Genomic DNA, 57,671 nt, shown 5'->3' with positions numbered 1-57,671 from the left:
TTGACCGATCACGGTAAAAATCGTCGTGCCTACATCAGGCAGTTTCGAGCGGGCTTGCAAGGCGCTCTGCATAAGGCGTTCTCCCTTTCTCCATCCGGCAGCGGATTGGCGGCCGGCCAGCTGCGCGGCGGTCCCATCCGGTTCGATGATTAGGCACCAGCCAAAGAACCGTCACAATCGAAACTTTGTCATGCGCGGCATGCGTTTACCTCATGACTGGCGCAATGCCGCACCGGCGCGGACGCGAGCGAAGCCAATGAAATCGGGACTTTGAAGGAAGAAACGAGGCCGCCGAAAGATTGCGGAAGACGGCAGAGGTATGACGTAATGTGATGAACCCGAACGGCTGCGACCCGGCGAGCGCAGCCGTTCGACGCGGATTTACTCGTCCATCATGCGGACTTTGACCTTCTTGCCCTTCACCTTGCCGGCGCTGAGCTTGCGCACCGCGTCGCGCGCGATGCTGCGCTCCACCGCCACATAGGTCGACATTTCGGTCACGTTGATCTTGCCGATCTGCGAACCGGCGAAACCCGCCTCACCGGTCAGCGCGCCGAGCACGTCGCCGGGACGGATCTTCTCCTTGCGGCCGCCGAGGATCTGCAGCGTTTCCATCGGCGGCAGCAGCGGCTCGTTGCTGGCGGGTTTCAGATCCGCAAGCTTGTGCCACTCGACGTCGCGCTTTTGCGCCTGTTCGAGACTGCCCACGCGACCCATCTCGTTCATGCTGGCGAGGCTCAGTGCCCAGCCTTCCTGATCGGCCCGGCCCGTGCGGCCGATGCGGTGCACATGCACTTCCGGATCCGGCGTCACGTCGACGTTGATCACCGCTTCGAGCTGCGCGATGTCGAGACCGCGCGCGGCGACATCGGTGGCGACCAGCACCGAGCAGCTACGGTTCGCGAACTGGATCAGCACCTGATCGCGTTCGCGCTGATCGAGTTCGCCATGCAGCGCCAGCGCATGAAAACCTTGTGCGCGCAGCACGTCGAGCAGATCGCGGCACTGCTGCTTGGTATTGCAAAACGCCAGCGTGCTCACCGGGCGATAGTGATTCAGCAACATACCGACCGCATGCAGACGCTCATCCTCGGTCACTTCATAGAAGCGCTGGCGGATCTTGGTGTCGTCGTGCCGCTCGGCAAGCTTCACTTCCTTCGGATTACGCAGGAATTGCTGGCTGAGCTTGACGATACCTTCGGGGTACGTCGCGGAGAACAGCAGCGTTTGCCGTTCTTTCGGACATTGCTTCACGACTGTGGCGATATCGTCGAAGAAACCCATGTCGAGCATTCGGTCGGCTTCGTCGAGCACCAGCGTGTTCAGTGCCTGCAACGGCAGGCTGCCGCGCTCGAGGTGATCCATGATCCGGCCAGGCGTGCCGACCACGATGTGCGCGCCGTGTTCGAGGCTGGCCGTCTGCGGACGCATCGGCGTGCCGCCGCATAGCGTAAGCACCTTGATGTTTTCTTCAGCACGCGCAAGGCGGCGGATTTCCTGCGTGACCTGGTCGGCGAGTTCGCGCGTTGGGCACAGCACCATCGCCTGCACGGCAAAGTTGCGGGCGTCGAGGCGCGCGAGCAGCGCCAGCGAAAACGCCGCGGTCTTGCCGCTGCCGGTTTTCGCCTGGGCAATCAGATCGTGGCCGGCCAGCGCAATCGGCAAACTGGCGGCCTGGATCGGCGTCATCTCGACATAGCCGAGCTGCGTCAGATTGGCGAGCGTCGCCGGCGGCAAGGGCAGCTCGCTGAACGGTGCGCCGGCGGTGGTGGGACTGTTCATATTCTCGATGGCTCGCTAAAGGCTGAAGGCTAAGGATTAATCGGCCATGGGGCCAAGGTTGGGACGGCCTTCGAGCTGCTCGTAAAGCACCGAGCCATCATCTGCGTCGAAACGCTCGACGTAATTGCGCGCGCCGCACATCGGACAACGGAACAGGAGCCCCTGCCCCTCGTTCTTGATGACGACGTCCGACTGCTCCCACTGCGCGCCGCAGGACTGGTTTCTACAGGTAAACACGTTGATTCTCCAACTGGATTCGATGGTGTGTTGGCGAGGCCGTACGAGCGGCCCAGCCGTGAATGGGGTCATGACCGAGGTCACTACCGGCGTCAATACCGACCTCAATACCGCGGTGGCGAAGGATGAAGCGCTTTAGCCCAGATGCGTATGCCGTGCCCGCGTCGCGCTCACTTCCATACCGGTGAGGCCCTGAACGATGCCGCAGTCTTCGACCGCCTGTTCGCCATGGCATTGCTCGCGCAACGTGGTCAGTTGCACTTTCAGTTGCTTCAGTTCGTCGATGCGCGTGTCGACATGCGCGATGTGCTCGTCGATCAATGCATTGATGCCGCCGCAGCCGTCCGCCGGCGCGTCGGTCAGACGCAGCAATGCACGGATTTCGTCGTGGGTCATGTCGAGCGCACGGCAATTGCGGATGAAACGCAGCCGTTCGACGTGCTTCGCCGTGTAGCTGCGGTAATTCGCCTCGGTGCGCTCCGCTTCGGGCAACAGGCCCTCTTTTTCGTAGAAACGAATGGTTTCGGTCGTGCAATGGGCGATTTTCGCCAGTTCGCCGATTTTCATGGAGCCTCCAGATTGCGGCCTTGACCTTGTAGTGGCTTCAAGGTGTTTACTAGACCACAAATCGAACCAGGAAGCCACCATGCCGCACGCCAACCACGCCGAAACCGAACTCGACGAACACGGCCAAGCCTGTGCCCACGGGCAGACAGCGCATGCTCAAGAGCACGTCCATGAGCACGGACACGCCCACAGCCACGGCGAAACCTGCAGCCACGACCACCCAGCGCATGCTCACGCGAATGGACACGCCCATAGCCATGTCGACGACGCCTGCTGCGGGAGCGCGTCCGTTGCGCCGTTCTCGAGCCGGCTCCCACAATCCGAAACCGTCGGCAGCGATGTACGCACCGCCATCCGCATCATGCAGATGGACTGTCCGACCGAAGAAGCGCTGATCCGCAAGAAGTTCAGCCGCATGCAGGCCGTGCGCAGCATGGATTTCAACCTGATGCAGCGGGTCTTGACGGTCGTGCACGCGCCCGACGCGCTCGGCACCATCCTCGCCGCGCTGCGCTCGCTCGACTTCACGCCCGAACTCGCCGACGCCAAGCCAGACGCAGGTTCAAACGCAAACCCGGCGTCCGCTGTCGCGCCTCACACGCCGTCCAGGCCGTGGTGGCCGCTGGCGCTGGCAGGCCTCGCCGCCGTGGGCTCGGAGGTCGCCGGCTGGCTCGGCGCGCCCGCCTGGCTGGCGGCGGCTCTGGCAATCCTCGCCGTCGCCTCGTGCGGCCTGACCACGTACAGGAAGGGTTGGCTCGCGATCCGCAACGGCACCCTCAATATCAACGCGCTGATGAGTATCGCGGTGACCGGCGCGTTGATCCTGCGCCAGTGGCCGGAAGCCGCGATGGTGATGGTCCTCTTCACGATCGCCGAGTTGATCGAGGCGAAATCGCTCGACCGCGCCCGCAACGCGATCAAAGGCCTGATGCAGTTGACGCCCGAACAGGCGAGCGTGCAGCAGGCCGACGGGAGCTGGCGTTCGCTGGAACTCAAGGCGATCGCGCCCGGCGCCGTGGTTCGCGTGAAGCCGGGTGAACGCATTGCGCTCGACGGCGAAATCGTCGCGGGCCGCTCGAGCGTGGATCAGGCGCCGATCACCGGCGAAAGTTTGCCCGTCGACAAAACCATTGGCGACGCAGTGTTCGCCGGCACGATCAACCAGGCCGGCTCGTTCGACTATCGCGTGACGGCGGCGGCCAGCAACACGACGCTCGCGCGCATCATTCACGCGGTCGAAGAAGCACAGGGCGCCAAAGCGCCGACGCAACGTTTCGTCGACCAGTTCGCGCGCGTCTATACGCCGATCGTATTCGCGGCCGCGCTTGCCGTCGCGGTGCTGCCGCCCTTGCTGCTCGGCGGCCTGTGGCAGGCGTGGATCTATAAAGCGCTGGTGATGCTGGTGATCGCCTGCCCGTGCGCGCTGGTGATCTCGACGCCGGTGACGATCGTCAGCGGCCTCGCCGCGGCGGCACGGCACGGCATCCTGATCAAAGGCGGCGTCTACCTCGAACAGGGCCGCAAGCTGAGCTGGCTCGCGCTCGACAAAACCGGCACGATCACGCACGGCAAACCGGTGCAAACGGAGTTCGAAGTGCTGGCCGATGTCTATGCCGCCCGTTGCCGGTCGCTCGCGGCGAGTCTCGCTGGCCGCTCGGATCATCCGGTGTCGATGGCGATCGCGGCAGCGGCCAACGCCGCAGGCGTCGGGGGCACGACGGTCGATGCGTTCGAAGCGCTGGCGGGACGCGGCGTGCGCGGCGATATCGACGGTTTGCCGTATTGGCTCGGCAATCATCGGCTGGTCGAAGAACTCGGCCGCTGTTCAGCGTCGCTCGAAGCGTGCCTCGACAAGCTCGAACGGCAAGGCAAAACGGTCGTGATGCTGGTGGATGCCGAACGTGTGCTGGCGTTATTTGCCGTCGCCGATACGGTGAAGGATACGAGCCGCGCCGCCATCGCCGATTTGCATCGCCTCGGCGTGCGGACCGCGATGCTCTCTGGCGACAACCCGCACACAGCGGAGGCGATCGCGCAGCAGGTCGGCATCGACGAAGCGCGCGGCGATCAGTTGCCGGCAGACAAGCTGAACGCGGTGGCGAGCTGGTCGAAGGACGGCGCTATGGTCGGGATGGTCGGCGACGGCATCAACGACGCGCCGGCGCTCGCACGCGCCGATATCGGCTTCGCGATGGGCGCAATGGGCACCGACACCGCGATCGAAACCGCCGACGTCGCGCTGATGGACGACGACCTGCGCAAGATTCCGCTGTTCGTACGGCTCTCGAAGGCGACGCGTGCCGTGCTGGTTCAGAACATTGCGTTGGCGCTGGGCATCAAGGCCGTTTTCCTCGTGCTGACGGTCATGGGCCTGGGCACGATGTGGATGGCGGTGTTCGCCGACGTGGGCGCGAGTTTGCTGGTAGTGGCGAACGGGTTGCGCCTGTTGCGCAAGTGAGGCCCACCGCCTTACGGCATTTCGCGGCAACGCTGCCGTTACACGCTAGTGCGCTTATGGGCTAGTGAGCGAACGAACCACTGTCGGTTTGGGTGCGGCCATTGATCGCCGCCTTCAACGTATCCGAAGGCCGCATTCCAAACAGCTTCCGATAATCAGTGGCGAACTGGCTCAGATGCCAGAAGCCCCACGCCGCGGCCACATCCTGCACCGAACGCGACTCGCGCGACGCGTTGCATAAATCACGGCGCGCGCCGTTTAGCCGGATCGTGCGCAGATAGGTGGCGGGCGCCATGCCGAGCACGTCCTGAAAGCAGTACTGCAAAGTGCGCCGGCTCACATGCAGCCGTTCGCACAACTCCGGCACATTGACCGCGCGATCGCGATTGGCGAGCACATATTCACGCGCCTCCGACACGATTGACTGACGCCGCGGACGCGCAGGCATCGCAACCAGCTCCGAGCCCGGCAACGCGCCCACGTCGAACAGCGACGCCAGCACGGACGCCTGCAAATTGTTGCGCGCGAACGAAGATAGCGGCGCGGCGCTCGCCGCGCCGTCGTCGAGAAGCCGGCGCAGCGAAGCGCAAAGCCGCTCCTTCCTCGCCATGCCGATCGGCACGACTTCAGTATTCGGCAAGTGGTCCGCCAAGCCGATGCGCTCCACTTCGGCCGCGTAACGGCGCAGCACTTCGCCCTTCACCACTACGCCGAAAATCTCGTAACCCGCCGACGTCAGCAGTTCGAACTCGATGCCGCCCGGACGAAATGCGAGCGCGTCGCCCGCGATCAACTGCGCGTCGATCCGCCCGGAGCCTGTCGGGCACGTGGGAATGCCGAACCAGTAGGCGCCTTCCTGCACCTCGCAGGTTTGCCGCAGCGTGTGACTGGTCGTTTCGACGAACACCTGCATGTGATCGAGACACAACTCGGTCAACCCGCCGACAAAGCGGCCCGCGGTCAACTGGTCGTAGGTCTGGCTCCAGCCGTGGAGATTGCGCGCCTGTTCGTCGGCATCGTGAGCCACGCAGGTGTGCACGCAAAAGCTCGGCTGCGACGCTGGGGGCCGGTCAGTGAAGGTGTCGCTTTGGAGTTCAATCGCCATACCGGATCTACGAGAACTGAATATCGAAGGCAAAAAGAAGGCAATTCCCATGCCGAACGCATTCGCTGCATACAGTGGCGAGAAGCGTCAACGCCCTGTTCATTTGGTGAACAACGCTGCGCATGCTGATCAGAAACGGGACACAAGCGAGGCACAAGCGCGACACAAGTGGGACGTTCATCCTTCGCGGATTGAACAGCGCATCGTGCGACGCGTCGCAACAGTGCCTGTTGCACGAGCAGGACTCACCAGTGCGGTGCATTGGCACACTTCTGGCTCTAGCCTCTCGCGGCCAAGCGAAATATCGCGCCGAATACAATCCATTCAACATGTGAGGAGCACACAGATGAATCACGCGGAAATGCAATTTCTGACCACCGAATTCCCGTACAAAAAGCAGTATGCGAATTTTATCGGCGGTGAATGGGTCAAGCCCGTCGGAGGCGAGTACTTCGACAATATATCGCCGATCACCGGCGAGCCGTTTACCTCTATCCCGCGCTCACGCGAGGCGGATATCGAACTCGCGCTCGATGCAGCTCACCGCGCGAAAGCTGCGTGGGGCAAGACCTCGACGACCGATCGCGCGAACATTCTGAACCGCATCGCCGACCGGATGGAAGCGAATCTGCAACGTCTCGCCGTCGCTGAAACGATCGACAACGGCAAGCCGCTGCGCGAAACCATGGCCGCCGACATTCCGCTCGCGATCGACCACTTCCGCTATTTCGCCGGCGCCGTGCGCGCGCAGGAAGGCTCCATCTCCGAGATCGACGACGACACCGTCGCCTATCACTTTCACGAACCGCTGGGTGTGGTCGGCCAGATCATTCCGTGGAATTTCCCGATCCTGATGGCGGTCTGGAAACTCGCGCCGGCACTGGCTGCGGGGAACTGCATCGTACTGAAGCCCGCCGAGCAAACGCCTGCGTCGATCCTGGTGTTGATCGAACTGATCCAGGACCTGCTGCCGCCGGGCGTGCTGAATGTGGTCAACGGGTTTGGCCTTGAGGCCGGCAAGCCGCTCGCGTCGAACAAACGCATCGCGAAGATCGCCTTCACCGGCGAGACCACCACGGGCCGCCTGATCATGCAGTACGCGAGCCAGAACATCATTCCGGTGACGCTCGAGCTCGGCGGCAAGAGCCCGAACATTTTCTTCGCCGACGTGATGAATCAGGACGACAGCTATTTCGACAAGGCGCTCGAAGGCTTCGCGATGTTCGCGCTGAATCAGGGCGAAGTGTGTACATGCCCGTCGCGCGTGCTGATCGACGAAAAAATCTACGATCGCTTCATGGAGCGCGCATTGAAGCGCGTCGCCGCGATCACGCAGGGTCATCCGCTCGATACGAAAACGATGATCGGTGCGCAGGCTTCGCAGGAACAGCTCGAAAAAATCCTCTCGTATGTCGATCTCGGCAAGCAGGAAGGCGCCGAATGCCTGATCGGCGGCGAACGCAACACGCTGGGCGGCGAACTGAGCAAGGGCTACTACGTGAAGCCGACCGTGTTCCGCGGCCACAACAGGATGCGCATCTTCCAGGAAGAGATATTCGGGCCGGTGGTGTCGGTGACCACGTTCAAAACCGAAGAAGAGGCGCTGGAGATCGCCAACGATACGCTCTACGGTCTCGGCGCCGGTGTGTGGACGCGCGACGGCACGCGTGCCTATCGCTTCGGCCGGCAGATCCAGGCAGGCCGCGTGTGGACGAACTGCTATCACGCGTATCCGGCGCATGCGGCGTTCGGCGGCTACAAGCAATCCGGCATTGGCCGCGAGAATCACAAGATGATGCTCGATCACTATCAGCAGACCAAGAACCTGCTCGTCAGCTATAGCGAGAAGCCGCTCGGCTTCTTCTAAGCGCAACGATCCTGTTCGAGCGGGCCGCATTGCGCGGCTCGCTCTTTTTTCAGCGGGGGAATGTGATGGCTGATGAAAAGGAAGTCTCACGCGTGATCGCAACGCCTGCCGCGGCAGCGTTGATCGACACGCTGCGTGCCGAGCATGGCGAAGTACTCTTTCACCAATCCGGCGGATGCTGCGACGGCAGCGCGCCGATGATGTTTCCGCAAGCCGAATTCATGGTCGGCTCATCCGACGTGAAGCTCGGGACAATCGCCGGCGTGTCGTTCTACATGAGCGAATCGCAGTTCGAGTATTGGCAGCACACGCAACTGATCATCGACGTCGTGCCGGGCAACGGCGGCATGTTTTCTCTGGAAAGACCCAGTGGATTGCGATTCCTGACGCGTTCACGCCTCTTTGAGGACGACGAGAACGCGTGGCTGGAAACGCATCCGGTGGAACGGGCGGATGCGTGAGTTTCTATGACGCGTCTGAACTTGAATCGTCGCCGACTGCGGGTGCCGAGGGCGTGTGCGCCAGCGCCGCGTCGCTATCGTCTTTCAGACCGACGCCGGTCAGTCCCAAGCGCCTTGCATGCGTCAGCAGGTAGTGCAATTTGTGCGCGGCCAACGCGTAGTTCAGACCTTCAGGCCGCACGTTCGAAATGCAGTTGCGCTGCGCGTCACTACAGCCTACTTTCGGCGCGTACGTCAGATAGATGCCGAGGCTGTCGGGCGAGCTCAAACCGGGCCGCTCGCCGATCAGCATCACCACCAGCTTCGCGCCCAACAACTCGCCGATTTCGTCGCCTAGCGCGACGCGCGCCTGCCGCGCGACCACCACCGGGCCGATCCTCCAATCGGTGAGTTTCGGACAGACGGCCTGCAGCAAAGGAATCGATTGCTTCGATGCAGCGAACGCCGACAGGCCATCGCCGATCACGAACACCACATCGGGTGATTCGGACGGAACCTGGGCGAGCGCTGCGCGGCTCTCTTCCGACAAGCGCCTGCCGAGATCGGGACGCCGCAAGTAATGCTCGCGATCGGGCGCGGCGCTGTGCAGGTCGAGCGTGCGGAAATTCTGCGCACGCAACTGTTCGTGCAGCACCTCGGTATCGAGCGGATGATGCACCGCGTCGCGCGCCTGTGCGTGCGACAGGTTGAACGCCAGCAGCGGTGCGGTCGGCAAGCTGTTACCCGCGCGTCCCAACGCGATGCGCGCATTGGTGAACTGGCGCAGCGCATTCCATGGATTCTTTTCGAGGAAGTCGCTCATGCGATGCCCATCCAGTCGCGCGCGCCTTCCAGCAGCGGTTGTTGGGTCGATGCGCTGAGCAATGCGCCGCGCGCATCGGCGATCTGCATCGACTCGAGCCACTCTTCGAATTCAGGTGCACGGCGCAGGCCGAGCACTTCGCGCACATACAGCGCGTCGTGAAATGAGGTGCTTTGATAGTTGAGCATCACGTCGTCCGCACCCGGAATGCCCATGATGAAGTTGATGCCCGCCACGCCCAGCAGCGTGAGCAGGTTGTCCATGTCGTCCTGATCGGCTTCCGCGTGATTCGTGTAGCAGATGTCGCAACCCATCGGCACGCCGAGCAGCTTGCCGCAGAAGTGGTCTTCGAGACCGGCGCGGGTAATCTGCTTGCCGTCATACAGATACTCGGGGCCGATGAAACCGACCACGGTGTTGACCAGAAACGGATTGAACTTGCGTGCGACCGCATAGGCGCGCACTTCGCACGTCTGTTGATCGACGCCGTGATGGGCGTTGGCCGACAGCGCGCTGCCCTGGCCGGTTTCGAAGTACATCAGGTTATTGCCGACCGTGCCGCGCTTGAGCGACAAGCCCGCTTCATACGCTTCCTGCAACAGCGCGAGCGAAATGCCGAAACCCGCGTTCGCTTTCTCCGTGCCGGCAATCGACTGAAACACCAGGTCGACTGGCGCGCCTTTTTCGATCGCCGCGATCGTGTTGGTGACGTGAGTCAGCACGCACGATTGCGTCGGCACCTGATAGCGCTGGCGGAAGTCGTCGATCATCACGAGCAGCGTGGTAATCGCGGCGAGATTGTCGCTGGCGGGATTGATGCCGATCATCGCGTCGCCGCAGCCGTACATCAGGCCGTCGAGCATCGATGCAGCGATCCCTTTGACGTCGTCGGTCGGATGATTGGGTTGCAGGCGCACCGACATGTGGCCCGGCAAGCCGACCGTGTTGCGAAAGCGCGTGATCACCGGGCGCTTGCGCGCAGCCGCGATCAGGTCCTGATTGCGCATCAGCTTCGATACAGCCGCGACCATCTCCGGCGTGAGGCCGGCGCTGATACGCGTCAGCGCGTCGGCATCGGTCGTGCTGCTGAGCAGCCAGTTGCGGAAATCGCCGACGGTCAGATGGGCGATCTCGGCGAACGCTTGCGGCGAGTGATCGTCGATCACGAGGCGCGTGACCTCGTCGCTTTCGTACGGGATCAGCGCTTCGTTGAGAAACGTGCGCAGCGGCACCTGCGCGAGCGCCATCTTGGCCGCGACGCGCTCCTCTTCGCTGGCCGCCGCGACGCCTGCCAGCTGGTCGCCCGAACGCTGCGGACTCGCCTTCGCGAGCAGCGTTTTCAGGTCGGCGAAACGATAGGTGCGGCTGCCGATTGTCTCGGTATAGCTCATCTTTACGACTCCATCGCCGCTGCCTAAGCAGCGGCTCGATCCGTCACTCTTCGAGCAAAGCGTCCGTCGGCGCCGTTTCGCGTTGATGGCGCGTCAGCAGGAAGTAGACGTAGCCAAGCGCGAGGAAGATCGCGAACACGATGGCCACCAGGAAATTGAAGTAGGCCATCGTCGCCAGACAAATCACCGCGGCCACCAGCGCGAACGCCGGAAAGAACGGAAACAGCGGCGCGCGGAAAGGACGCTCCATGTTCGGGTCCGAGCGACGCAGCTTGAACAGCGCCAGCATGCTGATGATATACATCACGATAGCGCCAAACACGGACATCGTCACGATGTTCGCCGTCAGCGTCTGGCCGCCGAACTGGATCAGCTCGTCGCTGTAGATCGCAGCGATGCCGACCACGCCGCCCGCGAGAATCGCGCGATGCGGCGTCTTGAAGCGCGGATGCACCTTTGCGAGCCACTCCGGCAGGAAACCCGCGCGAGCCAGCGCGAAGATCTGGCGCGAGTAGCCGAGGATGATGCCGTGAAACGACGCGACGAGCCCGAACAAGCCGAGCCACACCAGCATGTGCATCCAGCCGCTATGTTCGCCGACGATGAATTTCATCGCTTGCGGCAGCGGGTCGTTGATGTTCGACAGCTTGGTCCAATCGCCCGCCGCGCCCGCAAACACCATCACGCCGATGGCGAGCACCACCAGCGTCAGGATGCCGGTCACGTAGGCGATCGGAATCGAGCGCTTCGGGTTCTTCGCTTCCTCGGCCGCCATCGCGACGCCTTCAATCGCGAGAAAGAACCAGATCGCAAACGGGATCGCCGCGAACATGCCGTGGAACGAACCCATGCTGAAGGTATCCGCGCCCGACCAGCCGCCCTTCGTGAAGTTGGTCCACTGGAAACCTGGCGAAACGACGCCCATGAACACCAGCAATTCGAAGATCGCGAGCAGCGTCACGCATAACTCGAAGGCCGCGGCGATCTGCACGCCGACAATATTCAGCGCCATGAAGACGAGATACGCGCCCATTGCCGCGTGCTTCGGCTCGAGGCCGGGAAACTGCACGTGCAGATACGCGCCGATCGCGAGTGCAATCGCGGGCGGCGCGAATACGAATTCGACGAGCGTCGCCGCGCCTGCCAGATAACCGCCGGTCGGACCGAACGCGTGGCGCGCGTAGGCGAACGGGCCGCCCGCATGTGGAATCGACGTGGTGAGTTCGGTGAAACTGAAGATGAAGGTGGTGTACATCGCCGCGATAAAAACCGCCGTGATGACGAAGCCGAGCGTGCCGGCGCTCGCCCAGCCGTAACTCCAGCCGAAGTACTCGCCCGAAATGACGAGACCGACCGCGATCCCCCATAGTTGCCACGTACCCAGCGTCTGTTTCAACTCGTGATGCGTGACCTTACCGACGTGTTGATTCCTGGCTTCTGAATTCATCGGGTGCTCCCTGATGTTGCCGCTTGCTCGATGCCGCAAGGTTTTGCGGTGCATGGGCGGACAGGCTTCAGCCGATGGTAGTGAGCCATTAATCGAGGTGTTATCGAAATTCGGCAATTTTCAGACCGCACACGTGTCAGCGGACGCTTACATGCACCGACCCGCGGTACGCGAAATCCGCAGGATTTGGTAAATGGGGACGTGGTACTTTTGTCCGCATCCGTTTAGCAAACTTCTGTGGGTTGGCTCATGAACGAATCAGGCAATCGGGCACGCTATGAAACGCGGCTGGGCCGCGTGCTCGACCATATTTACGATCATCTGGACGAGCCGCTGGATATCGATTGTCTGGCGGAAATCGCCTGCTTGTCGCCCTATCACTGGCACCGGATCTACCAGGCGATGTACGGCGAGACCGTGGCGACCACCGTACGGCGCTTGCGGCTGCATCGCGCGGCTGGATACCTCGCGAATGGCGCGATGCCGATCGCGGAAATCGCCGAACGCTCCGGCTACAGCAGTTTGCAGTCTTTTTCGCGGACCTTTCGGGCGGCGTTTGGCGTGCCACCGGCGCAGTATCGCAAGCAAGGCACACATAGCCGGTTTCGCCCGGCGCTTTCAGGAGACAAGCAAATGACGATGCATGAAGTGGTGATTCGTGACGTGGAGCCGATGGAGATTCTGGCGGTAGATCACGTTGGACCGTATATGCAGATCGGCAAAGCGTACGACGGTTTGTTCGGTTGGCTGGCGAAACACAATCTGTTGGCGGCGCAGATACGAATGATCGGGATCTACTACGACGATCCGGGTGTGGTGGCGGAAAGCGATTTGCGGTCGAAAGCCGGCGTGCTGTTGCCGCATCCGGTACAGGCAGCTGTGACGGTCAGTCCGCCGGTTGCTGTGGTGCATGTGAAAGGCGGTCGATATGCGGTGCTGCGGCACAAGGGGCCGTATAGCGATATGCGTGCGGCGTATGAGTGGCTGTATGGAACGTGGCTGGTGCAGTCGGGAAGTGAAGCTGCGGATGCGCCGGTGTTCGAGGAATATCTGAATAGCCCGAAGGAGACCGCGCCTTTGGATCTGTTGACGGAGATTTGTTTGCCGTTGGTTTGATGCTTTGCCGGCTCCGTGCCCGCTTTGTGCCCCCTTGTGCAGCGCGGTTCGCTGCTGCCTCTCTGGTTTTTATAGTCTTTGTATATGTATACGTAGTAATAGTTAACAAGCAGCGCGCCTGGCTGTGGATAACTTCAATCTTCTTTTACGGATCAAAGGTCTGCTGAATCGATAACCCTGCGGAGCATGGGCGGACAGGGGCACGGAGCCAGGGACAACTTTTGCTCGGAATTGCGAGGTTGGGTTTTTATCAAAGTTTCGCTCACAGGGTGTCAGGTGGCTTTTACAAATGTTGTCCAGAGGGGGGTGTGGATAAGTGGGTTAACTTATGTGGCCCTCAGTCTGCCAAGTCGTATGACGTGCTGCGCCCCCCCGTTGTCGATTTTTTTAACATCCCTAACGCGACCAGTTCGCCGAAGTCACGCAATGCCGTATCCGGCGAACACTTTGCAATCGCAGCCCATTTGCTACTGGTTAGCTTCCCGTCGAAACCCTCGAGCAGGCGACTCACCAGTTTGACTTGCCGCTCGTTTAAAGGCGCGCCTGCCCAGCGCTGCCAGAAACGTGCCTTCGACAGCACGACGTTCAGCGTGAGCTGGGCGTTGTCGACTGCGCGATGCAAAGCACCGAGAAACCAGGCGAGCCACTCGGTGACATCGAGTGTGCCTTTTTGAGTGCGCTCGAGAATGTCGTAATAATCGTTCCGCTCACGCTGGATCTGTGCCGACAAACTGTAGAAACGCTCGGGGCTGCCGTCGGCACGCGCCAGCAACAAATCGCCGATGGCTCTTGCAATGCGGCCGTTGCCGTCGTCGAACGGATGCAGTGTGACGAACCAGAGGTGGGCGAGCCCAGCCTTGAGTACCGGTGGATCGGATGAATCGTTATTCAGCCAGGCGAGAAAGCGGTCTGCTTCCAGATCGAGACGTCTGGCGGGCGGCGCCTCGAAGTGGACCTTCTGACGACCTATTGGGCCGGAAACGACCTGCATCGGCCCTTTGGAATCGTCGCGCCAGTTGGCGACGCTGATGCGGGACATGCCGCTGAACCCCGTTGGAAAAAGCGCGGCGTGCCATGCGAACAGACGCTCGCGCGACACCTCGGCCGAGCATTTCAGCGTGGCGTCGAGCACCATCTCCACGACGCCTTCGACATGGCGATCGACGGGCGCGAGCGCGCCAATTTCTACACCGAGCCTGCGAGCTATCGACGAACGCACCGATGCGACGTCGAGCTGTTCGCCTTCTATCTCGCTGGTTTTGACGACGTCTTCAGTCAGCGCGGCAAGACTGGCCTCGCCCCGTAGCGCCATGCCGATATCGGCAAGACGCCCCAGCAATAGACCTTGGGCTCGGGAGACTTCCGAGAGCGGTTCCGCGAGGCGTGACAAGTCGTAACGCCATGCAGGCCATTCAGGGGCTTCCCAGATGTACAACCAATCTCCGCTATTCATGCGGAGATTATGATCTATTTTCCATGCACATACAAATTATTCTCCGCAAAAAATACGGAGAATAATGGTGTTATTCGCCGCTTAGCGCCATAGATTTGTTGCGTGCGACTGATTGTCGAGCGGGATTGGATGGGGTGGTGTGACAAGGTTTAGGCGGGCAACATCATGGGCAAGAGCCCCAACATAGTCGTCCGCCGAGCCTTTGTGGGCCTCGGCGACCAGAAACGTGGACTATCATCGCGGTTTGCGACCCCGACCGTCTCCGCTTTTCCAACGCTCGCGCCATGAACTTCGACTATTCCACGCTCGACGCACTACGCCAGAACCATCCGGCATGGCGGCTGCTGCGATCGGACCACGCGCCGCTCGTGGCAAGCTTTCTTCATCGAACTTTCACTGCGCCCAATGTACGCGTGATATCGCAGGCGGACCTAGCCGAAGCTTTGGAAGACGAACTGTATGCTTTGCGCGAACAGCTTGGTCCCACCACATTCCCCAAAGCGGCTTCCGATTACCTTAACGACTGGGCCGCCAACGACAAAGGCTGGCTTCGCAAGTTTTATCGTCAGGATTCGGACGAACCGCATTTCGATCTCACTCCCGCTACAGAAAAGGCCATTGCGTGGCTTGGCACATTGACCGAACGTAGTTTCGTCGGCACTGAATCGCGCTTGCTTACTTTGTTCGAATTGCTCAAACAGATGAGTGAAGGCAGCGAAAGTGACCCCGAGACACGGCTTGCCGAACTACATAAGCGCCGCGCTGAGATCGATGCGGAGATCGCCCGTGCAGAGGCCGGTGACATTTCGATTCTGGATGACACCGCGCTGAAAGATCGCTTCCAGCAGTTCACAGCGATCGCACGTGAACTGCTGACCGATTTCCGCGAAGTCGAACACAATTTCCGTGGTCTCGATCGCCGGGTGCGTGAGCGTATTGCCCTGTGGGACGGAGCAAAAGGCGAACTGCTTGAGGAAATCATGGGCGAGCGCGATGCGATCGCCGACTCGGATCAGGGGCGGAGCTTCAGGGCGTTCTGGGACTTTCTGATGTCGAGCAGTCGCCAGGAAGAACTGACCGTGTTGCTCGACCGCGTGCTGGCGCTCCCGCCCGTGGCGGAACTCAAGCCCGACGCGCGTACACGACGCGTTCACTATGACTGGCTGGAAGCGGGGGAGCACACGCAGCGTACCGTCGCATTTCTATCACAGCAGTTGCGGCGCTTTCTCGACGATCAGGCATGGCTCGAAAACCGCCGCATCATGGATATCCTGCATGGCGTGGAAGCTAAAGCGCTGGCCTTGCGAGACACGCCGCCAGCCGGGGAGGTCATGACCATCGCCGACACGGCAGCCGAAATCGAACTGCCGATGGAGCGACCACTCTATGCCCCGAGCCTCAAACCGCGCATCGCCGCCATCGCCATCGAGGCCGGCGATGCCGACATCGACGCCGCGGCGTTGTACTCCCAGGTCGTAGTCGACAAAGCCAGACTGGCATGGCATATCCGCCATGTCCTGCAGGACCGCTCGCAAGTGACGCTGCGCGAGCTTTGCGACATCCAGCCTCTGCAACAAGGTTTAGCTGAACTGGTCGCCTACCTGCAACTTGCCGGCGACACATTCAGCACTGTGGTGGACGAGCAGGTCAGCGAAACGATCGTCTGGAGTAGCCAGAAGGACAGCGGCGAACAACGGACCCGGCAGGCGAGCCTGCCGCGAGTCATTTTCGTGAGATAAAGATGCAGGAACAGGAACACGATGCAACAGTCTCGACGCACGATCTGTCGAGCCTTCTGATTCCGTTGCTTAAAGGCGTGATTTACCGGGATGCGGATACGGCTCTTTGGAGCGCGCTGCTCGACTTGCAATCCCGCGTAAGGGATTACGTCACGGTGCTGAATCTCGAGTTGGTGCTCGACGAAGCAGAGGGCTATGCGTTCCTGCGCTCACGCCCCGATAACGACGATGACGATTCGCCTGCCTTGCCCCGCCTTGTCGCGAGACGCCCGTTGTCTTTTCCAGTGAGCCTGATGCTGGCGTTGCTACGCAAGAAACTCGCCGAGTCCGATGCCGGCGGTGGAGACACACGGCTCATTCTCACGCGCGAGCAGATTGTGGAAATGGTCCGCGTATTTCTACCCGCAGGCAGCAACGAGGCCAAGCTGATCGACCAGATCGATACGCATATAAACAAGATCATCGAACTCGGTTTTTTGCGTAAGCTGAAACCAGCCGCCGGCAAGCAAGAGGGGCAAGCCACCGCGTTCGAAGTACAGCGAATTCTCAAGGCGTTTGTCGACGCCCAGTGGCTCGCCGATTTCGACGCACGGCTCGCGGCCTATCAGGCGCAACTCGGCACGGCAGCATCAAGGAACGCAGATGACTGACATGCAACTGCCCGGACTCGATTTCGTCGCCGACGACGCACTGTCCGGTTTTCGCCTGCATCAACTGGAGGTCTTCAATTGGGGGACCTTCGACCGCCGGGTGTGGACGCTGAACCCCGACGGCAAGAACGCGCTGTTGACGGGCGACATCGGTTCCGGCAAATCGACACTCGTCGATGCCGTGACGACGCTGCTGGTTCCCGCGCATCGCATCGCCTACAACAAGGCTGCGGGCGCCGACAGCAAGGAGCGCACGCTGCGCTCGTACGTGCTCGGCCATTACAAGTCGGAACGCAACGAAGCCAGCGGCACGGCCAAGCCGGTGCCTTTGCGGGACCACAACAGCTATTCGGTGATTCTCGGCCGCTTTCACAATGCAGGCTATGACCAGACCGTCACGCTCGCTCAGGTGTTCTGGATGAAAGACGCGCACGGCCAACCCGCGCGGCTGTTCGTCGGCGCGGAACGGGCGCTGTCGATTGCGGCAGACTTCGCCGACTTCGGACCGGACATCTCCGGTCTACGCAAAAAGCTGCGAGCGCTCGGCGCAGAAGTGTTCGACAGTTTTCCGCCATACGGTGCATGGTTCCGTCGGCGCTTCGGGATCGAGAACGAGCAGGCGCTGGAGTTGTTTCATCAAACGGTGTCGATGAAGTCGGTGGGCAATCTGACGGATTTTGTCCGTAGCCACATGCTCGAGCCGTTCGATGTCGCGCCGCGCATGACTGCGCTAATTGGCCACTTCGACGACCTGAATCGCGCCCATGAAGCGGTGTTAAAAGCCAAGAGGCAGATGGAGCGGCTGAGTCCTCTCGTCGAGGATTGCGAGCGGCACGCGCTGCTGGTATCGCAGGTCGAAGATCTACGGGCCTGCCGGGAGGCGCTTAAATCGTATGCCGCCGACCTCAAGCTCGGTTTGCTCGACCGACGAATCGAGAATCTCGCCGCGGAATGGGAGCGACAGGACGCTCATGTCAAGCGACTCGACGCAATGCGCTCCGCGCAGCGTATCGAGGAAGGCGAACTGCGGCGCAATATTGCCGAAAATGGTGGAGACCGGCTGGAGCGGCTGGAGGCCGAGATTCGATCGAAGGATGCGGAGTGCACTCGGCGCAGGCAGAAAGCGCAGCGTTTCGACGATCTCGCGCAGATGGCCGGCGAGCGAGTTCCTGAAGACGAACCTGCCTTTCTTGCGCTGCGCCGGCGCCTCGCCGAGCGTGTCGAAACCGCGCAGTCGGACGAAGCACGTCTGCAAAACGACCTGACCGAACACGGCGTCAGTTTCCGCACAGGCAGACAGGAGCATGACGCGCTGTTGGCGGAGATCGACAGTCTGAAGAGCCGGCGCAGCAATATCCCGGCGGAACAGATCGCGATGCGCGTGGCGTTGTGCAACGCCCTCGCGCTCCCCGAAGCAGACGTATGCTTCGCCGGCGAATTGCTACAAGTGCGCGAAGATGAGCGCGATTGGGAGGGCGCTGCCGAGCGCCTGCTGCGTAGTTTCGGCCTGTCGCTTCTGGTATCCGATGAACACTACGCCGCTGTCACCGAATGGGTTGACAGGACCCACCTCAAAGGGCGACTCGTTTATTTCCGGGTCCGGCAATCCGCAAGACGTGAGCGCGCCGAACTGCATCGGGACTCGCTGGCCCGAAAGCTCTCCGTGAAACCCGACTCGCCGTTTTACGACTGGCTCGAATACGAAGTGGCGCAGCGCTTCAATGTTGTCTGCTGCGACACCCAGGAGCAATTCCGCCGCGAAACACGTGCCATTACACGCGCCGGTCAGATCAAGGCGCCGGGCGAACGGCATGAGAAAGACGATCGCCATCGACTGGACGACCGCCGGCGCTACGTGCTGGGCTGGACCAATACGGCAAAGATTCAGGCGCTCGAAGCGCAATCCGGACAGTTGGCGGCACACCTGAGCGAAGTGGGCGCGCTGATCGGCAGGATTCAGACAGAGCAAAGTGAATTGAAGACACGCCTGAACGCGCTGTCGCTGCTCAACGAACATGCGGACTATCGCGAGCTCGACTGGCACGCCGTCGCAGTAGAAATCGCCGGGTTGCGCGAAGAGAAGACTCGGCTGGAGTCGGCCTCAGACCTGTTGCAAGAACTGACCCAGCGTCTGAATCAAGTCAGCACCGCTCTCGCTGACATCGAAACGCAACTCGATGGGCACAAAGCGGAGCGCACGCGTACCGAAGAGCGGCAGCGCATTGCGCATGATCTACACGCGCATACCCGAGCGATTCTCGACGACCCGGCTTACGCGACTCACACGGCTTACTTCACCCGGCTCGCCGATCTGTGGTCCGAGGTGCTCGGCAAGCACCAACTGACTGTTGAATCCTGTGACAATCGCGAGAGCGATATGCGCAAATGGCTGCAGGACAATATCGACGCTGAAGAAAAGAAGGTTTCGCGTCAGCGCGACAAGATCATCGACGCCATGCGGGCCTACTGCACTGCTTTCCCGCTTGAGACGCAGGAAGTGGATGTCGCCATTGAAGCAGCGGCAGAATATCGCGCAATGCTGGAGACATTGAAAGCGGACGATCTGCCGCGCTTCGAAGCCCGCTTCAAAGATTTGCTCAATGAGAACACCATTCGTGAAGTGGCCAACTTCCAGTCGCAACTCGCTCGCGAGCGCGAGACGATCAAAGAGAGGATCGCGTTGATCAACGAATCGCTGACGCAAATCGACTACAACGCCGGCCGCTATATCGTTCTGGAAGCGCAGTTGAGCCAGGACGCAGAGATTCGTGACTTTCAGAGCGACTTGCGTTCGTGTACCGAAGGCACACTCACAGGCTCGGAAGACGTGCAGTATTCCGAGGCCAAATTTCTGCAAGTCAAACAGATCATCGAGCGATTCCGCGGGCGCGAGGGGCTGACGGAGCAGGATCGTCGTTGGTCGGCGAAGGTCACTGACGTGCGCAACTGGTTCGTGTTCGCCGCCAGCGAACGTTGGCGCGAAGATGATAGCGAGCATGAGCACTACTCCGACTCTGGTGGCAAGTCAGGCGGGCAAAAGGAAAAGCTCGCCTATACGATCCTGGCCGCGAGTCTTGCTTATCAGTTCGGTCTCGAGTGGGGTGCCGTGCGCTCGCGCTCGTTTCGCTTCGTCGTTATTGACGAAGCATTTGGCCGCGGATCCGACGAGTCCGCGCAATACGGTCTGCGGCTGTTTGCCCAGTTGAACCTGCAGTTGCTGATCGTCACCCCGCTGCAGAAGATTTATATCATCGAGCCGTTTGTTGCCAGCGTTGGGTTTGTCGACAATAAGGAGGGGCGCGAATCGAGGCTGCGCAATCTGTCGATCGAGGAGTACCGCGAAGAAAAAGGCAGGAGCGAAACGTGAGTTGGACCACACCGGCCGATCTGCGCACGCAGGTCAGCAGGCTTTGGGAGCGAGGTGAACTGCTCGCCGGCGTCGCAACAGGAGCGTCGTTGTTTCCGAAGCGCCTCGTGCTTAAAGGCCCTACGTCTGCTGAGATCACAGAGCGCTTCGAAGACATTCGTCAATGGAGTAGTTCGCTCAGGACAATGGCGCATTGCCGCCTTGAGATGCGCGAGTTTCGGCATCGAGTTTTCGGCACCAATGCGCTGCCCGTTGAAGTCTGGATCGACTCATTCGAGGATGCCGTCGCGTTGATTGGAAAACAACGCGACGCGGCACGGTTCGCATTGTTGCTGGATGTGACCCGTGCGCGCGAGCCGCGCCTTGTTCCGTGGCTCGCGAAGAGACCTCTAAGGGCGCTTGAACTTGCTGAGGTGTGGGGGCGGCTGCTGGATGTGTGCGTTTGGCTCGAGCGGCATCCGCGTCCCGATGTATATCTGCGGCAGATTGATATCGCAAACGTGCACACCAAATTCATCGAGGCCTATCGCGGTGTGCTTTCGGAATTGCTGGACGTCGTACTGCCCGCGGAAACAGTGGATTCCGCACGATCCGGTATCGGCCAGTTCGCAGCGCGCTATGGATTACGAGAAAAACCGTTGCGTATCCGCTTCCGCGTGCTGGATGCGAAGAAGGCGCTATTTCATCCCGCCAGCGCCGAGCAGGACGTCACGCTGGACGCCGCCAGTTTTGCTCGCCTGAACCTCGAGGTTAGCCGGATTTTTATCACTGAGAACGAGATTAATTTTCTGGCTTTTCCGCCGGTTGACGACAGCATGGTTGTCTTCGGCGCAGGATATGGTTTTGAAATGCTCGCAAACGCCAACTGGCTTTCGCGTCGGCGCATTTGTTACTGGGGCGATATAGACACGCATGGGTTTGCGATTCTCGATCAACTGCGCCATCAGTTCGATCACGTCGAATCGTTCTTGATGGACCGGGAAACGCTTTTGGCGTTCGAATCGCAATGGGATCGGGAGGACAAACAGACGTTGCGGGATTTGCCTCGCCTCAATCGCGATGAAGAGGCGTTATACGACGATCTGCGCGATAACCGTTTGCGCAAGAATCTGCGGCTGGAGCAGGAGAAGGTCAGCTTTGGGTGGGTTGAGGCGGCGCTCTGCAAGTTGGGGTGAGCGCCGAGGTCTTGCGACATTCTTTCGTGATTGACCTTCCGCTCGTCACGCCTTGACGCAACCGGCGATCGGACGGTGCGAGTGTATCCGTCAGCGGAGCCCGTGTTGACGGTGTGGCGCGGTTAACCATCAGATGTTGTGGCTCTGTGCTGTCCAGCTCGTAAATGTCCTTCGCTCAGCCCCTTTAGACGAATAGCGCATTTTTGCGATCTCAGAGCTCCAATCGACAAGTTAGCGTTTGTGCGGCGTGCTTTTATTGCAGATAGGGAAATATTTCATGGCGGTCCAAGGCAATCAATAGAACAAGAAATATTTTCCGAAATGCAAGGCTCATTAATCCGTTTTGGCTAAAATATGTATAGATTTGACATTTTAAATGCGATATTAATTTGCCTTCCTCCAGAAATGTTTTGTAGAATCGCCGCGATAACGCGGGGGCGCGTATTGAATAAGAAAGGCGGATCGGGGTATGGGAGCGCAGGACCTAATCAGCACAATCAACGGCGGGCTGTCCCAGACTGACCGCCTGCTAAAACTCGACACCCCGCTGGCCTCCAACACGCTGGTTCCCCAGCGTGTCGTCGGCAGTTCGCGTCTGGGCCGTCACTTCGAGTTCACCGTCGACGTGGTGTCCACCACGGGCAGCGTCGAGCTCAAGACGCTAATCGCGCAGCCGGTGACGCTGTGGATCCAGCAGACCGACAAGTCCTATCTCCCACACAACGGCTACGTGCACACCGCCCGACGTCTGGGCTCCAACAGCGGCCTGACGAGCTACCAGCTCGGCTTCGCCTCGTGGATGCACTTCCTAAAGTTCCGGCGTGATCAGCGCATCTGGCAGGACAAAAGCGCTGACGAGACAATCACGGACGTCTTCAACATGCATCCCCAAGCCTTGGGGCTGTTTCAGTTCGCGCTGTCGAAACCGCTTCCCTCGCGCTCGTACTGCCGCCAGGACGAGGATGACTGGAACTTCGTGCACCGGCTGCTGGAGTCCGAAGGACTGTATGGATTCTGGCAGCAGGCGCAGGACGGCAAGTCGCATACGCTGGTGATCACCGACCGGCTGCAGACGCTCGATGCGCTGTCTCCGGAAGCGGTCACGTTCTACCGCGCCGGCACAGACAGCGAGACCGACGCGCTCACGCAGTGGTCCGGCACGCGCACGCTGCAGAGCACGATGCTCACCACCCGCACGTTCGACTACAAGAGTCCGTCGACACAGTTCAACCCGAAGGGCACGAACGTGCCGACGATGCCCAACCAGGGCAGCCTGCCGGACCAGGCCGAGGTGTACGAGTACACCGGCGCATACACGTATGCGAAACAGGACCGCGGCGATCAGCTATCTGGTATCCGGATGGAGGAATGGGAGTCGCGGGCCAAACGGTTTGTCGGCGTAGGCGGCGTGCGTCGGGTGGACGCGGGACGCCGTTTCATCCTGAACGGCCATCCGGACCACGATCGCGATCAGGCGCGTCAGAAAGAGTTTGCGGTAATTGAAACGGCGTGGGTGATTGCTAACAACCTGCCGGTGGGCGATCAGGGGCCAACCTTCCCGCATAGCCTGCAGGGCACACTCGATGAGGTGCGGGCGAGTCACCCCGCTGATAAAACGTTCAAGGTTTTGCACGCCGATGGCTCCGAAGGCTTCTACCTGACGGAGATCGAGGCGCGGCGCGTTACAGTCCCGTACCGCAGCGCGTTCGAACACAAGAAGCCTGAGATGCACCTTGAGTCCGCTATCGTGGTCGGCCCGCAAGGTGAGGAGGTGTACACGGACGAGCTGAACCGAATCAAGGTGCAGTTCATCTGGGATCGACTAAACAGCGGTGATGAGCGGGCCTCGTGTTGGGTGCGGGTAGCGCAGTCGGATACGGGCAACGGGTACGGTGGCGTGCATATGCCGCGAGTTGGAGAGGAGGTGCTAATCGACCATATTGGCGGGGATTGTGACCGGCCAGTGGTGATCTCGCGCATGTATAACGGTGCGACGAAACCCCAGTGGCATTCGAACGGCCTGCTATCGGGTTATCGGTCCAAAGAGTATGGCGGTAACGGCTTCAATCAACTTGTGATGGACGATGCGACGAACCAGAACCGCGTTCATCTGTACTCGAGTAGCTACAACTCGCACCTGCACCTGGGCTACCTGATCCAGCATTCGGACAACGCGCGTGGTGGTTTTCTGGGCAGCGGTTTCGACCTGAAATCCGACGCTTACGGTGCGATTCGGGCGGGACAAGGTTTGTATGTTTCGACGCATCCCACGTCGGCGGGACAACCTTTGAATTCTCAGCCGGCAGGCGAGCAATTGATCAATGCGGAAAGCGTCATCGAAGCGGTGTCCGAGGCGAGTGTCGCGGGTCAGGCTGAAAGCCTCCGAGCGGGCCACGAAGCTCTGAAAAAGTTTACCGACGCAAGCCAGCGTAGCGTGCCAGGACGCGAGTCGACTGGAGGGCGAACCGCAGGTGGCGGTACGGGTAGCGCGAACGGATTTTCGACACCCATCATGCTGATGGCCAGTCCATCTGGTATCGCACTGTCGACTCCGCAGTCGACTCATATCGGTGCGGACCAGCACATCAACGTTATTAGCGGGCAGGACACCTACCTTGCTACCGGAAAATCGCTCGTACTGAGTGTCGTGGAAAAGATCAGTCTGTTCGTGCAAAAGGCTGGCATCAAGATGTTCGCGTCGAGCGGCAAGGTGGACATCCAGGCCCAGAACGATGAAATGTCTCTGAGCGCGCTCAAGAATCTCACGATACGCAGTACCGACGCAGAACTGGCGTTGTCAGGGGCTCAGGATGTCAAGCTAAATAGTATCGAAAGTCAAATCACGATCGCAGCGAAACAAGGCATCACCCTGACGAGCGGCGGCGCATACGTGAAGATTGCGAACGGCAATATCGAGCTGGGTTGTCCGGGTAGCATCACCCTCAAGTCCGGCAATTTCCATTGGGAAGGACCCGCGCAGCTGTCCGATTCGGAGAACCTGTGGCCCGGCCAGATTCCCGCTAACTTCAGCACGAAGGTCTTGCTGGACAAGCAACTCCAGGAGCGCATGGGGATGACGGACGCGATTCCCTATCAGTTCGTCAGCGATAGCGGTGCCGTGATCGCAAAGGGGATGATCGATGAGTCCGGCTCAACGCAACGCGTCTTCCACACGAACACCGAAGCCCTAAGCGTACTGCTCGGAAAAAAGGGCGATTGGCTCAAGACCGAACACAACGACGCCGACTGCGGTTGCGGAGTCGACCATGCGGCCGAAGTGTCTCCAGATTTTGTTCAACTCGTGAATCAGCAACCCCATGAAACCGACGAGGCCGGCGCGAGCGAAGACGGAAAATCGCTTCAATCGTCGATCAACTCAAACTCGGCACCGCTCGCCAATGCGGATACGAGTGAATTCCAACGCTCGCTGATCGAACATCTCATATTTAATGACCCGGAAATCAAACAGGCCATTTTGGATGGTGAGGACTAACGCATGAAAATCGTCGCACTCTTGTGCTTGGCTCTCTGTATTTCCGGAGCCTATGGTGCCGACACCAAACCTGTCGCCGCGAATGCGGAATTGAAATTGACGGACGGTGCGAACGACGTAGTGCTGACTGGCATGACCGTAAGAGTCATCAAAGGCTACGTTGGCACACTGACGGCTCACAGCTATGACACGTTCACCAGCTACGTCCTCCCGGAAAAATCCAGCGGCACTTGGCTACAGATACCGGTCGATCAGCCTGACGGCAGCATTTCCGAATTCAGAACGGTGGAGTCCGCGGACTCGACCGTGCAGGCCATTGCCATGTATCGCTCGGCGGGTAAGCTTTACGCTGTTGTGGCGACCAAAAATGGCGGTAGCCCGCCCGATTTGTATTTAAAGCCTGCACCGATTACCTTCAAGGTTTATCGGTTCAACGGCAGCCTCGATGTGGCTCGATTCAAGTTGGAGCAGACGTCGAGCAGCAAAGCGGCCTACATGGACGCGGGCGATGCGCTGACCAAAGAATTCTTCTCGAAGTAGAGGCTACTCATGTTCGTCAGAGCAACCTACGATCGCGAAAAAAGAACCGTTCATTACTTCGATGAAGATGGCAATGAAACACTCTACATAGGCGGTTCATTTGCGTGGCGCACCAACAATCCCGGCAACCTGACCAAGCCGCGTGCTTACGTCATGAAGTCGGCTATTGGCTACGCTCAGCGCACGAGCAATGCAAAGTCGTTGTTCATCATTTTCCCCGACCGCGCAGCGGGTCAAGAGGCGCATCAGAAGCTGCTTAAAGAAGTCTACGGTGACAGCACCATCCGCGGCATGATCACTGTCTATGCACCACCGTCTGAGAACGATACTGAAGGCTATATTGGCTTCGTGACAAAGAAGGCGGGCGTTTCGTCCACCGATGTCGTTGGTTCACTACCCGACGACAAGTTCAAAGCGGTGTCTGCAGCGATGGAGCAAAAGGAGGGCTGGGTTCCGGGGGTAATCAAGTCCTTGGGTAAACCGGTTCAGGTTCAGATGCTCGACAAGCTGAACCAGCCTTTCGCGGGACAGGCAATGCAGATCAAGGGAGCAAACGCCAGTTTTGATGCAAAAACCAATGACAACGGCGAACTGCCTTGGATCTATAGCGGCTTGCTCGGGCAGGACGTCAGTATCCTCTACAAGCGCGAGTTGGACGACCACGAGAATGTAGGGCAGATTTCCACATCGGCGGCGTCCAACGCTTTCACGTTCAACGCCCCGTACCATCTGGTCTCCACACGTCCTCGGCTGCATGCAAAAGATGAATCCGCACGTCCGCGCGTACACATCGTCCAGCCCGGGGAAACGCTGTCGTCGATCGCGGCGAAGTACGGGACGACCGTTGATGCGATGGTCGGCACAAATGGATTGAAGGATGCGAATCACATTTACGCGCACCAGCATCTCAAGGTTCCCTCGGGCGATGCTCAAACTCAACCGGCCGATCAACCACATGCACAGGGTACCAACGCCAAACCGCAGGCGACGGTCACCGCTGCCAAACCCACTATTGGCTCTGCCACGCACGTTAGCGGCACTGCGGTGAACAGCGCTACGGGAGATAACCCGCCAGCGGCAACGCCGCAGGTGGCGGCGCCAGTCAGCACCGGCAGCGCGGCGAGTAGTGGATCGAATGCAACTCCACATCCGTCAGCTAGTGGAGCGCCTGCCGGTTCGGCCGCCACCGGCGCTGCCGCTCCTGCGGGCGTTGTACATCAGCACGCTCCAAACGGCCATCCCCAGACCGTGGTTAGCTCACCCACGCTTGAGCCAAGCGGCGTGGCGTGGTGCAGCAGGTTTCCAGGCAGCGCGTCGCTCAGTTCACTGAACGACTCTTTCAAGGCCAGCGCCAGCGCGTTTATCGGCGCAATGCGTGATGCCAACATCTCAGTGAGGATCAATGCCGCGCTTCGGCCCATCCAGCGCTCATACCTCATGTTCCATGCCTTTGAAATTGCTAAAGGGCGCGAGCGCCCGGACCGGGTGCCGCCCTATTCGGGCGTTAACATAGATTGGGTACACCGCAACGCCGACGGCAGCATGGATCTGGACGCGTCGGTTAAGGCCGCAAAGGAGATGTGCCGGGGCTATGGCATCAATGTCAATTCGGCGATGCAAGCCGTTGGGAGGCCTGGTCGGTCTCGCCACAATTACGGCGCAGCAGTCGATCTGAATATCACCGGGTACGTAGGCAAGCGGGTCAAGGATGCGGCGGGCCATGACGTCGAGGTTAGGTCATTTGCCGACCTGAAGCACGTTGGCGATGGCTATGGGGTGACTTATTATCCCCACGAAAACATGCATTGGTCTGACACGGGTCATTAATTAAGGAAAATTATGAGAAGGATCGCAGTATCGGTTTTTGTCGCTTTGATCTGCAATTTTGCGAATGCCCAACAAACCCCGATCGTTGGCGTGTGGGAGCAACTTCCTGTTGCCAATGCTAGTGGCGGACCCAATGCGGTGCGCCACAATATTGTTTTCGTCGATAAAAAAATTGCCGGCGATACGGTGTTCAGCGGACTGGTTGATGCCGGCACAAAGAACGGCGTGCTTTGTTGCGTGAAAGTCAGCAAGAATTCGTCCGTCACGCTGGCGGAGTTGCTGAAAAAATATCAGTGGGATGACGACATCGCAGATCACCTCAAGAAGATCACCGGCTGGAAATATATCTACGAAGCGAGCCTCGTCGATCAGTCAGCGCAGAATCCGAGGATGCGCAAGTTGGTAAAAGACTTAAGCATGCCCCCTGCTTTGTCGCCGTATTCCGCAGCTATCGTTTCGGGAAAAATTGCCGGCGAAGAAGTCGATAAGAAATTTTCGACTAGCGATGGAGCGATCTCTTTTTCTACGCAATCGTCACAGAACAAGAACGTTATCCAGTATAAGTTTTCGGTCAACGGCGAGCCGGTGAAATTGACGGAAGAGATGTTTGCCGATTGATTGATGAAGCTGATTCAGCTCGCGAGGATGGTAGTCGATGGCGTCGGGTGTCGACTCAACTGACGGGGGAGTTATGCCGGGTGTGATACGGGTCGGTGACCGTACCAGTTCGAATGGTGAAGTGCTGGGTGGTTCGGCTAGCTGTTTCTTTATGGGAAAGCCCGTTGCGAGAATCGGGGACCCTGTGTCCTGTCCCAAACATGGAGACAACCACATTGCCCATGCCACGTCGCAAGCTCGTCACAAGGGCTTGGAAGTGGCGCAACACGGCGACGCATGTGAGTGTGGTTGCACGCTCATTTCTTCGCTGCCTACGGGTGGTCTTAGATAGCGGATATCGCTTCGTAGTTATAAGAGCGGTCTCCAGCGACCCGTCCGGCTGGCCTGCACGCGTGTCGGTTACGATCATGTAGATCGGGTGCAAGGCGCTGCTGTCGGTGACTCTCTGCACCGACAGCGGCAAGTCCGCCCGCGTCGACAGGCATGTCACGCGACCAGTCATGCCTGAGCACAGCCCTCACTGATCGAGGATCCGTACTTGCTCAACGCTCGCCTAGCTGAGCCCCGGCGCGGGCGGTAGGCGAGTTCGGCTCGCGTCAGCGAAGGAACGCAAAGGCGGTCAACAGTCCCCTGCATCGAACAGGACGCAACGCGGCCGAGTTTGCCGCCCCTGCTCCACCACGTCCCGGCCACGCGCCCTCGCGGCCAAATAAATAACGCACGCATCAAACCGCCCGGTCTTATATCATCACCTTTTATTGAGATAGGGACGACGCGACCCATTCGTCGAGCAGGGACGCCCCCGGTGCCCTATTTCATGCCGCAAGACCGATCCGATTAGTTATCCCCAGCCGTCTGGGGGAGCCATCATCCGAAGAGATTTTGAGATGCAAAGTGACCTCGCTAGCTTGCGTGACCTCGTTCGTCAGTTTGCGGATGAGCGCGACTGGGACAAGTTCCACACGCCGAAGAATCTGGCGACAGCTCTAAGCGTCGAGGCCAGCGAGCTACTGGAGCCATTTCAGTGGCTGACCTCCGGAGACAAGAGCGAACTGGACGAAGGCAAACAAGCTGCCATTCGTCACGAAATGGCGGACGTATTGCTATACCTCGTCCGCCTTGCAGACAAGCTTGATGTCGACCTCTATCAAGCCTGTTTGGAAAAAATGGATGTCAATCGGGCGAAATATCCCGCCGAAAAAGTCCGGGGGGATTCGCGTAAGTACTCCGACTACCAAGACTAAGAATCAAACCAAAACTAAAACAAAAATCAAAGACCAATGCGACTGTACGCAAACCATTGCAAGACATTCATCGAAGACTGCGAGCGCAACCAGATCGCAGAGAAGCTACGTACCAGCTTCCAGCTATACGCCAAAAATCCGTCACCGAGTGAATTCCAATCCTGGCAAAACTCCCTGCGCGCGCTCGCACTCATTTTTTCGCGCGCCGGGTTGACCAACCAGGGAGTCATGCTCGAGTTTCAACTGCCGACGAACTCGAAGCGTATCGACTGCTTACTATGTGGCTTCGCGAAAGATGGAACGCCGACGGCCGTAGCGATCGAGCTGAAACAATGGCAGGCATGTGAGGAGTCGGCGGGGGACAACGAAGTCTCAACGTTCATTAATGGGTCTGTCCGCGACGTATTGCATCCCTCTGCTCAGGTAGCGCTATACGCGTCCTATCTTCGGGACAATCATGAAGCTTGCTACGCGGACGAGACTCCGATTGAAGTTGCGGCTTGTGCCTATTTACACAACTACCATTCGCACCCAGCTGATCCGCTCCGGGCGCCTAAATTCTCGGCGTTGCTGGATGCGGCACCGACGTTCAGCGCCGACGACGTAGACGAGTTCGTCAAGTTTCTGGTGGAGCGGGTTGGAGGCGGCGACGGTCTGGAAGTGCTTAGTCGCATGGAAGAGAATCGCTATCGTCCTAGCAAGAAGCTGATGGACTATGTTGCGTCCGTGATCAAGAACAACCCGGAGTACACGCTGCTTGACGAGCAGCAGGTGGCGTTCGACGCCGTGATGACCGCTGCGCGTCGCGGAGTGCATGACCGTCAGAAGCAGATCATCATCATCAAAGGCGGTCCAGGCACCGGCAAGTCTGTGCTGGCGGTCAACCTCGTAGCAAGTTTGCTATCAAGTCACTACTCGACGCACTACGTGACCGGCTCCAAAGCGTTCACTGAAACGCTGCGGAAGATAATTGGTTCGCGAGGTCAGGAGCTGTTTACGTACACGAACGACTACGTAGGCGCGCAGGCTGATTCCGTAGATGTGCTGGTCACTGACGAAGCACATCGTATCCGAGACGTGAGCAGCAACCGCTTCACGCCGGCGAACAAGAAATCCGGTCTGAAGCAACTGGAGGAGTTGATCGCGGCCGCACGTGTTTTGGTATTTCTCATCGACGATCATCAAATCGTACGCCCCGATGAGATCGGCTCCGTCGCCTACATTCGGGAGTACGCGCAGAAGTACAAGTGCGCGGTGCACGAGTTCGAACTCGAGGCCCAGTTCCGCTGTAACGGCTCAGATGCGTTTGTTCGCTGGATAAACACGATGTTGGGCATCGATGATCGTCCGCGCTTCGAATGGAACGATCACGGCGCTTTCGATTTCCGGATTTTTCAGTCTCCGGAAGCTTTGGAAAACGCCATCAAGGATAAGGTGCAAGCGGGTGCGACTGGCCGGTTGACGGCCGGCTTCTGTTGGCCTTGGTCCGATCCTAACAAGGACGGTACGCTTCAGGCCGACGTCGTGCTCGGAAACTTCAACCGTCCGTGGAACGCAAGGCCCGATTCGGGGCGGCTTGCTGCAGGCATTCCGAAATCGTCGCTTTGGGCGCATCACCCGAACGGGATTAACCAGGTCGGATGCGTGTATACCGCCCAAGGTTTTGAGTTCGACTACGCCGGGATCATCTTCGGACGGGACCTGCGCTTCGATCCATCTCAAGACGCGTGGGTCGGAGATAAAACTAAGTCGCACGACACGACTGTGAAGAAGTCGAAGGACGACTTTACACGGCTGGTGAAGAACACATATCGCGTCCTGCTCTCTCGCGGCATGAAAGGCTGTTACGTCTGCTTCGCGGACGCTGAAACCGAGGCCTACTTCAGAAGCCACGTTGCTGGAGCATTACAGTAAGTAGTGTCTTGCAGAGGGCGCACAAAGGTGGCCGCGCAAATTCGGACAGTCGGATAAGTGGAACGCTCGGGGCCTGAGCCGGCGATAATGCCGGCAAAGGAACCAGGAAGTTGGAGGAGGTGGGGTTTGAGATTAGTGGGAGGATCCGGGTGGAGGTCGAGAGAGGGAAGCTGACTATTACGCCTGCGTGAGACGAGAACACGCGCGCGCCGACTACCTGTCAGGTCCGGTCCAGGCTAATACATGTTAGCCGACAGGGTCCGTTCGCCGGAGAATGTTGCGCGGAGGAGAATCGAACTCCCGACCTCCGCGTCGCGAGCGCAACCTTAGGGTATTCGCGATTCCTAGGGCTTACCAGTCCCAAAACTGTGGCGCCAGCCGCAATCACTCTTACAGCCTACGCACGCAATAGTGCGGCCACTTCACGTCTAAGTAGTCTAATCTCATTAACTCCGTCCCACAGTCGCAAAACTGTGGCGCCAGTCGCACTTACTCTGGCGCCCTACGACAACCTAAAATATCAAACATCAATATTCCCCGCCCTCAACGCATTCGACTCGATGAAAGCCCTACGCGGCTCCACATCATCCCCCATGAGCGTCGTAAAGATGCCGTCGGCGGCAATAGCATCCTCAATCTGCACACGAAGCAATCGGCGAACAGTCGGATCCATCGTAGTCTCCCAAAGCTGCCCAGGGTTCATCTCACCGAGACCCTTATAGCGCTGCTTGGAAATATTCCGTTCAGCATCAGCCAGCAACCACTTCATAGCGCTCTTGAAGTCGGTAACAGCCATACTCCGCTCGCCACGTTTAATGACAGCACCAACACCGATCAACCCCTTAAACGTATTAGCGGTATTGATCAGCTGTTGATAATCAGCGGTCAGCTGAAAATCCTGATCCAGCACCGAAATCTTCTGATTCCCATGATGAGTCCGGGCAACGCGCAGCGAGCGCAGCTCACGCACTGGGTCATACATCGTCGTGACTTTAACCTCAGGCTTCAGCGGATCATCGCGCAACTTAGCCTCCAGCGCCGTAGCCGAACCCTCAGCCGCTTCCTCGCTAGACAGGTCAATAACAACCCCATCCATCACAGCCTCGAGCGCCCCAGCGTCATACAACCGGCTCAACCGATCGACCACCGCCTGCGCGAGCAAATAAGCCCGCGCCAACTCACCCAACGCATCACCCGTAATCGGCGTAGCGCCTTCAGAAGCCAAAAGCTCCGACCCCTGCAACGCCAGCTTCAGGATGTGAGCATTGACCTCAGCTTCATCCTTCAAATAACGCTCATCCTTACCCGCCTTGATCTTGAACAGCGGCGGCTGCGCAATATAGATATACCCACGCTCGATCATGTCCGGCATCTGACGATAGAAGAACGTCAGCAGCAGCGTCCGGATGTGCGCGCCGTCCACGTCAGCATCGGTCATGATGATGATGCGGTGATAACGCAGCTTGTCGAGGTTGTAGTCTTCCTTGCCGATCCCGCATCCAAGCGCAGTAATCAGCGTCACAATCTGCTCCGAAGAAAGCAGCTTGTCATAACGCGCCTTCTCCACGTTGAGCACCTTGCCGCGCAGCGGCAAGATTGCCTGAAACTTCCGGTCACGTCCCTGCTTCGCCGAGCCGCCTGCCGAGTCACCCTCGACGATATAAATCTCCGACTTCGCCGGGTCTTTCTCCTGGCAATCCGCCAGCTTTCCAGGCAAACCAACGCCATCCAGAACGCCCTTGCGGCGCGTCATTTCACGCGCCTTCCGAGCTGCATCGCGCGCCCGCGCCGCATCGACGATCTTGCTGCAAATGATCTTCGCGTCGTTCGGCGTTTCCAGCAGGAATTCCTCGAGCGCCTTCGCGACCACATCCTCCACCGGCGCGCGCACTTCCGACGACACCAGCTTGTCCTTGGTCTGCGCACTGAACTTCGGCTCCGGCACCTTCACCGACAGCACGCACGACAGCCCTTCGCGCATATCGTCGCCGGACGTCTCGACCTTCGCTTTCTTCGCGACTTCGTGATCGTTGATGTACTTGTTCAACACGCGCGTCATCGCCGCCCGCAACCCGGTCAGGTGCGTGCCGCCGTCGCGCTGCGGAATGTTGTTCGTGAAGCACAGCACGTTTTCGTTGTAGCTGTCGTTCCACTGCATCGCCACTTCCACGCCCACACCGTCCTTCTCGCCGTTGATGTGGAAAATGTTCGGGTGCAGCACGGACTTGTTCTTGTTGATGTACTCGACAAAACCCTTCACGCCGCCCACGAACGCGAAATCTTCTTCCTTGCCGGTGCGCTGATCCAGCAGGCGAATCCGCACGCCGTTATTCAGGAACGACAGTTCGCGAATCCGCTTGGCCAGAATGTCGTAGTGATATTCGACATTGCCGAAGATCGTGTCGTCGGCGAGGAAGTGCACTTCGGTGCCGCGGTTCTCGGTGTCGCCGATCACCTGAATCGGCGAGACAGCCACGCCGTCGATCTCTTCGATCACGCGGTTCTGCGGCACGCCTCGGTGGAATTCCATGAAGTGCTTCTTGCCGTCGCGGCGCACCGTGAGGCGCAGCCACGCGGAGAGCGCGTTCACGCACGACACGCCCACGCCGTGCAGGCCGCCGGATACCTTATAGCTGTTCTGGTCGAACTTGCCGCCGGCGTGCAGCTCGGTCATCACGATTTCAGCGGCGCTGCGCTTCGGATCGTGCTTGTCGTCCATCTTGAGGCCGGTCGGCACACCGCGGCCGTTGTCGGTAATGGAAATCGAGTTGTCCGCGTGGATGATCACCTGGATGTCGTTGCAGTGCCCGGCCAACGCTTCGTCGATCGAGTTGTCCAGCACTTCGAATACGAGGTGATGCAGACCGGTGCCGTCCGATGTATCCCCGATGTACATCCCGGGACGCTTGCGCACCGCCTCCAGACCTTCAAGGATCTGAATCGACGAGGCGCCGTAGCTGTTATCGGGTTGCGAATTGTTCAGTTCAGTCATGGATTTTTTCCGGTTCTGCGTTACTGCAAGGTTGCTGCTCGGGACTTTTCAAAACACCATAAAAACGCCAAAGGGGCGCTGCGCCCCTTGGTGTCTTCTTGGTTTCTGGACGCGTTAGATGCGCATCGGCATCACGACGTATTTGAATTCGTCGTTCTCGGGAATCGTGATCAACGCGCTGGAGCTGGCATCGCCAAGGCTCACTTGCAACATGTCGACCTTCAGGTTCGCGAGCACGTCGAGCAGATACGTGACGTTGAACCCGATATCGACGCTGTCGCCGTCGTATGCGATTTCCAGTTCTTCCTGCGCCTCTTCCTGATCGGCGTTGGTCGACATGATCTTCAACTGGCCCGGCTCGATGATGCAGCGCACGCCCTTGAATTTGTCCGAAGTCAGAATCGCGGCGCGTTGCAGCGAACGCTGCAGTTCTTCACGGCCGATCACGAACTGATTCTTGTGCGACTTCGGAATCACGCGCTGGAAGTCGGGGAATTTGCCTTCCACCAGCTTCGACACCAGTTCGACCTGGCCGAAGGTGAACTTCACCTGCGTGGGCGCGATGTCGATCTTCAGCGTGTCGTCGATGTCTTCCAGCAGACGCTGCAGTTCCAGAATCGTCTTGCGCGGAATGATGACTTCCTGGCGCGCGAACGAGCCTTCGATCTTCATCGACGAGAACGCCAGGCGGTGGCCGTCGGTCGCGACCGCCATCAGCTGGTCGCCGTCCACCACCAGCAGCATGCCGTTCAGGTAGTAGCGGATGTCCTGCTGGGCCATCGAGAAATGGACCATGCCGAGCAGCTGGCGGAACGTCTTTTGGGGAACCACGAGGTTCGCGCCGTAGTCTTTAGCCTGAGCGACGGTCGGGAACTCGTCGGCCGCCAGCGTTTGCAGCGCAAAACGGCTCTTGCCGGATTGCACGGTCAAACGCTTGTCGTTCAACGTGAGCGTGACCTGCCCGTCGGGCATGGCGCGCAGAATGTCGAGGAGCTTTCTTGCTGCCACTGTGGTGGCGACCGAATCGCCGCCCACGCCGAAATCCGCGCGCGTGGTGATCTGCAACTCGAGGTCGGTCGACAGGAACGACACGTCCGGGCCGTTCTTGGTAATCAGCAAATTGGCGAGGATCGGCAACGTATGGCGGCGTTCGACGATGCCGCTCACGGTTTGCAGCGGCCTGAGGAGGTTATCGCGTTCGGTCTTGACCAGTTGCATAGAGTTCCTTCGTTGATATGACGGCCTGCGCGCCTTGCCAGGCAGCTTTCCAGCACGCAGCCGTGGCTCCCCGCCGGCGCCACGCAGCGCCTGTCACGGCGTGAAATCCGCCCGCGGCCGCCGGGCGGTTAAACCTGTATTGTGCCTGAAAACGGAACCGCCTCACTAAAATGGGGGCGAGTTTGGAAATAAACAGGTCGATTTTTCCGTCCGGGCCGCTTAGCCCTTCAGCGTCTGCTCCAGCACGTGCAATTCGTGGTTCAGTTGCGCGTCCTTGCTGCGCTCGTCGGCAATCTTGCGCACCGCGTGCAGCACCGTGGTGTGATCGCGCCCGCCGAACAGCTCGCCGATTTCCGGCAAACTTTTCTGCGTCAGCTCCTTCGCCAGATACATCGCGATCTGCCGCGGCCGCGCGATGTTCGCCGGACGCTTCTTCGAATACATGTCCGCCACTTTGATGCTGTAGAAGTCGGCCACCGTCTTCTGGATGTTTTCAACCGAAATCTGCCGGTTTTGCACCGTCAGCAGGTCTTTCAGCGCTTCTTTCGTCAGTTCGATGGTGATTTCGCGGCCGTGGAACTTCGAGTACGCGAGGATCTTGCGCAGCGCGCCTTCGAGCTCACGCACGTTCGAGCGCAAATGCTTGGCGACGAAGAACGCGACGTCCTCGTTCAGGCTCACGAACTCGGATTGCGCCTTGCGCATCAGAATCGCGACTCGCATTTCCAGCTCGGGCGGCTCGATCGCCACCGTCAGGCCGGAGTCGAAGCGCGAGATCAGGCGGTCGTCGATGCCTGAAATTTCCTTCGGGTAGGTGTCGCTAGTGATGATCACCTGCGCCTTGTTCGCTACCAGCGCCTCGAACGCATAGAAGAATTCTTCCTGGGTGCGAGATTTGCCCGAAAAAAATTGAATATCGTCGATCAGCAGCAGATCGAGCGAATGGTAGTAGCGCTTGAAGTCGTCGAACGCCTTGCGCTGGTAAGCCTTCACCACGTCGGACACGTACTGTTCCGCGTGGATGTAGCGAATCCGCGCGCCGGCCTTGTCCATCAGAAGCTGGTTGCCGATCGCGTGGATCAGGTGGGTCTTGCCGAGGCCCACGCCGCCGTACAGGAACAGCGGGTTGTACGAAATGCCCGGATTGTCCGCGACCTGGATCGCCGCGGCGCGCGCCAGCTGGTTGGCCTTACCGGTCACGAAGTTGTCGAAGGTGAGCACGGGGTTAAGCTTCGAGCGCTCGTACATCGAGTCGTTTTCGCCGCTGCTGGCGCTCGCGCCCGCGCTCTGGCCGGGGCGCCACGTGCGGCGGGCGGCGGCGGCTTCGTTCGCGTCGAGGCTGGGGAGGTCGAGGTCGGCGGAATCTTCGGCTGCGGCGGCCGATGCGCGCGCGTTCGCATTCTGCTGCGCAGCCCCATTGACGCCGCCTGCGCGCGCGGCCTGCGCCGCTTGCACGGCGCCGACCGCCGCGTCCACCGCGGCAACGGCCGTGTTGCCGCCCGTCGGCGCGGCCGAAGCCGGACGCGCCGGGGCCGTCGCCGCTGCCGCCGGGGCGCGCATGCCTGCTTTCGGGTCCAGCACGAATTGCACATCGACCGGTGTGTGCCAGAAATCGCGGGCCATATCCGCGATGCGGCCGGAGAACTGGCTCTTGACCCAGTCGAGCTTGAAGCGGTTCGGCGCAGCGATGCTGAGCGTGTTCGCAGCGGCGTCGAAGGCGACCGGGGCCAACGGTTTGATCCACGTCACGTACTGCTGGGGCGTAAGCTCACGCTCCAGCAGGGCGGAACAGTGTTGCCAGAAATCGTTCATCGAGTTGCTGTCGTTATGGTGTGCACGGCGGTTCGCCGCTGCCACTGTCGCGCGCACGCAACAAGGCCCTGAGCAGCCAGGCGTAACGGCTCCAGGCGCTTGTTCCACAAGGGTTTGCGGGGCAAGCGAGCCGGAGCGGCGTGCAGGATTTTTGGGAAGTAAGGCGAGATTCTAACGCCAAATCGGACCCGAAAGGGAGTTATCCACAGGGACCGATCACTTGGCGAAGCGCGCCGGGCCCACGGCCGAACCAGGCTAAACTATTGACGCCCAACAGAAAACGGGTTTAAATAGCGGGTTCCGCGAAAACCAATTCAGTAAACCTCCGGCCATTGCGCTTTCAGCGATGATCGCGCGGTTATTTTTCGATCAAGTGAGAGCAACATGAAACGTACTTACCAACCTTCCGTTACCCGTCGCAAGCGCACCCACGGCTTCCGCGTTCGCATGAAGACCGCAGGTGGCCGCAAGGTCATCAACGCACGTCGCGCGAAGGGCCGCAAGCGCCTCGCGATCTAAGGCTGGCGAGCGGATTGCGCGCTCCGTCTGTGATAAGCGAAGCCCGCGGTGAAGCGGGAGCGGCTGGGGCGCCGCAACAGGGCTCGGTTCCGTTGCGAGCGCAAGCCGCCTTCCCCAAAGCCGCAAGGCTGCTGAAAACGGATGAATTTTCATCCGTTTTTCGTTTGCGCCCGTGGCGCCGAACCGCGCACTTCGTGGTTTACGGCCGGCCCACCGGCAAAGACGCTCGCCTCGGTCTCGTGATCGGCAAGAAGTATGCGCCGCGCGCGGCCACGCGTAATCTGGTACGTCGAATCGCGCGTGAAGCCTTCCGGCTGCGTCGCGCGGAATTCGGCGGTTGGGATGTGCTGCTGCGTTTGCACACGCGCTTCGACAAGAAGGCTTTGCCGAGCGCCTCGTCGCCGCCGCTGAAGGCGCTGTGCCGCAGCGAAATCGAGGCGCTGCTGGACAAGGCAGCGCGCGAAATCGTCCGTCGCGAGGCGCCGCCCGCGGAAGCGCCCAAGACGGAATGACGCTCAAGTGACCGCCCATACCGCAGCTTTGGCAGCGCTGCTGCGCGGGCGTCGCCCGGTACTCCACGTTGCGCGGCGCTGTCAGGCCGCACCAGCCATGCAAACGGTACTCATCGCTTTACTGCGTTTCTACAAAGTTGCCGTGAGCCCAATGCTCGGCAACCGGTGCCGTTTTTACCCTTCCTGCTCTGATTACGCGCGCGAAGCAATCCAGTATCATGGCGCCGCGCGCGGGACTTATCTCGCCGCCAGGCGTATTTGCCGCTGCCACCCGTTTTCCGCGGGCGGCATCGATCTCGTCCCGCCTCCCACTTCTGAAAAGCGCTGACGCGCCGTTCCATCGACACTGAGACAACGCATGGATATCAAACGCACCGTCCTATGGGTCATCTTTTTCATGTCAGCGGTCATGCTGTTCGACAACTGGCAACGCGACCACGGACGCCCGTCGATGTTCTTCCCGAGCGCCACGCCGACCAAGACTGTCGGCAGCGCCGAACCGGGAACCACGACGCCGGGAACCCAGCCCGCCGAGCTGCCGGCCACCAATGCAGCAGCGCCGGGCAACGCGCCGGCGGCAACGCAGTCGCAACTGATCAAGTTCAGCACCGACGTCTATAACGGCGAAATCGACACCCGCGGCGGCACGCTGTCGAAGCTGTCGCTCGTCAAGCAAGGCGACGGCAAGCAGCCGGATCTGGTGATTACGCTGTTCGACCGCACCGCGAACCACACGTATCTGGCGCGCACGGGCCTGCTCGGCGGCGACTTCCCGAACCATAACGACGTCTACACGCCGGTGCCGAACCAGCCGCACGAACTGACGGGCGACGCCAAGTCGTTCCAGCTCAGCTTCGAGTCGCCGGTCAAGGGTGGCGTGAAGGTCGTCAAGACCTACACGTTCACGCGCGGCAGCTATGTGATCGGCGTGGACACGAAGATCGAGAATGTCGGCACGGCGCCGGTGAGCCCGTCGGTCTATATGGAACTGGTGCGCGACAGCCAGCCGGTGGAAACGCCGCGCTTCTCGCACACGTTCATCGGACCGGCTGTCTTCACGGATCAGCATCACTTCCAGAAGATCGACTTCAGCGATATCGACAAGAACAAGGCAACCTACGCGAACGCGGCCGACAATGGCTGGATCGCGATGGTGCAGCATTACTTCGCGTCGGCGTGGATTCCGCAGCAGGGCGCCAAACGCGACATCTACGTCGAGAAGATCGATCCGACGCTGTATCGCGTCGGCGTGAAGCAGCCGGTGGCGACGATCGCCCCGGGCCAGTCCGTCGACGTCGCGGCACGCCTGTTCGCCGGTCCTGAAGAAGAGCGCATGCTGGAAGGCGTTGCGCCGGGCCTCGAACTCGTGAAGGACTACGGCTATGTGACGATCATCGCGAAGCCGCTGTTCTGGCTGCTCGAGAAGATCCACGGCTTCGTCGGCAACTGGGGCTGGGCGATCGTGCTGCTCACGCTGCTGATCAAGGCGGTGTTCTTCCCGCTGTCGGCGGCAAGCTACAAGTCGATGGCGCGCATGAAGGCGATCACGCCGCGCATGCAGGCGCTGCGCGAACGCTTCAAGGGCGATCCGCAGAAAATGAACGCCGCGCTGATGGAGCTCTACAAGACCGAAAAGGTCAATCCGTTCGGCGGCTGTCTGCCGGTCGTGATTCAGATTCCGGTGTTCATCTCGCTGTACTGGGTGCTGCTGTCGTCGGTGGAAATGCGCGGCGCGCCGTGGGTTCTGTGGATCCACGATCTGTCGCAACAGGATCCGTTCTTCATCCTGCCGGTGCTGATGGCCGTCTCGATGTTCCTGCAGACCAAGCTGAACCCGACGCCGCCGGACCCGGTTCAAGCCAAGATGATGATGTTCATGCCGATCGCGTTCTCGGTCATGTTCTTCTTCTTCCCGGCGGGTCTGGTGCTGTACTACGTCGTGAACAACGTGCTGTCGATCGCCCAGCAGTACTACATCACGCGGATGATGGGCCAATCGAAGACGAAAGCGGCCTGACGATGTCAGTGGCGGGCGGCAGTAGCGCCCGCCAGCGGTCGGAAACTGAAGAAGCCAGCTGAAAAAACAGCCGAAAAAAAGCCGCCCGGTTTTGCGCCGGGCGGCTTTTTTATTGGCCTCAGGGTTCGCCGTCTATTTGATCGTCAGCACCGCCATACAATTCGGTGATCATTTCTTCGACCAGATTTCGCTGACGCGGCGGCAATCCCGCGAGCCTCGAAGCAAGCTCGATCATTTCAGGCGACAGCGGATATTTCTCGCCGCGCGCGAGCGGTTTGGCCTTGCCCACAGGCGGTGGCCCGTAATGCAGCCAATGGACGTCCTTTTGCAACCAGGCGGCCAAAACCTGCAACTTATCGGACTTCGGAATCGTCGTACCTGCGAGCCATTTGTGGGCGGTTTGCGGCGAGACGGCAGGGCCGCCGCTATAGAGCAGATTGAATTTCCTGGCTAAATCTGTCCCGCCCTTAATATCTTTAGGGAGTGAGTCTTTCAGCCGTTTGGCGAAAGCTGCTTTTTCTTTGGAGGTCGGCATGGCCCGATTGTGCAATTCAGCGCATAATCAGTGGACAACCGTTCACGCTAATTTATAGCGTAAATAAGCTATTTTTAGCCTGAAATGGCCATCAAATAACGCTTTTCGCGATTTCGTCGAATCTCGCTTTTTCCTTTTGCAGCGGGGACTTCAGGGGTTTATGCGCGTCAAGGAGTCGTCAGCGTGTCTTAATCCATCTTAGCTTATTTGAGATAAATTCTTATTTGTCTGATGAACTGCGCAGAGCCTTAGGAGTCCCTTGCCCTCGAAGGTGCGCTTGAGTGCCCGCGTTACAATGCGCAGCGCCCACTGGTGGGCGTTTCAATCTCTTCTGATAGCTTCTTTCCCATGCTCACCACCGATTCCGATCCGATCGTCGCCATTGCCACCGCGCCCGGCCGAGGAGGTATCGGGGTCGTGCGGATTTCGTTTGGCCGCGCAGCCGAAACAGCGGCCCCGCCGCTGATGCGAGCGCTCACCGGCCAGACGCTCGCACCGCGCCACGCCAGCTATGTGCCGTTCCTCGACGACAGCGGCAACGCGCTCGATCGCGGCATCGCGCTGTATTTTCCCGCGCCGCACTCCTACACCGGTGAGCATGTGCTCGAACTGCAAGGTCACGGCGGCCCCGTCGTGCTGCAACTGGTCTTGCAGCGTTGCATCGACGCCGGCCGCGCGTTCGGTCTGCGCCTCGCCGAGCCAGGCGAGTTCACGCGCCGCGCGTTTCTCAACGACAAGCTGGATCTGGCGCAGGCCGAAGCCGTTGCCGATCTGATCGAGGCCAGCACCGAGGCCGCCGCGCGCTCGGCGGGGCGTTCGCTCGACGGCGCGTTTTCGCGCGATATTCACGCGCTGGTCGAAGAGGTGATCACGCTGCGGATGCTGGTCGAAGCGACGCTCGACTTCCCGGAAGAAGAAATCGACTTCCTCGAAGCGGCGGATGCCCGCGGCAAGCTCGCGCGGATTCGCGAGCGGCTCGCGCACGTGCTGAGCGAAGCGCGGCAAGGAGCATTGCTGCGTGAGGGCTTGTCGGTGGTGCTCGCAGGGCAGCCGAACGTCGGCAAGTCGTCCCTGTTGAACGCGTTGGCCGGCGCGGAACTGGCCATCGTCACGCCGATTGCCGGCACGACACGCGACAAGGTCGCGCAGACCATCCAGATCGAAGGCATTCCGCTGCACGTGATCGACACCGCCGGCCTGCGCGATACCGAGGACGAAGTGGAGAAGATCGGTATCGCTCGCACGTGGAGCGAGATCGAACGCGCGGACGTGGTGCTGCATCTGCTCGACGCAAGAACCGGCATGACCGCCGAAGACGAGACGATCGCCGGCCGCTTTCCAAGCGGCGTGCCCGTGGTGCGGGTGCTGAACAAGACCGATCTGACTGGCCTCGCGCCGGAGGTGAGATCGCTCGCCGCGGCCACGGACGTCGATCTGAGCGAGGTGCGGTTATCGGCGAAACAGGGTGACGGCGTCACGCTGCTGCGCGAGGAGTTATTGCGGATCGCCGGCTGGCAAGCCGGCGCGGAGAGCGTGTATCTCGCGCGCGAACGGCATCTGGTTGCGCTGCGAGCGGCAGAGGAACACCTGGCGACGGCGGCCGCGCATGCCGATCAGAACTCGCAGGCGCTGGATCTGTTTGCCGAAGAACTGCGTCTCGTGCAGGACCAGTTGAACTCGATCACCGGTGAGTTCAGTTCGGACGACTTGCTCGGTGTGATTTTCAGCAGGTTCTGTATCGGCAAGTAGAGGGTTTCCGGAGTTTGCAGGGAAAAGCCCGGTAGGGCTGGCATATAGGCCCCATCACGCATGACTTCCGGAGACCTTCGACCAAGCTTCGTTGACCCAAAACCGCGCAAATCTTTGGTACACAGCGGGTACACGGTTTAGAATCGCGCCTGTCCGTGACTCAACGATTCGAGAATGCCAAAACTAGCCGCTCCTCTAACCGAAACCCAGATACGTGCACTAGAGCCGCGCGCGACCCGATACTCGGTAGCCGACGGCAACGGCCTGGTGATCGAAGTCATGACGACCGGCACGAAAGTCTGGCGTTTCCGTTATTCGCTGAACGGCAAGCGGCAGCCGCTCGTCACGATCGGCGACTACAGAATGATCTCGCTGCGGGTCGCCCGCGCGAAGGCGCAAAAGTACGCCGAAATGGTCGCAAGCGGCATCTCGCCCGTGGCCACGGCGCGCAGAGACCGCGGTGCGGAAAGCAAGGCGGACGTTCTGCGGGAGGGCGCGGAACTCTATCTCGCGGCGCAGATGGCCGGCAAGTCGGAAGAATATCAACGCACCACGCGGCGGGCGCTGGAAAAGGACGTCTTGCCGGTGATCGGCGGCAAGCCTATCAAAGCCGTGACTCCCGACGACATCCTCGCGATATGCGGCACGATCAAAAGCCGCGGCTCCCCAAAAATGGCGCTGCACACGCGCAATGTGGTGAAGCGGCTCTATGAGTACCTGATTGCCCGCCAACTCGCGACGACAAACCCCGCGCAAGTCATTGCGGCTCGCTCCATAGCTACATCGGACAGCCGCACTCGCGTCCTCTCCCCGGACGAAATCGGCACGATGCTCCGTTCGATTTACGCATCGAGTATCCGGCGACCGCTGAAGTTAGCCTTGCACCTTCTGGTGCTGACGATGGTTCGAAAGTCCGAACTCGTCGAGTCGACGTGGTCCGAATTCGACCTGGACAATGCGCTCTGGACGATTCCGGCCGCGCGAATGAAGAAAGACCGGGACCACGACGTGTATCTCCCGCATCAGGCGGTTGCAATGCTTCGGGAGCTGCGCGACGGCACGGCTAGTCGAAATTTCGTCTTCCCGACCGTCAGGGGCGACGACCGGCCCATCGCGAAGAGCACCCTCAATCAAGCCGTCAAGGCACTCGGGCTCGATGTGGAACATTTCGTCTTGCATGACTTTCGGCGCACCGCGTCGGCGCACTTGCGCGAATTGGGACAGCCATCAGGCGCGATCGAAAAGACCTTGGCGCATACGATCAAGGACACGGCAAGCGCCAACGGTGTGGAAGATGCCGCCGAGCGGCGCGGAATCTTGCAGCTCTGGGCAGACTTCGTCGATACCCAGATCCAGGGCGGCCGAAATGTAGGGACGGGCCCGTTCTGATGGCCTCCGGCAGATAGGGCGTTGCCTGGCCGACCGGAGACGGTTCCGATTCGATGGTTGGTACACAACGCTACGCAACTAACATGCAAGATGTTGTAGAAAAACGGAAAATTATCTTCCCACCAGGTTCTGCTCGCGGCGATAACAGCGCATTTACGCTCTCATCTCTTTCACCGCACAGCGCCCTTTTCTCTCGCCGTTCATCGCCTAAACTGAAGCATGCGCGCAACCCGATACGGAGGCTCCCATGTCTGAATCGTTGATGGCTTATTTGCTGGGACCCCTGGTGATGCTGGTGGTTGGCGTTGCGATCTGGGCGGCGTCGCACTACAGCCGCAAGACCAAGCCGGAACGCCTGGAGCGCTGGCTCGATACGCATTACGCGGAATGGTTGCACCACAAACACTGAGCACCGCACCAAATGAAAAGGCCGTCGCATGCCGCGACGGCCTTTTTGTCTGACGCGCGTTTATCAGCTGCGCGCGCCGGCTCGCCCCATCTCCCCGCCTGTTTACCACCCCGGCTGAGGTCCATAGTACCGCCCGGGCGGCGGCGCACCGCACGCGACGTACGCACGCATGTACTGGTCATAGCAGTATCCCGGCGGCGGCCCGGCATAGACGGAGGGAGCCGGTTGATACACCGGTTGCGCGTAGACCGGCTGCTGGTAGGCGACCACCGGCGCCGGATTCAAAGCGGACGTCACCACGGCGCCGAGCAAGGCCCCGCCGATCAGCGCGCCGACCACATCGCCGCCGTCGCCATGAGCCGACGCTTGTCCCGCCACGCTCAGGCTCCCGACCATCAACAACGCCACCGCAATCTTTTTCATGTCTGACTCCTCGCCGTTTAGGCATGGAACAGATTGTGTATGGCGCGCGCGGAAATAGATGCTGCAAGTGGTAACGGGGAATTACCCGTGTAACGCTGAAACCGCTCTTCAAAGCGGTTGCCGTCGCCTTTGCAAGACCATCCCAACCCACCTCCATTCCACCGATTCGTGCGAAGCGGGATGGAAAGAATCAGGTGGCGGCGAGCGATTGATTCGCTGAACACCAAGGTGAAGCGCCACTGGATCGCCAAGCGCCCGGACAGCTTGCCGGGCGCGTTTTCATTGGCAGCGGCGTTGCGTCAGCGTTGCCACGAAGCTGCGCCTGCGGGAGCATCGCCGCGATACTTCCGGCGCGCCTCGGCGAGCACGCCGGCTTCGAGTGCGCCTTCGTCCACCAGGGCTTTCAACGCCGCGATCACGATCGCCGTGCGGTCCACTTCGAAGAACTCGCGCAATGCCTGGCGCGTGTCGCTGCGGCCGAAGCCGTCGGTGCCGAGCGTCACGTAGCGGCGCGGTACATAGGCGCGGATCAGTTCGGGCACCGCGCGGACGTAGTCGGTTGCGGCGATCACCGGCCCTTGGGACGCGCCGAGCGCTTGCGTCACATACGGCGCCTGCGTCGTCTCGCCGTGACGCGCGAGGCGCTCAGACTCCATCCCGTCGCGCTGCAACTCGGTGAAGCTGGTCACGCTCCACACCGCGGCTTCGATCTGCCAGTCGTCCTTCAGCACCCGTTGCGCGGCGATGACTTCGCCGAGGATCGCGCCCGCGCCGAGCAACTGGACCTGCGCCGCTTGTGCCGATTGCACCGCTTGCGTCTGCGTCTGTACCTGAGCACCCAGCGGATAGATCCCCTTCAGGATGCCCTCGCGCAGCGCCTGCGGATCGCCACTGGGCACCGAAGGCTGCGCGTAGTTCTCGTTCATCACCGTCACGTAATAGAACACGTCGCGCTGCTGTTCGACCATCTCGCGCATGCCCTCGTCGACGATCGTCGCGACTTCATAAGCGAACGCCGGATCGTAGGCGCGGCAGTTCGGAATCGTCGATGCCGCGAGGTGGCTCGTGCCGTCCTGATGCTGCAAACCCTCGCCGCCGAGCGTCGTCTTGCCCGAGGTCGCGCCGATCAGGAAACCGCGTGCGCGCTGATCCGCCGCGGCCCAGATCAGGTCGCCGATGCGCTGGAAGCCGAACATCGAGTAGTAGATGTAGAACGGCAGCATCGGCAGGTCGTGCACGCTGTACGACGTGGCCGCCGCGATCCACGACGACACCGCGCCTGCTTCGGAAATCCCCTCTTCGAGAATCTGCCCTCTGATGTCTTCACGGTAATAGAGCATCGAGCCGAGGTCCTCCGGCTCGTAGAGTTGCCCGAGCGGCGAATAGATGCCGACCTGGCGGAACATGTTCGCCATGCCGAAGGTGCGCGCCTCATCGGCGACGATCGGCACCACGCGCGGGCCGACTTCGTTGTCCTTGAGCAGCGCAGTCAGCATGCGCACGAGCGCCATCGTCGTGGACATCTCGCGGCCGTTCGAGTCCAGCGCGAATTGTCCCCAGGAGGACATCGGCGGGACGATCAGCCCCTTCGATGCAACTCTCCGCCTTCTGGGCAGATAGCCTCCCAAGGCAGCCCGGCGAGCATGCAGGTATTGCATCTCCGGGCTGTCGTCCGCTGGCTTGTAAAACTTCACCTGTTCGACGTCCTCATCCGTGAGCGGCAGGCGGAAGCGGTCGCGAAACGCCTTGAGGTCGTCGAAGCCGAGTTTCTTCTGCTGGTGCGTGGTCATGCGGCCCTGGCCTGCCGCGCCCATGCCGAAACCCTTCATCGTCTTCGCGAGGATCACCGTCGGCTGGCCGCGATGCGCGAGCGCCTTCGCATACGCCGCGTGCAGCTTGCGCACGTCGTGGCCGCCACGGCGCAAGCGGTCGATGTCGTCGTCGCTCAACTGCGCGGCGAGCGCCGCAAGCTCCGGATTCTGGCCGAAGAAGCGTTCGCGGTTGTACGCGCCGTCGTTGGCCGAGAAGGTCTGGAACTGCCCGTCGACGGTCTGCGCGAACGCACGCAGCAACGCGCCGGTGCGGTCGCGTGAAAACAGCGGGTCCCAGTCCGAGCCCCAGATCACCTTGATCACGTTCCAGCCGGCGCCGATGAAATGCGCCTCGAGTTCGTCGATGATGCGGCCGTTGCTGCGCACCGGGCCATCCAGGCGCTGCAAGTTGCAGTTGATCACGAACACGAGGTTGTCGAGCCCCTCGCGGGCGGCCAGCGACAGCGCGCCGGTCGACTCCGGCTCGTCCATTTCGCCGTCGCCGAAGAAGCCCCACACCTTGCGGCCGTCCGTTTGCGCAAGGCCGCGGTTGGCGAGGTAGCGCATGAAGCGCGCCTGGTAAATCGCGTTGATCGGGCCGATGCCCATCGAGCCGGTCGGGAACTGCCAGAAGTCCGGCATCAGCCACGGATGCGGATACGAGCACAGCCCCGGCCCGGCAATCTCGCGACGATAGTGTTGCAGGTGCTGCTCGCTCAGAAAGCCTTCGAGGTAGGCCCGCGCGTACACGCCCGGCGACGAATGCGGCTGAAAGTACACGAGGTCGCCTGTGCCCTCCTCTCCACCCGGCGCGGCGGCCCGGAAAAAATGGTTGAAACCGACCTCGAACAGATCCGCCGCCGACGCATAGCTCGCGATATGCCCGCCGAGTTCGCCGTACGCCTGATTCGCGCGCACCACCATCGCCAGCGCATTCCAGCGCAGCGCGGCGGCGAGACGCTCTTCGAATTCGAGATTGCCTGGGTAACGCGGTTGCTGCTCGAACGGGATCGTGTTCCGGTACGGCGTGACGTTGATCCGCGCCGACTCCACGCCGAGCGACAGCGCATGCTCCGCGAGCTTGTCGAACAGGAACTGCGCGCGCTCGCGGCCCACGTGCGCAACGACGGCGTCGAGCGCCTCCAGCCATTCGGCGGTTTCCTGCGGATCGGCGTCCGCACGCTCGACGCGCTCCCCACCCTGGGCATTCAGAGACCGCAACTGCTCGCTACCGCTGGACAAATCCGTCATGGCGCCACTCCCGCATGGAGGCATTCGGCTCGAAATCGAGTGAAATAATGGTACCCATCCATGCACAAAATGAGCATCTCAATTGCTTGTGATCACGCGCTGAGATAGGCTATTTATTCCGAATTTCGCGCCTCTCACGGAATATTTCATCTATGACCACCACGCCACCCAGACGGCTTGATCGCATCGACATCGGCATCCTCAGCCAGTTGCAGCAAAACGCGCGCATCACCAACGCGGATCTGGCCCGCTCGGTGAACCTGTCGCCGACGCCCTGCTTCAACCGCGTGCGCGCGCTCGAAAAGCTCGGGCTGTTCAAGCAGCAGGTCACACTGCTGAATCCGGAGCCGCTCGGGCTGCGCATCAACGTGTTCATTCAGGTAAGTCTGGAAAAGCAGGTGGAAGACGCGCTGCAGCGTTTCGAGCAGGCGATTTCGGAGCGCCCCGAGGTGATGGAGTGCTATCTGATGACGGGCGACGCCGACTATCTGCTGCGCGTCGTCATGCCGGATATGCAGACGCTGGAGCGCTTCATCGTCGATCATCTGACGAAGATTCCGGGCATCTCGAACATCCGTTCCAGCTTTGCCCTGAAACAGGTGCGCTATAAAACGGCGCTGCCGCTGCCGTCGTCGGGACTGACGCTGGTCGATCCCGACGACGTCGCGACCGACTGGCGTTAAGCCGCTGAAGCGCCGCGTGTGTAGCGCCTGGCCGGCGACTTGTGCGACAGGTTCGGTTGCAGTTGCTGGCGGGCGTTGTTGAAACGCTCCCAATCGGCCGCGTCCGGCAGCGACGGAATCGTCACCAGTTCGTGCTGGTCGAGGCCCACGAGTGCGGCGTCCACCATGTCCTCGGCGGTCATCACGATCTGCGCGGGCAGATGCTCGACCGCGAGGCCGGCGCGGTCCCAGAACGCGGTGCTGGTGGCGCCGGGCAGCACGGCTTGCAACTGCACGCCCTTGTCGCCCACCTCGTGATGCAGCGACTGCGTCAGATTCAGCACATACGCCTTGGTGCCGCTATAGGTGCCGTTCAGCGTCTCCGGCGACAGGGCGACGATCGACGAGATATTGACCACGACACCGTTCGCCCGCTCGACGAAACTCGGCACCGCCGCCGCGGTTAAACGCGTGAGTGCGGTTACGTTCAGCTCGATCATCTTGTCGAGTTCGTCGACGTCGGAGTCGATCAACGACGCGGTCGCACCGACGCCGGCGTTGTTGACCAGCATCGTGATGCTGCTGTCCGTACGCAGGCGTTCTTCGATGCGGCGCGTGTCGGCCTTGACGGTCAGATCGGCGGCGACGATATCGACATGGCGGCCGGTCTCGCTGGCAAGACGCTCGGCCACGGCGGTCAGGCCCTTCACGTTGCGCGCCACCAGAATCAGGTCATAGCCGCGCCGCGCGAGGCGGTCCGCGTAAACGGCGCCGATGCCCGACGATGCGCCCGTAATCAATGCCGTGCCCTTGTTTGCTTGCGTTGACATCTGAATCTCTCCTTGCGGGCCGTGCGCACCGCGCCCGCGCCCTATCGATGAATGGGAAAACCTGGAACCTCCGCCGCAGCGCCGCTTTTTTGGGCAGCGCGATGTTGACGAGGCAAGTCTAGGCGCGTAGCCTCTTGTCTCAAATGTCGTATTTACCTCGTTTTAGGACATCGCGATGAAACGTATCGGCGTGGTGGTTTTCCCCGGCTTCCAGATCCTCGACCTGGTGGCGAACTCCGTGTTCGAGTTGGCCAACATGGAAGCGCCGCAGCCGGAGTACGAGGTGGAAGTCATCTCCGAGCACGGCGGGATGGTGCGCAGTTCGTCCGGCGTGCAGGTTGCTACGCAGCCCTTCGGCGATCCGTCGTATGACACGGTGGTCGTCACGGGTGCGCTGCGGATCGAACCGTCGTCGCCGGGCCTGCTGGCCTTTCTGAACGAAGCGCTCGCCGCTTCGCGCCGCACCACCAGCATCTGCACCGGCGCGTTTGTGCTGGCCGAAGCAGGCATCCTCGACGGCCGGCGTGTCACGACTCACTGGCGCTATGCCCGCGAATTGCAGCAGCGTTATCCCGAGGTGCGGATCGACGAAGACCGCATCTTCATCGTCGACGGGACGGTGTGGACGTCGGCCGGCATGACGGCGTGCATCGATCTGTGTCTGGCGCTGATCGAAAACGATCTGGGCGTCGACCTCTCGCGCGCGGTTGCCAGGAAGATGGTGGTCTATCACCGGCGTGCCGGCGGCCAGTCGCAGTTCTCGGCCATGCTGGATCTGGAACCGAAGTCCGATCGCATTCAAAACGCGCTGTCGTATGCGAAAACGCATCTGCGCGAGCCGCTTACGGTCGAACAGCTCGCCGAGTTCGCGCATCTGAGCCCGCGCCAGTTCAGCCGGGCCTTTCGCGACGAGACGCGGCAGTCGCCGGCAAAGGCCATCGAGGCGCTGCGCGTCGAAGCCGCGCGCTCGATGCTCGAAGCCGGCCGTCATTCGATGGAAGCGGTTGCCGCCGAGACAGGCTTTCTCGACACCGAGCGGATGCGGCGCGCGTTTCTGCGTGCGTTCGGCCAGCCGCCGCAGGCCATCAAACGCGCGGCGCGCGCGTTATAACGGAGCGCTGTAACAGAGGTGGTGGACAATATCGGCGACTGCGGCACAACCGCGAATTGAACCGGCAACCAGAGAGGACGCGTGATGAAGACCTACGACGACAGCAATCCCTTCGCAAGGATTCTGCGTGGCGAACTACCCTGCATCAAGGTCGCGGAAACCGACGCGGCGCTCGCCTTCATGGACCTGATGCCGCAAGCCGACGGTCACGTGCTGGTCGTGCCGAAGGAAGCGGCGGTGGAAATTTTCGAGTTGTCGGATGCGTCGGTGGTCGCTTGCATGCGGGTGGCGCAGAAACTGGCCATCGCGCTACGCGAGGCCTTGCGCCCGGACGGCATGTTCATCGGACAGTTCAACGGCAGCGCCGCGGGACAAACCGTGCCGCACGTGCACTTTCATGTGATTCCGCGCTGGGACGGACAGCCGCTGCGCATGCACGCGCGCGAGGTCGCCGACGCCGCCACGCTCGAAGGGCTTGCCAGGCGCATCCGCGAGCATTGGCGCGCGGACTGAGCGCGGCATCAAGGACGATGCCGTGTACGGCGCAACGGATGCCGCCAGTCGATACGGCGATGCGGTACATCCATGGGCCGCAACTCTTGCTGATGTCTATGCTCTTGCCACAATTCGTCGGAGAAAAGGAACGCGACAATCACGAGCGGCACGACCAGAAATGCGCCCAGAATAACTTGCTCGATCACGGTAGCCTCCTGACCGCAACAGCATGATTTCATTGTAGAGCAGCATGCGTGCCCATACCGTGCCGCACCGCGCACAAATTTGCGGTAGCCCGCCTGCGACAATGCGACGCCCTGCCCTTGCCGAGTCCGCGCGCCGTCTCGCGCTTTGCAAAAAATGCGCAGCGCCGCCCGCGCGCGTTGAAAGAACTTCCCACACTGCGTCCGGACTAACAAAAACGCGTGCCTCGGCCCGCCTATTCAAAGCAGATATTTTCAAGGGGAATCCAATGACTATCGAACGCAGCGGCGAACTGACGTTACGCCCGCTCGAGCGAACCGATCTGAGGTTCGTCCACGAAGTGAACAACAACGCGAAAATCATGCGCTACTGGTTCGAGGAGCCGTACGAAACGTTCTCCGAGCTGACCCAGCTATACGACCAGCACGTGCACGATCAACGCGAACGGCGCTTCGTCGCGATCGACAACGCCGGCGAAACCATCGGCGTCGTGGAGCTGATCGAACTGGACTACATCCACCGGCGCGGTGAATTCCAGATCATCATCGCGCCGCATGCCCAGGGCCGCGGTTATGCGACCCTCGCCACGCGGCTCGCAATCGACTATGCGTTTTCAGTGCTGAATCTGCGCAAGATCTATCTGATCGTCGACACGTCGAATACGGCCGCCATTCACGTTTACGAGAAGTGCGGTTTCAGGCACGAGGCCGAGCTGATCGAAGAGTTCTTCGGCAATGGCCGGTATCACAACGCGTTGCGCATGTGCATGTTTCAGTCCGAGTTCTTCAAGACCAATCAACGTGGCGATTGACCGGCTGCTTCGCAAGGGCGCGCTGGCGCGCCGACCGTGCGTGCCGACCGATAGACCTGGCACCGTTTATCTTCTGCACATACACCGTTATTTCGCGATTTTTCTTTAGTCGGTTGAATGACTTTGTGTGCAATGCACCAACCGCACTTCCTGATTGTATTAAGTCGCTTAATTGTCGCTTCGCGTTTACGCGAATACGAACCGCAAAGCTTTACCGGTTAAAGCGGCGCACCCCGCTCGTCTTTTAGTTATCCGTTTCAATCCTGCGTATTCAGGCATTCGCCCGACGGCTAAGAGGCTGCGGCAGCGGGTGCGACAATTCGCCGCTGTTGCGACCGCACACAAGATGTGCTTGTCGTTCTCTCACGTTCTCCTAAAGTGCGAGATGCGGGTTCGACGTTAAAGTTAAATACATAGCTAACCTGAGTAATCAACCCGCACCGGAGGAAACATGAAATTGCGAATCGCTCTTCTTTTCGCCATTGCGGGTTTGGCTGCCGCATCCGTTCAAGCGCAAGACGTTGTCGTCAAGCCGCAGCAAACCATCCAGTTCAAGGCCAATGCATATGGCTGCCTGTCGAAGGATAAACTCGACGCCGTCGATCAGCATGCGCAAGCCGGTGAACAGCAAAAGATGGAGGAGTTCTTCTCCGGATACCAGTGCATTTCAACACCGGAGAATTCGAGTTTCCGCGTGGTGCGCGTAGTCGGCCATGATGTCGAATTCGTGAATGCCGCCAATAGCGATACGCAAGGCCTCTGGGCCAACGACCGGTTCATCAAGCAATAAGCCTGTGCGCTCCGGCAAAACGCCGGACGCGGGGTATGCGGGAAAATCCTCCGACTGTAAAAGCCGGAGGCGGCGGATTTATGAGTTAAAAACGGCTGGGCGAATTTGCCCGGCCGTTTTTATTCGCCGCTCCAATTTGCGGCTCTATCCGGATTGCCCGGATTGCTGAAGCGAATTAAAAAAGCCGATGCGGATTGTCGGTCCGCATCGGCAGCACGCCTTCTCGCAAAGCGCAGGAACAACACAAACGTCGATCAATGTGAATCGCGCGGCACCGGCGCACCGCTCGATCCCACCAGGAAGTCGAGATCCGCGCCCTGATCCGCTTGCAGCACGTGCTCGACGTAGAGCTTGTAGTAGCCGCGCGTAGGTGCTTGCGGCGGCTGCCACGCGGCGCGCCGGCGCGCCAGTTCGTCGTCGGAAACGTCCAGATGCAGGCGGCGCGCTTCGACGTCGAGTTCGATCATGTCACCGGTCTGCACGAATGCGAGCGGCCCGCCTGCCGCCGCCTCCGGCGACACGTGCAGCACCACCGCGCCGTATGCCGTGCCGCTCATGCGTCCGTCGGAAATGCGCACCATGTCCGTGATGCCTTTTTGCAGCACCTTCTTCGGCAGGGGCATGTTGCCGACTTCCGCAAAACCCGGATAGCCCTTAGGCCCCGCGCCCTTGAGCACCATGATGCAGTGCTCGTCGATCTCGAGCGCTTCGTCGTCGATCTTCGCGTGCAATTCCTCGATGTTCTCGAACACCACCGCGCGCCCGCGATGCTTCAGCAGATGCTGGGTGGCCGCCGACGGTTTGATCACCGCGCCGTTCGGCGCCAGGTTGCCCCTCAGCACCGCGATGCCCGCCTTCGGCTTGAATGGCTCGGCGAACGTCGTGATGACCTTCTCGTCGTGGTTCGGTGCGTTGCGCACGTTGTCCCAGATCGTCTTGCCGTTGACGGTCAGCGCCTCGCGATGCAGCAGCCCTTGCTCGCCGAGTTGCCTGAGCACCGCTGGCAAACCGCCCGCGTAGTAAAAGTCCTCCATCAGGTACTCGCCCGACGGTTGCAGATTCACCAGACACGGCACGTTCGATCCCAACTCCCAATCCTCCAGCGCAAGCTCGACGCCTATGCGCTTCGCCAATGCGATCAGATGCACGACCGCGTTGGTCGAGCCGCCGATCGCCGCGTTCGTTCGGATCGCGTTTTCGAACGCCTGGCGCGTGAGAATCTTGTCCATCGTCAGATCCTCGCGCACCATCTCGACGATGCGCCGGCCCGCGAGATGCGCGAGCACTTGCCGACGTGCGTCGACTGCGGGAATGGCCGCGTTGTGCGGCAAACCCATACCGAGCGATTCGACCATCGAGGCCATCGTCGATGCCGTGCCCATCGTCATGCAATGGCCGCGCGAACGGTTCATGCACGACTCGGCTTCGGTGAACTCCTCCTGCGTCATCGAACCGGCGCGCACTTCTTCCGACATCTGCCAGACACCTGTGCCCGAGCCGATATGTTTGCCGCGGAACCGGCCATTGAGCATCGGTCCGCCCGACACCGCGAGCGACGGCAAATTGCACGACGCTGCACCCATCAGCAGTGCCGGCGTGGTCTTGTCGCAGCCCACCAGCAGAATCACGCCGTCCATCGGATTGCCGCGAATCGACTCCTCGACGTCCATCGAAGCGAGGTTGCGAAACAGCATCGCGGTAGGCCGCAAATTGGTTTCGCCGAGCGACATCACCGGAAACTCCAGCGGCAAACCACCGGCTTCGTGCACGCCTTTTTTTACGTACTCGGCGAGTTCGCGAAAGTGCGCGTTGCACGGCGTGAGTTCGGACCACGTATTACAGATGCCGATCACTGGACGTCCGTCGAATTCGTCGTGCGGAATGCCCTGGTTTTTCATCCACGAGCGATGCAGAAAGCCGTCCCGGTCCTTCAGGCCGAACCACGCCTGGCTGCGCAGCGGCTTTTTAGTCTGGTTCGAATCAGCCATGAAATCTCCTGTCGGCAAGTATGTAGAGCGGGGGCGCCCAGCCCGGGGCGCGCGTCAGTGCACGCGCTTGCTGCGGCGGAACTGATCGAACAGCACCGCGAGCAGCAGAATCCCGCCGCGAATCAGGTATTGATAGAAGGTCGGCACGTTCAGCAGGCTCATGGCGTCCTGCACGGAGCCCATGATCAGTACGCCGACCAGCACACCGGAAATCGTCGCGACGCCGCCCGTCAGCGAGACGCCGCCGAGCACGCAGGCGGAGATCACACCGAGTTCAAGACCGACCGAGGTTTTCGGATCGCCGAGGCTCATTCGCGAGGCGAGCATGACGCCGGCAAAACCAGTGACGAGCCCTTGCAAGACGAACACGGCGATCTTGATGCGCATGACCGGCAGGCCCGCGAGCAGCGCCGCCTCGCTATTGCCGCCGACGGCGAGCACGTTCTTGCCGAACACGGTCTTCTTCAGCAGAAAACCGAACAGCACAAAGCCGACGATGTTGCTCCAGATCGGATACGAAATGCCGAGGAACGAGCCGCCGCCCAGGTCGAAGAAACGCTCTTCGGAGATCATCACCGCGTCGCCGTTGGACGTGATGAACGCGAGGCCGCGCACGACTTCCATCATCGCGAGCGTGACGATCAGCGAGTTGATCTTGTAGCGCGCGACCAGCACGCCGTTCACGAGTCCGACCGCGCCGCCCGCCAGCACGCCGGCTGTCACGCCGACCAGCACGCTATGCGTCGCGGTGATCAGGGTGGAGGCGACCACGCCCGCGAACGCGACGATCGACGCGACCGACAGATCCACTTCGCCCAACGCGAGCACGAACATCATCGTCACGGAGATCGAACCGATCAGCGTGACGGACAGCAGCAAGCCCTGGATATTGCGCGAGCTGATGAAGTCCGGCACCGTGAACGACAGAACGGCGAACAGGATGACGAACACCATCACGATGCCGGACCTGTTGATGAGATCCCATGTGCGCGCCGCGCGTGCGCTCAGGCCCGCATGAGCGACGGCTGGAGTAGTGGAGTCGGTGGAAGGTGTGTGCATGATGTCTATTCCGTTTTCAATGGCGCGGTGTCTCTGTGTATCTCTGCGTATCTCTGTGTCCGCATCAACGCGGCAGAGCGAGCTTGATCAATGCGTCGGGCGTGGCCTGCGCCTTCGGCAGATCGCCGACAATGCGGCCTTCCTTCATCACGATCACGCGATCCGCTACGCCGATCACTTCAGCCAGATCGCTCGACACGACGATCACCGTGCGGCCCGCTTCGGCAAGCCCATACAGCAGGCCGTAAATCTCGCTGCGCGCGCCGACGTCGATACCGCGCGTGGGTTCGTCCATCAGGAATACGTCGATGTCTTCGGCGAGCCAGCGCGACAGAATCACCTTCTGCTGATTGCCGCCGGAGAGCGTGCCGATCGGCGTCTCGCCGTTGCGCGTCTTGATCGCAAGCTTGGCGATGAAGTCCTTCGCGGTCTGCGCTTCCTTGCGGCCGTTGAGCACGCTGAAGCGGCTGAAGTGACGGCGGCAACTGATGTTGAGGTTGTCCGAGACGGAGGCGATCGACACGATGCCTTCCTGCTTGCGGTCCTCGGGACATAAGGCGACGCCCGCGCGCACCGCATCGCGCGGCGTGGCAAAGCGCACACGCTTGCCCTTGAGCGTGATCTCGCCGGCGCTCGGTTTCACAGCGCCGTAGATCAGCTTCATCAACTCCGAACGGCCCGCGCCGACCAGTCCGAAGAAGCCGAGAATTTCACCTTTACGCGCCGCAAACGAAGCCGGTTCGCGCAGGCCGCGCCCCATCACGCCTTTGACGTCGAGTTGCACGTCGCCGATATCGCGCGGGCGGTAGCCGTACACGTCGGCGATCGAGCGGCCCACCATGCAGCTGATCAATCGGTCGCGATCGAGTCCGGCACCCGCGTCGAGCGTATCGATGCGGCGGCCGTCGCGAAACACCGTCACGCGATCGCACAGTTCGTAGACTTCATCCATCCGATGCGTGACGTAGATGATCGCGCGGCCCTCGGCCTTCAGCGCGCGAATGATGCGAAACAGTTGCGCGGTCTCACGCGACGACAACGAGCTGGTCGGTTCGTCGAACGCGATCACGCGTGCGTCGCGCATCAGCGCCTTGCCGATTTCGATCATCTGCCGCTGACCGATCGACAGATTTTTCACCTGCTGCGACGGATCGATTTTTTCACCGAGCCGCTCCAGCTCGCGCACTGCTCGAGCAATCAGCGCCTTCTCGTCCAGCACGCCGAAACGATTGGGCAGGGCGCCGAGCATCAGGTTTTCCGCGACCGTCAGCTCCGGCACCAGATGCAGTTCCTGATAGATGATCGCGACGCCGGCCGCGATGGCCGCCTTGGTGGTGACGAACTGCTGCTCGACGCCATCGAGCGACAAGGTGCCCGCCGCCGGCTGGTTCACGCCGGAGAGCACCTTGAGCAGCGTCGATTTGCCCGCGCCGTTTTCACCCATCAGGCCGTGTACTTCGCCGCGGCGCACTTCGAGCGATACCTGGTCGAGCGCGAGCACGCCGGGAAAGCGCACGGTGATGCCGTCGAGCCGCAGGTACGGATCGGCGGACGCGGACGCGGACGCGGACGCGGACGCAGACGCGAACGCGGGCGAGGGCGCTTGCGCGGAAAGCGCCGCTTCGTCAGTGTGGGAAACGGTCATCGAAGGCCTCTAGCGGGTGGACAAGCCGTGCGGGCCATACCGCGAATACCTCGCCTGAGAAATCGCTATCAGGCAACGGTCATGGCCCGCACCGAACGTTGTCAGCTCATACAGACGTGCTTAGATACCAAGTTCCTTGCGCACGTCCTGCCAATTGCCGCGCACCATCAGCTTGCCGGTGGTCTG

At 60.5% G+C, this 57,671-nt stretch carries 48 protein-coding genes (1 of these 48 running past the window's edge); 27 read left to right on the top strand and 21 right to left on the bottom strand.

The genetic code is table 11. From position 1 onward, the window contains the following. From DLM46_RS03040 to DLM46_RS40040, 5 genes are all read right to left on the bottom strand, one after another. Nucleotides 1–72, bottom strand: the 5' end (the start) of a protein-coding gene (locus DLM46_RS03040) for a pyridoxal phosphate-dependent aminotransferase (protein WP_115099322.1). It extends 1,083 nt beyond the left edge of the window; the window shows 72 of its 1,155 coding nt (coding positions 1–72); its start codon is at nucleotides 70–72; its stop codon lies beyond the left edge, outside the window. A gap of 309 nt (nucleotides 73–381) precedes the next feature. Continuing rightward, entirely contained in the window at nucleotides 382–1,782 is a 1,401-nt protein-coding gene (dbpA, locus tag DLM46_RS03035; protein ID WP_115099321.1) for an ATP-dependent RNA helicase DbpA, read from the bottom strand. 36 nt (nucleotides 1,783–1,818) lie between these two features. Beyond that, nucleotides 1,819–2,019, bottom strand: coding sequence for a hypothetical protein (locus DLM46_RS03030; RefSeq protein ID WP_115099619.1), 201 nt, complete (start codon nucleotides 2,017–2,019; stop codon nucleotides 1,819–1,821). Nucleotides 2,020–2,154: 135 nt separating this feature from the next. Further along, a complete protein-coding gene (cadR, locus tag DLM46_RS03025) occupies nucleotides 2,155–2,586 on the bottom strand; it encodes a Cd(II)/Pb(II)-responsive transcriptional regulator (protein WP_115099320.1) in 432 nt (143 codons plus the stop codon). Nucleotides 2,587–2,635: 49 nt separating this feature from the next. Continuing rightward, the gene (locus tag DLM46_RS40040) at nucleotides 2,636–2,839 is read right to left on the bottom strand and encodes a hypothetical protein (protein ID WP_244305803.1); all 204 of its coding nucleotides are present in this window, start codon (nucleotides 2,837–2,839) and stop codon (nucleotides 2,636–2,638) included. Nucleotides 2,840–2,953: 114 nt separating this feature from the next. Between DLM46_RS40040 and DLM46_RS03020 the strand changes: the two genes are divergently transcribed. After that, the gene (locus DLM46_RS03020; protein WP_244305801.1) at nucleotides 2,954–5,044 is read left to right on the top strand and encodes a heavy metal translocating P-type ATPase; all 2,091 of its coding nucleotides are present in this window, start codon (nucleotides 2,954–2,956) and stop codon (nucleotides 5,042–5,044) included. Between the two features lie 61 nt (nucleotides 5,045–5,105). Here DLM46_RS03020 and DLM46_RS03015 read toward each other — a convergent pair whose 3' ends face one another. Then, the gene (locus tag DLM46_RS03015; RefSeq protein ID WP_115099318.1) at nucleotides 5,106–6,149 is read right to left on the bottom strand and encodes a helix-turn-helix domain-containing protein; all 1,044 of its coding nucleotides are present in this window, start codon (nucleotides 6,147–6,149) and stop codon (nucleotides 5,106–5,108) included. A gap of 346 nt (nucleotides 6,150–6,495) precedes the next feature. On the opposite strand from DLM46_RS03015, the gene adh reads away from it, so the two are divergent. Then, nucleotides 6,496–8,016, top strand: a complete 1,521-nt coding sequence (gene adh, locus DLM46_RS03010) for an aldehyde dehydrogenase (RefSeq protein WP_115099317.1) — start codon at nucleotides 6,496–6,498, stop codon at nucleotides 8,014–8,016. Nucleotides 8,017–8,081: 65 nt separating this feature from the next. Beyond that, nucleotides 8,082–8,477 carry a DUF779 domain-containing protein gene (locus DLM46_RS03005; protein ID WP_115099316.1) on the top strand — a complete coding sequence of 132 codons (396 nt, stop codon included), beginning with the start codon at nucleotides 8,082–8,084 and terminating at the stop codon, nucleotides 8,475–8,477. Nucleotides 8,478–8,481: 4 nt separating this feature from the next. Here the strand turns inward: DLM46_RS03005 and eutC are convergent, their stop codons facing one another. From eutC to eat, 3 genes are read right to left on the bottom strand one after another with little or no spacing between them, the layout of a single operon-like run. Continuing rightward, nucleotides 8,482–9,279, bottom strand: a complete 798-nt coding sequence (eutC, locus tag DLM46_RS03000; RefSeq protein ID WP_115099315.1) for an ethanolamine ammonia-lyase subunit EutC — start codon at nucleotides 9,277–9,279, stop codon at nucleotides 8,482–8,484. Then, the gene (locus DLM46_RS02995; RefSeq protein ID WP_115099314.1) at nucleotides 9,276–10,670 is read right to left on the bottom strand and encodes an ethanolamine ammonia-lyase subunit EutB; all 1,395 of its coding nucleotides are present in this window, start codon (nucleotides 10,668–10,670) and stop codon (nucleotides 9,276–9,278) included. Before DLM46_RS02995 ends, eutC begins: the two co-directional genes overlap by 4 nt. A gap of 43 nt (nucleotides 10,671–10,713) precedes the next feature. Then, the gene (gene eat / locus DLM46_RS02990) at nucleotides 10,714–12,117 is read right to left on the bottom strand and encodes an ethanolamine permease (protein ID WP_115099313.1); all 1,404 of its coding nucleotides are present in this window, start codon (nucleotides 12,115–12,117) and stop codon (nucleotides 10,714–10,716) included. Between the two features lie 249 nt (nucleotides 12,118–12,366). On the opposite strand from eat, the gene DLM46_RS02985 reads away from it, so the two are divergent. Continuing rightward, nucleotides 12,367–13,233: an AraC family transcriptional regulator gene (locus DLM46_RS02985; protein WP_115099312.1), complete on the top strand. Its 867-nt coding sequence runs from the start codon at nucleotides 12,367–12,369 to the stop codon at nucleotides 13,231–13,233. Between the two features lie 337 nt (nucleotides 13,234–13,570). Here DLM46_RS02985 and DLM46_RS02980 read toward each other — a convergent pair whose 3' ends face one another. After that, the gene (locus tag DLM46_RS02980) at nucleotides 13,571–14,686 is read right to left on the bottom strand and encodes a Fic family protein (protein WP_115099311.1); all 1,116 of its coding nucleotides are present in this window, start codon (nucleotides 14,684–14,686) and stop codon (nucleotides 13,571–13,573) included. 284 nt (nucleotides 14,687–14,970) lie between these two features. Here DLM46_RS02980 and DLM46_RS02975 point away from each other — a divergent pair, with 284 nt between their 5' ends. The 11 genes from DLM46_RS02975 (at nucleotide 14,971) to DLM46_RS02925 (ending at nucleotide 31,253) form a co-directional block, all read left to right on the top strand. Beyond that, nucleotides 14,971–16,425: a DUF3375 domain-containing protein gene (locus DLM46_RS02975; RefSeq protein ID WP_115099310.1), complete on the top strand. Its 1,455-nt coding sequence runs from the start codon at nucleotides 14,971–14,973 to the stop codon at nucleotides 16,423–16,425. Between the two features lie 2 nt (nucleotides 16,426–16,427). Continuing rightward, nucleotides 16,428–17,075 carry a DUF4194 domain-containing protein gene (locus tag DLM46_RS02970; protein WP_115099309.1) on the top strand — a complete coding sequence of 216 codons (648 nt, stop codon included), beginning with the start codon at nucleotides 16,428–16,430 and terminating at the stop codon, nucleotides 17,073–17,075. After that, nucleotides 17,068–20,442 (top strand): ATP-binding protein, encoded by a 3,375-nt coding sequence (locus DLM46_RS02965; RefSeq protein WP_115099308.1) that lies wholly within the window; start codon nucleotides 17,068–17,070, stop codon nucleotides 20,440–20,442. Before DLM46_RS02970 ends, DLM46_RS02965 begins: the two co-directional genes overlap by 8 nt. Further along, nucleotides 20,439–21,617 carry a Wadjet anti-phage system protein JetD domain-containing protein gene (locus DLM46_RS02960; RefSeq protein ID WP_115099307.1) on the top strand — a complete coding sequence of 393 codons (1,179 nt, stop codon included), beginning with the start codon at nucleotides 20,439–20,441 and terminating at the stop codon, nucleotides 21,615–21,617. Before DLM46_RS02965 ends, DLM46_RS02960 begins: the two co-directional genes overlap by 4 nt. 469 nt (nucleotides 21,618–22,086) lie before the next feature. After that, nucleotides 22,087–25,110, top strand: a complete 3,024-nt coding sequence (locus DLM46_RS02955) for a type VI secretion system Vgr family protein (protein ID WP_115099306.1) — start codon at nucleotides 22,087–22,089, stop codon at nucleotides 25,108–25,110. Nucleotides 25,111–25,113: 3 nt separating this feature from the next. Beyond that, nucleotides 25,114–25,650, top strand: a complete 537-nt coding sequence (locus DLM46_RS02950; RefSeq protein ID WP_115099305.1) for a hypothetical protein — start codon at nucleotides 25,114–25,116, stop codon at nucleotides 25,648–25,650. A 9-nt stretch (nucleotides 25,651–25,659) separates the two neighbouring features. Further along, entirely contained in the window at nucleotides 25,660–27,477 is a 1,818-nt protein-coding gene (locus DLM46_RS02945) for a LysM peptidoglycan-binding domain-containing protein (RefSeq protein ID WP_115099304.1), read from the top strand. A 12-nt stretch (nucleotides 27,478–27,489) separates the two neighbouring features. Continuing rightward, a complete protein-coding gene (locus tag DLM46_RS02940) occupies nucleotides 27,490–28,095 on the top strand; it encodes a hypothetical protein (RefSeq protein ID WP_115099303.1) in 606 nt (201 codons plus the stop codon). Nucleotides 28,096–28,132: 37 nt separating this feature from the next. Further along, a complete protein-coding gene (locus DLM46_RS02935; protein ID WP_341868569.1) occupies nucleotides 28,133–28,426 on the top strand; it encodes a PAAR domain-containing protein in 294 nt (97 codons plus the stop codon). 556 nt (nucleotides 28,427–28,982) lie between these two features. Then, on the top strand, nucleotides 28,983–29,339 hold the full coding sequence (locus DLM46_RS02930) for a nucleotide pyrophosphohydrolase (protein ID WP_115099302.1): 357 nt from the start codon (nucleotides 28,983–28,985) through the stop codon (nucleotides 29,337–29,339). 36 nt (nucleotides 29,340–29,375) lie between these two features. Further along, the gene (locus DLM46_RS02925; RefSeq protein WP_115099301.1) at nucleotides 29,376–31,253 is read left to right on the top strand and encodes a DUF2075 domain-containing protein; all 1,878 of its coding nucleotides are present in this window, start codon (nucleotides 29,376–29,378) and stop codon (nucleotides 31,251–31,253) included. Nucleotides 31,254–31,773: 520 nt separating this feature from the next. Here DLM46_RS02925 and gyrB read toward each other — a convergent pair. The 3 genes from gyrB to dnaA form a co-directional block, all read right to left on the bottom strand. Continuing rightward, entirely contained in the window at nucleotides 31,774–34,245 is a 2,472-nt protein-coding gene (gene gyrB / locus DLM46_RS02920) for a DNA topoisomerase (ATP-hydrolyzing) subunit B (protein WP_115099300.1), read from the bottom strand. A 114-nt stretch (nucleotides 34,246–34,359) separates the two neighbouring features. Next, complete coding sequence (dnaN, locus tag DLM46_RS02915; protein WP_028197661.1) at nucleotides 34,360–35,463, bottom strand: DNA polymerase III subunit beta; 1,104 nt, start codon at nucleotides 35,461–35,463, stop codon at nucleotides 34,360–34,362. A 219-nt stretch (nucleotides 35,464–35,682) separates the two neighbouring features. Further along, complete coding sequence (gene dnaA / locus DLM46_RS02910; RefSeq protein ID WP_244305799.1) at nucleotides 35,683–37,275, bottom strand: chromosomal replication initiator protein DnaA; 1,593 nt, start codon at nucleotides 37,273–37,275, stop codon at nucleotides 35,683–35,685. A 384-nt stretch (nucleotides 37,276–37,659) separates the two neighbouring features. Here dnaA and rpmH point away from each other — a divergent pair, with 384 nt between their 5' ends. From rpmH to yidC, 4 genes are all read left to right on the top strand, one after another. Beyond that, nucleotides 37,660–37,794: a 50S ribosomal protein L34 gene (rpmH, locus tag DLM46_RS02905; protein ID WP_004198824.1), complete on the top strand. Its 135-nt coding sequence runs from the start codon at nucleotides 37,660–37,662 to the stop codon at nucleotides 37,792–37,794. A 32-nt stretch (nucleotides 37,795–37,826) separates the two neighbouring features. Beyond that, on the top strand, nucleotides 37,827–38,306 hold the full coding sequence (locus DLM46_RS02900; protein ID WP_115099617.1) for a ribonuclease P protein component: 480 nt from the start codon (nucleotides 37,827–37,829) through the stop codon (nucleotides 38,304–38,306). Between the two features lie 97 nt (nucleotides 38,307–38,403). Then, the gene (yidD, locus tag DLM46_RS02895; RefSeq protein WP_007180115.1) at nucleotides 38,404–38,634 is read left to right on the top strand and encodes a membrane protein insertion efficiency factor YidD; all 231 of its coding nucleotides are present in this window, start codon (nucleotides 38,404–38,406) and stop codon (nucleotides 38,632–38,634) included. A 30-nt stretch (nucleotides 38,635–38,664) separates the two neighbouring features. Continuing rightward, nucleotides 38,665–40,323: a membrane protein insertase YidC gene (gene yidC / locus DLM46_RS02890; RefSeq protein ID WP_115099298.1), complete on the top strand. Its 1,659-nt coding sequence runs from the start codon at nucleotides 38,665–38,667 to the stop codon at nucleotides 40,321–40,323. 118 nt (nucleotides 40,324–40,441) lie between these two features. Here yidC and DLM46_RS02885 read toward each other — a convergent pair whose 3' ends face one another. After that, the gene (locus tag DLM46_RS02885; RefSeq protein WP_115099297.1) at nucleotides 40,442–40,858 is read right to left on the bottom strand and encodes an XRE family transcriptional regulator; all 417 of its coding nucleotides are present in this window, start codon (nucleotides 40,856–40,858) and stop codon (nucleotides 40,442–40,444) included. Between the two features lie 348 nt (nucleotides 40,859–41,206). Between DLM46_RS02885 and mnmE the strand changes: the two genes are divergently transcribed. From mnmE to DLM46_RS39265, 3 genes are all read left to right on the top strand, one after another. Continuing rightward, nucleotides 41,207–42,607, top strand: a complete 1,401-nt coding sequence (mnmE, locus tag DLM46_RS02880; RefSeq protein WP_115099296.1) for a tRNA uridine-5-carboxymethylaminomethyl(34) synthesis GTPase MnmE — start codon at nucleotides 41,207–41,209, stop codon at nucleotides 42,605–42,607. Between the two features lie 174 nt (nucleotides 42,608–42,781). Next, the gene (locus tag DLM46_RS02875; protein ID WP_115099295.1) at nucleotides 42,782–43,996 is read left to right on the top strand and encodes a tyrosine-type recombinase/integrase; all 1,215 of its coding nucleotides are present in this window, start codon (nucleotides 42,782–42,784) and stop codon (nucleotides 43,994–43,996) included. 247 nt (nucleotides 43,997–44,243) lie between these two features. Further along, nucleotides 44,244–44,405: a hypothetical protein gene (locus tag DLM46_RS39265; RefSeq protein WP_165847901.1), complete on the top strand. Its 162-nt coding sequence runs from the start codon at nucleotides 44,244–44,246 to the stop codon at nucleotides 44,403–44,405. Nucleotides 44,406–44,507: 102 nt separating this feature from the next. Here DLM46_RS39265 and DLM46_RS02870 read toward each other — a convergent pair whose 3' ends face one another. Together DLM46_RS02870 and mdeB are read right to left on the bottom strand one after the other, a co-directional pair. Further along, a complete protein-coding gene (locus DLM46_RS02870; protein ID WP_115099294.1) occupies nucleotides 44,508–44,828 on the bottom strand; it encodes an ecotin precursor in 321 nt (106 codons plus the stop codon). 299 nt (nucleotides 44,829–45,127) lie between these two features. Next, the gene (gene mdeB, locus DLM46_RS02865) at nucleotides 45,128–47,890 is read right to left on the bottom strand and encodes an alpha-ketoglutarate dehydrogenase (protein WP_115099293.1); all 2,763 of its coding nucleotides are present in this window, start codon (nucleotides 47,888–47,890) and stop codon (nucleotides 45,128–45,130) included. A 152-nt stretch (nucleotides 47,891–48,042) separates the two neighbouring features. On the opposite strand from mdeB, the gene DLM46_RS02860 reads away from it, so the two are divergent. Continuing rightward, nucleotides 48,043–48,573: an Lrp/AsnC family transcriptional regulator gene (locus DLM46_RS02860; protein ID WP_115099292.1), complete on the top strand. Its 531-nt coding sequence runs from the start codon at nucleotides 48,043–48,045 to the stop codon at nucleotides 48,571–48,573. Here DLM46_RS02860 and DLM46_RS02855 read toward each other — a convergent pair. After that, entirely contained in the window at nucleotides 48,570–49,382 is an 813-nt protein-coding gene (locus DLM46_RS02855) for an SDR family NAD(P)-dependent oxidoreductase (RefSeq protein WP_115099291.1), read from the bottom strand. The two genes, DLM46_RS02860 and DLM46_RS02855, sit on opposite strands and share 4 nt — an antisense overlap. Nucleotides 49,383–49,557: 175 nt before the next feature. Here DLM46_RS02855 and DLM46_RS02850 point away from each other — a divergent pair, with 175 nt between their 5' ends. Continuing rightward, nucleotides 49,558–50,493, top strand: a complete 936-nt coding sequence (locus tag DLM46_RS02850; protein WP_115099290.1) for a GlxA family transcriptional regulator — start codon at nucleotides 49,558–49,560, stop codon at nucleotides 50,491–50,493. A gap of 84 nt (nucleotides 50,494–50,577) precedes the next feature. Beyond that, nucleotides 50,578–51,006, top strand: a complete 429-nt coding sequence (locus tag DLM46_RS02845; RefSeq protein ID WP_115099289.1) for an HIT family protein — start codon at nucleotides 50,578–50,580, stop codon at nucleotides 51,004–51,006. A gap of 8 nt (nucleotides 51,007–51,014) precedes the next feature. Here DLM46_RS02845 and DLM46_RS02840 read toward each other — a convergent pair whose 3' ends face one another. Then, complete coding sequence (locus DLM46_RS02840) at nucleotides 51,015–51,194, bottom strand: hypothetical protein (RefSeq protein WP_115099288.1); 180 nt, start codon at nucleotides 51,192–51,194, stop codon at nucleotides 51,015–51,017. Nucleotides 51,195–51,460: 266 nt separating this feature from the next. Between DLM46_RS02840 and speG the strand changes: the two genes are divergently transcribed. Then, nucleotides 51,461–52,003 carry a spermidine N1-acetyltransferase gene (speG, locus tag DLM46_RS02835; RefSeq protein ID WP_115099287.1) on the top strand — a complete coding sequence of 181 codons (543 nt, stop codon included), beginning with the start codon at nucleotides 51,461–51,463 and terminating at the stop codon, nucleotides 52,001–52,003. Nucleotides 52,004–52,454: 451 nt separating this feature from the next. Continuing rightward, nucleotides 52,455–52,793 carry a surface attachment protein Sap1 gene (gene sap1, locus DLM46_RS02830; protein ID WP_115099286.1) on the top strand — a complete coding sequence of 113 codons (339 nt, stop codon included), beginning with the start codon at nucleotides 52,455–52,457 and terminating at the stop codon, nucleotides 52,791–52,793. 254 nt (nucleotides 52,794–53,047) lie between these two features. Here the strand turns inward: sap1 and DLM46_RS02825 are convergent, their stop codons facing one another. The 3 genes from DLM46_RS02825 to araG all read right to left on the bottom strand — a co-directional run bounded on the left by DLM46_RS02825 (nucleotide 53,048) and on the right by araG (nucleotide 57,485). Continuing rightward, nucleotides 53,048–54,781 (bottom strand): IlvD/Edd family dehydratase, encoded by a 1,734-nt coding sequence (locus DLM46_RS02825; protein ID WP_115099285.1) that lies wholly within the window; start codon nucleotides 54,779–54,781, stop codon nucleotides 53,048–53,050. A gap of 54 nt (nucleotides 54,782–54,835) precedes the next feature. Then, the gene (araH, locus tag DLM46_RS02820; RefSeq protein WP_115099284.1) at nucleotides 54,836–55,840 is read right to left on the bottom strand and encodes an L-arabinose ABC transporter permease AraH; all 1,005 of its coding nucleotides are present in this window, start codon (nucleotides 55,838–55,840) and stop codon (nucleotides 54,836–54,838) included. Nucleotides 55,841–55,904: 64 nt separating this feature from the next. Then, a complete protein-coding gene (gene araG, locus DLM46_RS02815; RefSeq protein WP_115099283.1) occupies nucleotides 55,905–57,485 on the bottom strand; it encodes an L-arabinose ABC transporter ATP-binding protein AraG in 1,581 nt (526 codons plus the stop codon). Nucleotides 57,486–57,671: the final 186 nt, after the last annotated feature.

It is taken from the genome of Paraburkholderia lacunae (genome assembly GCF_003353175.1).
Classification (GTDB): domain Bacteria; phylum Pseudomonadota; class Gammaproteobacteria; order Burkholderiales; family Burkholderiaceae; genus Paraburkholderia; species Paraburkholderia lacunae.
The sequence above is the reverse complement of the archived record's forward strand: the minus strand, read 5'-3'. Positions and strand labels throughout refer to the sequence as shown.

Bases quoted from the DNA above. Each gene is read 5' to 3' on its own strand.
- DLM46_RS03015 (WP_115099318.1), bottom strand. From the start codon at position 6,149: ATGGCGATTGAACTCCAAAGCGACACCTTCACTGACCGGCCCCCAGCG.
- mdeB (WP_115099293.1), bottom strand. From the start codon at position 47,890: ATGACGGATTTGTCCAGCGGTAGCGAGCAGTTGCGGTCTCTGAATGCC.
- DLM46_RS02870 (WP_115099294.1), bottom strand. From the start codon at position 44,828: ATGAAAAAGATTGCGGTGGCGTTGTTGATGGTCGGGAGCCTGAGCGTG.
- DLM46_RS02850 (WP_115099290.1), top strand. From the start codon at position 49,558: ATGAAACGTATCGGCGTGGTGGTTTTCCCCGGCTTCCAGATCCTCGAC.
- DLM46_RS03020 (WP_244305801.1), top strand. From the start codon at position 2,954: ATGGACTGTCCGACCGAAGAAGCGCTGATCCGCAAGAAGTTCAGCCGC.
- DLM46_RS40040 (WP_244305803.1), bottom strand. From the start codon at position 2,839: ATGGGCGTGTCCATTCGCGTGAGCATGCGCTGGGTGGTCGTGGCTGCA.
- DLM46_RS02875 (WP_115099295.1), top strand. From the start codon at position 42,782: ATGCCAAAACTAGCCGCTCCTCTAACCGAAACCCAGATACGTGCACTA.
- speG (WP_115099287.1), top strand. From the start codon at position 51,461: ATGACTATCGAACGCAGCGGCGAACTGACGTTACGCCCGCTCGAGCGA.
- DLM46_RS02980 (WP_115099311.1), bottom strand. From the start codon at position 14,686: ATGAATAGCGGAGATTGGTTGTACATCTGGGAAGCCCCTGAATGGCCT.
- DLM46_RS02965 (WP_115099308.1), top strand. From the start codon at position 17,068: ATGACTGACATGCAACTGCCCGGACTCGATTTCGTCGCCGACGACGCA.
- DLM46_RS02845 (WP_115099289.1), top strand. From the start codon at position 50,578: ATGAAGACCTACGACGACAGCAATCCCTTCGCAAGGATTCTGCGTGGC.
- dnaA (WP_244305799.1), bottom strand. From the start codon at position 37,275: ATGAACGATTTCTGGCAACACTGTTCCGCCCTGCTGGAGCGTGAGCTT.
- cadR (WP_115099320.1), bottom strand. From the start codon at position 2,586: ATGAAAATCGGCGAACTGGCGAAAATCGCCCATTGCACGACCGAAACC.
- araG (WP_115099283.1), bottom strand. From the start codon at position 57,485: ATGACCGTTTCCCACACTGACGAAGCGGCGCTTTCCGCGCAAGCGCCC.
- sap1 (WP_115099286.1), top strand. From the start codon at position 52,455: ATGAAATTGCGAATCGCTCTTCTTTTCGCCATTGCGGGTTTGGCTGCC.
- DLM46_RS02970 (WP_115099309.1), top strand. From the start codon at position 16,428: ATGCAGGAACAGGAACACGATGCAACAGTCTCGACGCACGATCTGTCG.
- eutC (WP_115099315.1), bottom strand. From the start codon at position 9,279: ATGAGCGACTTCCTCGAAAAGAATCCATGGAATGCGCTGCGCCAGTTC.
- DLM46_RS02825 (WP_115099285.1), bottom strand. From the start codon at position 54,781: ATGGCTGATTCGAACCAGACTAAAAAGCCGCTGCGCAGCCAGGCGTGG.
- DLM46_RS39265 (WP_165847901.1), top strand. From the start codon at position 44,244: ATGTCTGAATCGTTGATGGCTTATTTGCTGGGACCCCTGGTGATGCTG.
- DLM46_RS02950 (WP_115099305.1), top strand. From the start codon at position 25,114: ATGAAAATCGTCGCACTCTTGTGCTTGGCTCTCTGTATTTCCGGAGCC.
- DLM46_RS02935 (WP_341868569.1), top strand. From the start codon at position 28,133: ATGGCGTCGGGTGTCGACTCAACTGACGGGGGAGTTATGCCGGGTGTG.
- eat (WP_115099313.1), bottom strand. From the start codon at position 12,117: ATGAATTCAGAAGCCAGGAATCAACACGTCGGTAAGGTCACGCATCAC.
- DLM46_RS02930 (WP_115099302.1), top strand. From the start codon at position 28,983: ATGCAAAGTGACCTCGCTAGCTTGCGTGACCTCGTTCGTCAGTTTGCG.
- DLM46_RS02855 (WP_115099291.1), bottom strand. From the start codon at position 49,382: ATGTCAACGCAAGCAAACAAGGGCACGGCATTGATTACGGGCGCATCG.
- DLM46_RS03005 (WP_115099316.1), top strand. From the start codon at position 8,082: ATGGCTGATGAAAAGGAAGTCTCACGCGTGATCGCAACGCCTGCCGCG.
- gyrB (WP_115099300.1), bottom strand. From the start codon at position 34,245: ATGACTGAACTGAACAATTCGCAACCCGATAACAGCTACGGCGCCTCG.
- adh (WP_115099317.1), top strand. From the start codon at position 6,496: ATGAATCACGCGGAAATGCAATTTCTGACCACCGAATTCCCGTACAAA.
- dbpA (WP_115099321.1), bottom strand. From the start codon at position 1,782: ATGAACAGTCCCACCACCGCCGGCGCACCGTTCAGCGAGCTGCCCTTG.
- rpmH (WP_004198824.1), top strand. From the start codon at position 37,660: ATGAAACGTACTTACCAACCTTCCGTTACCCGTCGCAAGCGCACCCAC.
- DLM46_RS02995 (WP_115099314.1), bottom strand. From the start codon at position 10,670: ATGAGCTATACCGAGACAATCGGCAGCCGCACCTATCGTTTCGCCGAC.
- yidD (WP_007180115.1), top strand. From the start codon at position 38,404: ATGCAAACGGTACTCATCGCTTTACTGCGTTTCTACAAAGTTGCCGTG.
- DLM46_RS02955 (WP_115099306.1), top strand. From the start codon at position 22,087: ATGGGAGCGCAGGACCTAATCAGCACAATCAACGGCGGGCTGTCCCAG.
- DLM46_RS02975 (WP_115099310.1), top strand. From the start codon at position 14,971: ATGAACTTCGACTATTCCACGCTCGACGCACTACGCCAGAACCATCCG.
- DLM46_RS02925 (WP_115099301.1), top strand. From the start codon at position 29,376: ATGCGACTGTACGCAAACCATTGCAAGACATTCATCGAAGACTGCGAG.
- mnmE (WP_115099296.1), top strand. From the start codon at position 41,207: ATGCTCACCACCGATTCCGATCCGATCGTCGCCATTGCCACCGCGCCC.
- DLM46_RS02945 (WP_115099304.1), top strand. From the start codon at position 25,660: ATGTTCGTCAGAGCAACCTACGATCGCGAAAAAAGAACCGTTCATTAC.
- dnaN (WP_028197661.1), bottom strand. From the start codon at position 35,463: ATGCAACTGGTCAAGACCGAACGCGATAACCTCCTCAGGCCGCTGCAA.
- DLM46_RS02985 (WP_115099312.1), top strand. From the start codon at position 12,367: ATGAACGAATCAGGCAATCGGGCACGCTATGAAACGCGGCTGGGCCGC.
- DLM46_RS02860 (WP_115099292.1), top strand. From the start codon at position 48,043: ATGACCACCACGCCACCCAGACGGCTTGATCGCATCGACATCGGCATC.
- araH (WP_115099284.1), bottom strand. From the start codon at position 55,840: ATGCACACACCTTCCACCGACTCCACTACTCCAGCCGTCGCTCATGCG.
- DLM46_RS02940 (WP_115099303.1), top strand. From the start codon at position 27,490: ATGAGAAGGATCGCAGTATCGGTTTTTGTCGCTTTGATCTGCAATTTT.
- yidC (WP_115099298.1), top strand. From the start codon at position 38,665: ATGGATATCAAACGCACCGTCCTATGGGTCATCTTTTTCATGTCAGCG.
- DLM46_RS02885 (WP_115099297.1), bottom strand. From the start codon at position 40,858: ATGCCGACCTCCAAAGAAAAAGCAGCTTTCGCCAAACGGCTGAAAGAC.